Source organism: Pseudomonas sp. P5_B3 (assembly GCF_056400405.1).
In genome coordinates this window covers 1-55,404 of record NZ_JBFULI010000031.1, presented here as the reverse complement: position 1 = coordinate 55,404, position 55,404 = coordinate 1, and the positions used below count along the sequence as shown (strand labels likewise).

Below are 55,404 nucleotides of genomic sequence, written 5' to 3'. Positions count from 1 at the left end.
TTCGCCTTGGCCATTACCGTGGTCATCGCGCCGGGCCTGCCGCCGATGCCGCCGGTGAATGCCCTGGATCTGAGCGGGTTGCTGCTGATTGCCGAGCAGATTCTCATCGGTGCGGTGATGGGCTTCTCCTTGCAGCTGTTCTTCCAGGCCTTTGTGGTGGCCGGGCAAATCGTCGCCATCCAGATGGGTATGGGCTTCGCTTCCATGATCGACCCGGCCAACGGTGTGTCGACGGCGGTGATCGGGCAGTTTTTCACCATGCTGGTGACGCTGCTGTTCCTGTCCATGAACGGTCATCTGGTGGTGTTCGAGATCCTCACCGAGAGTTTCACCACGCTGCCGGTGGGTGGTGGCCTGATGGTCAATCACTACTGGGAACTCGCCGGCAAGCTCGGCTGGGTGCTCGGTTCGGCGTTGTTGCTGGTGCTGCCGGCGATCACCGCGTTGCTGGTGGTCAACATCGCGTTTGGCGTCATGACCCGGGCGGCGCCGCAACTGAATATTTTTTCTGTCGGCTTCCCGCTGATCCTGGTGCTTGGGCTGTTCATCGTCTGGGTCGGGCTGGCGGACATTCTCAACCAGTATCAACCGCTGGCCACCGAAGCCTTGCAGTTGTTACGCGAAATGGCGCGGGCGAGCTGAGTCATGGCCGAGAGCGAAAGCGGTCAGGACAAAACAGAAGACCCCACGGAGAAGCGCAAGCAGGACTCCCGTGAGAAGGGGGAGGTAGCCCGCTCCAAGGAGCTCAACACCCTGGCGATCATGCTGGTCGGTGCCTCGGCGTTGCTGATTTTTGGCGGCGCCATGGCGCAGGACATGATGGAGCTGATGCGCATCAACTTCTCGCTGCCGCGGGAAGTGATTCTGGATCAGCGCTACATGGCCACCTACCTGATGCGTTCGGGGCAAATTGCCCTGTGGTCGATCCAGCCGGTGATGATCACCTTGGTGCTGGCCGCCATCATCGGTCCGATTTCCCTGGGTGGCTGGCTGTTCGCGGCGAGCTCCATGGCGCCCAAATTCAGTCGCTTGAACCCCGGTCCCGGCCTCAAGCGCATGTTCTCGACCAAGTCGCTGATCGAACTGCTCAAGGCCCTGGCCAAGTTCATCATCATCCTGTTCGTGGCGCTGGCGGTGTTGTCATCGGACATCGATGACCTGCTGCGCATCGCCCATGAGCCCTTGGACATGGCGATCATTCACAGTCTGCAAGTGGTGGGCTGGAGCACCTTGTGGATGGCGTGCGGGCTGATCCTGATCGCTGTGGTGGATGTGCCGGTGCAGCTCTGGGAAAGCCACAAGAAACTGCTGATGACCAAGCAGGAGGTGCGCGACGAGCACAAGGACCAGGAGGGGCGGCCGGAGGTCAAGCAGCGGATCAGGCAGCTGCAGCGCGAGATGTCCCAGCGGCGGATGATGGCCGCCATTCCCGAGGCCGACGTGGTCATCACCAACCCGACGCACTACGCCGTGGCCCTCAAGTACGACCCGGAAAAGGGCAATGCGCCGGTATTGCTGGCCAAGGGTAGCGACTTCCTGGCCCTGAAGATCCGTGAGATCGCAGCGGCCAATGAGATTTTGCTGCTGGAGTCCCCGGCGCTGGCGCGGTCGATTTATTACTCCACCGAGCTTGAGCAGGAAATTCCCGGTGGGCTGTATCTCGCGGTTGCGCAGGTGCTGGCTTACGTTTATCAGATCCGACAGTACCGGGCGGGTAAGGGCAAGCGACCGGATCCGCTCAAGGATGATCTGCCGATTCCGCCGGATTTGCGGCGGGATTCCTGATGCGATTAAGCGCTGGAAAGATCGCGGCCTTCGACAGCTTCTACAAGTAATACGTGCATCTGGAGTTGCCGAAGGGGGCGAAATTTTTTCCTGTCATTATGATGGGTCTTGATAGTTTCGAAGTGCGTGATCTCGAATGTATTGTGCTCTTCTGATTAAAGTCTTACCTGCGGCTTCACTCATAATCGTTTTATAAGGTTCTGGTCCGTTACCTTGGGCTTGATGGTGAAAGAAACTGAAACTATCATCGAAGAAATCGGTGCGTAACGTTTCCTGTCCTAGAGCGTTGGTCATCGTTATGGAGGTTTTGGGATTGGGGATACCATTCTTGTCGAATGAGACTCCCTGTTTTTGATGCTGAAAATATTGGGCTGTGGAAAGTTTTGGATCTGTTGTAAATGTTAATGGCTTGATATCGCCAGAGTCTTTTACGGCTTTCTCCAATAGGGCTCCTTCTCTGGTTGATGTCTGTATTTTTTCGGCGACTTGCTTCTTTATGAGCTCGCTTTTATAGCGCATTTTTTTAGGCAGTTTTGATAGTGAAACGCTATTTTGTATTTTATGTAATATTGATTTCTTTAAATAAGTTGGGATGGCAGTCATGAAAGAATACGGGGTGTGCCCATTTCGATCGTGACGGTTGATCGGATCCCCCAGGCAATATGCATACGAATTCAATCCACCTCTCCCAAACGGACTCCAACTATCCGGACTGTTAAACCGCATCAAAACCGGATTAAACGCCCGATACCCATTCCCCAGCAAATAATGCCCGGTCACCGGATCCGGCCGTTCACCGTTGAAACCAAGCAGGCTGAGTAGCCCGTTCTCGTCAGGGCGATGGCCATAGGGTGAATAGGCAATGGGTTGAGTTGGACGATCCGCCTTGAGCGTCTGTAACACCGAGCGCTGCTGATCGGTGACCAGTAGCTTGGTATCGGGTATATCACCCTCACTTCGCTGCTGCGCCAACAACTGATCACCGTGCTGAACGATCGAGTAGCGCATCGCCCCCTGTACCTCGGTAGCCAACCTGCTTTTGCAGTAAAAGCGCTGGCGCTCGGGGGTATCTGGCAGTGCGTGGCTGGTCAGTCGATCAAGAGGGTCGTAGTGGTATTGGCAGAGTACGGTCTCGCGCGGCGATGTCATGGGAGGTTGCTCCGAAGGTCCGAAGTGCGGAAGCTCAGTATTGGCGGTTTGGCATGGGTTGGGTACTAGCAGAACTGCTAGGTTTTCCATGTATTTGTCGTGCCGGAAAGCTCTGGGACAACGATCGATTGTGGCGAGGGCTTGCTCTCGTTCGGCTGCGCAGCAGTCGTAGATCAGCGGGTTGGTTGGCCTGATAGGACGCGGTCGTCGGTTTTGGGGGCGCTGCGCGACCCAGCGGGATGTGTGCATTTCGATGGCTTGGGGTGGGTGCTTGAGATGTGTGCTGACAGTACCGGCCTCATCGCGGGCAAGCCCGGCTCCCACAGGATCGGGGGTGAACGCAAAATCTGCATTCGACGCAAGTTTGAGGGCAGGGCTTGCCTGCCAAGGCATCAGCCCAGGTGACACCATAACTTCTTGAAACCCCCTCTATCCCACCCTCCGCAAAAGTTGGAAGGCTTCTTGCAGTACCCCCTCTACGCCGGCACCCGGCGTCAAAAGTTTGCTTCAAAGGAACGGGGAATACCGGTGGATCGCTCTCAGTTAATCAACAGTGCCCGCAGCAACATTGCCGACCTCAGTCGGGGCAATCTGGGCGTGCCGCTGTTGCTGCTGGTCATGCTGGCGATGATGATGTTGCCGGTGCCGCCGTTCCTGCTGGACGTGTTCTTCACTTTCAACATCGCCCTGTCCATCGTCGTGCTGCTGGTGTGCGTGTACGCCTTGCGTCCGCTGGATTTCGCGGTGTTTCCGACCATTCTGCTGGTGGCGACGCTGTTGCGCCTGGCGTTGAACGTGGCCTCCACGCGGGTGGTGATGCTCCACGGCCAGGACGGTCACGCGGCCGCCGGCAAGGTGATCCAGGCCTTCGGTGAGGTGGTGATCGGCGGTAACTACGTGGTCGGTATCGTGGTCTTCGCGATCTTGATGATCATCAACTTCGTCGTGGTGACCAAGGGTGCCGGGCGGATTTCCGAGGTGAGCGCACGCTTCACCCTCGATGCGATGCCCGGCAAGCAAATGGCGATCGACGCCGACCTCAACGCTGGATTGATCGATCAGAACCAGGCCAAGTTGCGCCGGATGGAAGTGGCCCAGGAAGCCGAGTTCTACGGTTCCATGGACGGTGCCAGCAAATTCGTCCGGGGTGACGCCATCGCCGGCCTGTTGATCCTGTTCATCAACCTGATCGGCGGCATGGCGGTCGGTATCTTCCAGCACAACATGAACTTCGCCGACGCCGGCAAGGTGTATGCGCTGTTGACCATCGGTGACGGTTTGGTGGCGCAATTGCCATCACTGTTGTTATCGACAGCCGCGGCGATCATGGTGACCCGTGCATCCGGTTCGGAAGACATGGGCAAGCAAATCAATCGCCAGATGTTCGCCTCGCCCAAGGCGCTGGCGGTGGCGGCGGGCTTGATGGCGGTCATGGGCCTGGTGCCCGGCATGCCGCACTTCTCGTTCCTGAGCATGGCGGCCCTGGCGGCTGGTGGCGCGTACCTGTTCTGGAAAAAGCAGAACGTCGCCAAGGTGCAGGCCCTGCAAGAGGTCAAGCGCCAGCAGGAGCTGCTGCCGTCGCCGGCACGCGCCCAGGAAACCAAGGAGCTTGGCTGGGATGACGTGACACCGATCGACATGATCGGCCTGGAAGTGGGTTATCGCCTGATTCCGTTGGTGGACCGCAACCAGGGTGGCCAGTTGCTGGCGCGGATCAAGGGGGTGCGCAAGAAATTGTCCCAGGACCTGGGCTTCCTGATGCCCACGGTGCATATCCGCGACAACCTCGACCTGGCGCCCAGTGCCTATCGCCTGACCCTCATGGGGGTGATCCTGGCCGAAGCGGAGATTTACCCGGATCGCGAACTGGCGATCAACCCGGGGCAGGTCTACGGCACGCTCAACGGCATTACCGCCAAAGATCCGGCTTTTGGCCTGGAGGCGGTCTGGATTGAAATCAGCCAGCGCGCCCAGGCGCAATCCCTCGGTTATACGGTGGTCGATGCCAGTACCGTAGTGGCTACCCACTTGAACCAGATTCTCTACAAGCACTCCAGTGAACTGATCGGTCACGAAGAAGTGCAGCAACTCATGCAATTGCTGGCCAAAAGCTCGCCGAAACTGGCCGAGGAGCTGGTGCCGGGCGTGGTTTCGCTGTCGCAGCTGCTCAAGGTGCTGCAAGCGCTGCTGGCCGAACAAGTGCCTGTGCGCGATATCCGCAGTATTGCCGAGGCTATCGCCAACAATGCCGCCAAGAGTCAAGATACCGCCGCGCTAGTGGCTGCCGTGCGGGTTGGCGTATCCCGTGCAATCGTGCAAAGCATTGTAGGCACTGAGTCGCAGCTGCCAGTCATCACGCTGGAGCCAAGGTTGGAACAGATATTGCTCAATAGTCTGCAAAAGGCCGGGCAAGGCTCGGAAGAAGGCGTTCTGCTGGAGCCAAGCATGGCTGAGAAGCTGCAACGTTCGTTGATCGACGCGGCGCAGCGGCAGGAGATGCAAGGTCAGCCGGTGATTCTGCTGGTGGCCGGTCCGGTTCGCGCGATGCTCTCGCGATTCGGTCGGCTCGCAGTCCCGGGTTTGCACGTGTTGGCTTACCAGGAAATCCCTGACAACAAGCAAGTGACCATCGTTGCGACAGTAGGGCCCAACGGCTGAGGTAGTGGTTTATGCAAGTTAAGCGTTTTTTCGCCGCCGATATGCGTCAGGCCATGAAGCTGGTTCGCGATGAGCTGGGCGCTGATGCCGCCATCATTGGCAACCGCCGGATCGCCGGAGGTGTCGAGCTGACGGCTGCGCTGGATTACAAGTTGTCGGCGCTGGCGCCGCGGGTTCCGAACATGGAGCTCGAGGACGAGCTGCGCAAGACTCAGTCGCGGATCGTCACCGCCCAGGCCGAATTGAGCCTGCGTAGCGATGGCGAGAGCGACCAGAGCACCAACCGTCAGTTGTTCGCCGGCTTGCCGTTGACCGCCGCCGAGCCGCTGATCGAGCCGACGTACGCCGAACCCCGTCGCCCCGCACCAGCCGCTGCGCCAGCGTCCGGTGGCGTGGACCCGCGGGCGTTCGACTCGATGCGATTCGAGCTCAACAGCCTGCGCGAACTCATGGAAGTCCAGCTGGGCTCCCTGGCCTGGAATCAGTTGCAAGGCAGCCGTCCGGACCAAGCCAACCTCTGGCGCCGCCTGCAACGCATTGGCCTGTCTGGCCCGCTGTCGCGCGACCTGCTGGCGCTGATCACCGAAATCGAAGAACCCCGTCAGGCCTGGCGCATGTTGCTGGCGCACCTGGCGCGCATGATCGTTACCCCCGAAGTCGAGCCGCTGGAGGAGGGCGGTGTGATCGCCATGGTCGGCCCTGCCGGCATGGGCAAGACCACCACCCTGGCCAAACTGGCGGCCCGTTACGTGCTCAAGTACGGCGCGCAGAACATTGCGCTGGTGAGCATGGACAGCTTCCGCATCGGTGCCCAGGAGCAGCTCAAGACCCTGGGGCGCATTCTCAACGTGTCGGTGACCCACGTCGATCCGGGCCAGTCCCTGGTGCAGGCGCTGGAACCCTTGCTGCGCAAGCGGGTGGTGCTGATCGATACCGCTGGCCTGCAGGCCAGCGATCCGGCCCTGCGTATGCAACTCGAAAGCCTGGCCGGTCGCGGTATCCGCTCAAAAAATTATCTGGTCCTGGCAACCACCAGCCAAAAACAGGTTCTAACCGCCGCTTATCACAGTTACAAGCGTTGTGGGCTCGCTGGCTGCATCCTGACTAAACTGGATGAGACGGCTAGTCTGGGCGAGGTGTTGAGCCTGGCTATCAGTCATGAGTTACCCGTGGCCTACCTGACCGATGGCCCGCGGATTCCGGATGATCTCCATCTGCCGCGCCGTCATCAGTTGGTCAGTCGCGCCGTCAGCGTACAAATGCAGGAAGAACCCAGCGAAGAAGCCATGGCTGACATGTTCGCTGATATTTACCACAGCCAAACCAAGCAGGTTGGCTAAGGTAGTAATGAACAGTTTTTGTACCTACATCGATGGTCTGCCATGCATTGTTCCGATTGCGAACGCGCAGCCAGTAATGTGGCCTCCGTCTATGCAAGACAAGGTAAAGAAATAACATGGGCAGCATGCATCCCGTACAGGTGATTGCGGTGACCGGCGGCAAAGGTGGCGTCGGGAAAACTAATGTGTCAGTGAACTTGTCCCTGGCTCTGGCTGAGCTTGGCCGGCGCGTCATGCTGTTGGACGCCGACCTGGGACTGGCGAACGTCGACGTTCTGCTGGGCCTGACACCCAAACGTACCCTGGCCGACGTGATCGAGGGCCGCTGCGAACTGCGCGATGTACTGCTGCAGGGACCCGGCGGCATCCGAATCGTTCCGGCCGCATCCGGCACTCAGAGCATGGTGCATCTGAGCCCCGCGCAACACGCCGGCCTGATCCAGGCCTTCAGTGATATCGGCGACAACCTCGACGTATTGGTGATCGACACCGCTGCGGGCATTGGTGACTCGGTCGTCAGTTTCGTTCGCGCAGCCCAGGAAGTGCTGCTGGTGGTGTGCGACGAGCCGACTTCGATTACCGATGCCTACGCCTTGATCAAGTTGCTCAATCGCGACTACGGCATGAACCGCTTCCGCGTTCTGGCCAACATGGCCCAGAGCCCGCAGGAAGGACGCAACCTGTTCGCCAAGTTGACCAAGGTCACGGATCGCTTCCTCGACGTCGCCCTGCAATACGTCGGCGCTGTGCCCTACGACGAAAGCGTGCGCAAGGCCGTGCAGAAACAGCGTGCCGTCTACGAAGCCTTCCCGCGCTCCAAGTGCTCGCTGGCGTTCAAGGCCATCGCGCAGAAGGTCGATACCTGGCCACTGCCTGCCAACCCGCGCGGGCACCTGGAATTTTTCGTCGAGCGCCTCGTGCAGCAGACAGCAGGACCGGTTCTATGACAGCAAGCGGTTACAACCTCTACAAAAAATCGGCGCGTGATGCGCAGTACGAGCTGATCGAGCGTTACGCGCCGCTGGTTAAACGCATTGCCTACCACTTGCTGGCGCGCCTGCCGGCCAGTGTCCAGGTCGAAGACCTGATCCAGGCCGGGATGATCGGCCTGCTTGAAGTGTCGACCAAATATGACGCCAGCAAAGGCGCCAGTTTCGAGACGTACGCGGGCATTCGAATCCGCGGCGCCATGCTCGATGAAGTGCGCAAGGGGGACTGGGCGCCACGTTCGGTTCACCGCAATACGCGCATGGTCAGCGACGCCATTCGCTCGATTGAAGCGAAAACCGGCCGTGACGCTAAAGATCACGAAGTTGCGGCCGAACTCCAATTGAGTCTCGACGATTACTACGGGATTTTGAACGACACCCTGGGCAGCCGGTTATTCAGTTTCGACGATCTGTTGCAGGACGGCGAACACGAAGGGCTGCACGAGGATGGCGCGAGTGCTCATATCGAGCCGTCACGCGATCTGGAAGATGAACGCTTCCAGGCTGCGCTGGCGGAGGCGATTGCCAATTTGCCGGAGCGTGAGCGACTGGTGTTGGCGCTGTACTACGACGAAGAGTTGAACCTCAAGGAAATCGGTGAGGTCCTGGGGGTCAGCGAATCTCGGGTCAGCCAGTTACACAGCCAGTGCGCGGCCCGTTTGCGGGGGCGTTTGGGGGAGTGGCGAGCGCGCTGAAGGCAGTGTGGGGGACACTGCGAACGAGGCCGGTGTGGTGTTGAACTGCGCCGGTCGCGATCTGTTGTGCTCCAGACAGTCATTGAGTGCTTTGCCGGATTGATTGAAATGGCGCGTCCAGGTGCTGGGCGCGTTTAAGACTGCTTGGAGGTCGAATTGGACAAGAACATGAAAATCCTCATCGTTGATGACTTCTCAACGATGCGGCGGATCATCAAGAACCTGCTGCGTGACCTTGGGTTCACCAACACCGTCGAGGCCGACGATGGCACTACCGCCATTCCGGTGCTCAACAGCGGAAGCATCGACTTTCTGGTAACGGACTGGAACATGCCTGGCATGACCGGTATCGATCTGCTGCGCCACGTGCGTGCCGATGAAAAGCTCAAGCACCTGCCGGTGTTGATGGTGACCGCTGAAGCCAAGCGTGAGCAGATCATCGAAGCGGCCCAGGCCGGTGTTAACGGCTATGTGGTCAAACCCTTCACGGCCCAGGCGTTGAAAGAAAAAATCGAGAAGATTTTCGAACGCATCGGTTGATGAGTGCGCCACGGGGGAGCTATGGGCAATAACGAAACTTCATTGGGCGACTTTGAGTCGACCCTGAAAAAACACGCCGTCGAATTGGTCGCGAGCCTTGAAAAAGGCAGGTTCGGCGACGCGGTGCAATTGATCCATGAGCTCAACCAGACCCGTGACCGCGGCCTGTATCAGGAAGTGGGCAAGCTCACTCGCGAACTGCATAGCGCGATCGTCAATTTCCAGATTGACCCGCACATGCCGCAAGCCGAAGAAGTGTCCCAGATCACCGACGCCACCGAGCGTCTGGGCTATGTGGTCAAGCTGACCGAGGCCGCGGCCAACCGCACCATGGACCTTGTGGAAAGTGCCACGCCGCTGGTCAATGGCCTGGCCGATGAAGCCAAGGTCTTGAGCGCGGACTGGGGGCGCTTCATGCGTCGCGAAGTCGGCGCCGAAGAGTTTCGTGAACTGGCCCGACGGGTCGAGGGGTTCCTGGCGCGCAGCGGCACGGACAATCGCGCGGTGTCGGGCAACCTCAACGACATCCTGCTCGCCCAGGATTACCAGGACCTCACGGGACAAGTGATCAAGCGAGTGACCCAGTTGGTCACCGAAGTCGAAAGCAACCTGCTCAAGCTCGTGCTGATGGCCAGTCAGGTGGACCGCTTTGCGGGCATCGAACATGACCGTGAAGCGATGCTTGCTGAAAAAGATCCACAAAAACATCTCTCTCAGGGTGAAGGTCCGCAGATTCATGCCGATAAAAGAGAAGACGTTGTGTCCGGTCAGGACGATGTGGACGATTTGTTATCCAGCCTGGGATTTTAGAGTTTTAGAATTTTAGGTTTTTTGGGTTTTTAGACCTGTAGGAGCACCCCCTTAATGAGCTTCGGCGCCGATGAAGAGATCCTTCAGGATTTCCTGGTTGAGGCCGGCGAGATTCTAGAGCAACTGTCCGAGCAACTGGTCGAGCTGGAAAGCCGTCCGGATGATGCGGATCTGCTCAATGCAATTTTTCGCGGTTTTCACACTGTAAAAGGGGGCGCCGGCTTCCTCCAGCTCAACGAGCTGGTGGAGTGCTGCCACATCGCCGAGAACGTGTTCGACATCCTGCGCAAGGGTGAACGTCGCGTCGATTCGGAACTGATGGACGTGGTTCTCGAGGCGCTGGACGCGGTGAACAGCATGTTCAGCGAGGTCCGCGATCGCGGCCCGATCACGGCCGCTACACCGGAGCTGCTCGCGGCGCTGGCACGTCTGGCCGAACCGCAATCGGCTGACGAGACGGCTGCTGCACCTGTCGCCGCCGTGGTCGAAGCGCCTGTGGCTGAAAGCGAATCGGGCGATATCACCGACAATGAATTCGAACAACTGCTGGACTCGCTGAACGCCGTCAAGGCTCAGGCCGAGGCGCCGGCACCTGTTTCTGTGCCGGTCAGCGATGCTGCTGCCAGCGATGAAATCACCGATGCCGAGTTCGAGTCGTTGCTCGATCAACTACATGGCAAGGGCCAGTTCGCCATTGACGCGGTGGTCCCGGCGCCGGCTGCGCCAGAGGCCCCGAAAGCGGCCGGCGACAGCTCCGATATTACTGACGACGAATTCGAAGCACTGCTCGACCAACTGCACGGCAAGGGTAACTTCGCTGTCGATGCGCTCGAATCGGCCATTGCTTCAGTACCGACTCCTGCCGCGCCAGCCGCTGCGGCGGCCGGCAGCGATCTGATCAGCGATCACGAATTCGAATCGCTGCTCGACGAGTTGCACGGCAAGGGCAAGTTCAGCGAAGTCGGCAAGGCGACGGTTTCCAGCGGATCGAACACGTCCGTTGCCGCGCCGGCCGCGAAGGCAGCGGCGCCGAAACCTGTGGCCAAGGCACCCGAGCCCAAAGCCGAAACACCGGCCCCGGTAGCCGCTGCTGCACCGGCTGCTGCCCGTGCTCCGGCCGCGCCACCGGCGGAAAAGCCGGCCAGTGAAGCCGAGACCACCGTGCGCGTCGATACCGCGCGTCTCGACGAGATCATGAACATGGTCGGCGAGTTGGTGCTGGTGCGTAACCGCCTGGTCCGCCTGGGCCTCAACAGCGGCGACGAAGCCATGTCCAAGGCCGTGTCGAACCTCGACGTGGTCACCGCCGACCTGCAAACCGCGGTCATGAAGACCCGGATGCAGCCGATCAAGAAAGTCTTCGGGCGCTTCCCGCGCCTGGTTCGCGACCTGGCTCGCCAGCTCAAGAAAGAGATCAACCTGGAGCTGGTCGGCGAAGAAACCGACCTCGACAAGAACCTCGTCGAAGCCCTGGCCGACCCGCTGGTCCACTTGGTGCGCAACTCGGTCGACCACGGTATCGAAGAGCCGGCTGATCGCGAAGCGATGGGCAAGCCTCGCAGCGGCAAAGTGATTCTGTCCGCTGAACAGGAAGGCGACCACATCCTGCTGTCCATCTCCGATGACGGCAAGGGCATGGATGCCGATGTTCTGCGCGGCATCGCCGTGAAGAAAGGCTTGATGGACAAGGATGCGGCGGACCGTCTCAGCGAGTCCGATTGCTTCAACCTGATCTTCGCGCCGGGCTTCTCGACCAAGACCGAGATCTCCGACGTGTCCGGTCGTGGCGTGGGCATGGATGTGGTGAAAACCAAGATCGCCCAGCTCAACGGCACCATCAATATCTACTCGACCAAGGGCAAAGGCTCGAAGATCGTCATCAAGGTGCCGCTGACCCTGGCGATCATGCCGACGCTGATGGTCATGCTCGGCAACCAGGCGTTTGCGTTCCCGCTGGTGAACGTCAACGAGATCTTCCACCTTGACCTGTCGACTACCAACGTCGTGGACGGCCAGGAAGTGGTGATCGTGCGGGACAAGGCACTGCCATTGTTCTATCTCAAACGCTGGCTGGTCAGCTCCGCCGCTCACGAAGAGCAGCGCGAGGGCCATGTGGTGATCCTTTCGGTGGGCACGCAGCGGATCGGCTTTGTCGTCGATCAACTGGTGGGCCAGGAAGAAGTGGTCATCAAGCCATTGGGCAAAATGCTCCAGGGAACGCCGGGCATGTCCGGCGCCACCATCACCGGTGACGGCCGCATCGCGCTGATTCTCGATGTTCCGAGCATGCTCAAGCGTTACGCCACACGGCGTATTTGATTCTGGTGGAGCGGGGCGCCTGGCCTCGCTCCATCTAATGGAGTGTTTATGGCAGTCAAAGTCCTGGTGGTGGACGATTCGGGGTTTTTCCGCCGCCGCGTCTCGGAAATTCTTTCAGCGGATTCCAATATCCAGGTCGTCGGCACGGCGACCAACGGCAAAGAGGCGATCGATCAGGCGCTGGCCCTCAAGCCCGACGTGATCACCATGGACTACGAGATGCCGATGATGGATGGCATCACCGCCGTGCGGCACATCATGCAGCGCTGCCCGACCCCGGTCCTGATGTTTTCCTCGCTGACCCACGAAGGCGCCCGGGTCACGCTCGATGCGCTGGATGCCGGCGCGGTGGACTTCCTGCCGAAGAATTTCGAAGACATCTCGCGCAACCCCGAGAAGGTCAAGCAACTGCTGTGCGAGAAGATCCTGAGCATTGCGCGCAGCAATCGTCGCGTCAGCACTTACAGCGCTCCGGCCCCTGTGGCCGCGCCCGCTCCAACACCTGCGCCTTCGAGCGTCGGCAGTTTTGGCGGCAGCGCGCCCGTGCGTCCGGCACCGATCCCGGTGCGTACACATGCGGCCACTGCGTCGTCGCCCGCGCCGAAACGCAAAGCCTACAAACTGGTGGCCATCGGTACGTCCACCGGCGGCCCGGTTGCCCTGCAGCGGGTGCTGACCCAATTGCCGGTCAACTTCCCGGCCCCGATCGTGCTGGTTCAACACATGCCGGCCGCCTTCACCAAGGCTTTCGCCGAGCGCCTGGACAAGCTCTGCCGCATCAGCGTCAAGGAAGCCGAGGATGGCGACATCCTGCGACCGGGCCTGGCGCTGCTGGCGCCCGGTGGCAAGCAGATGATGATCGACGGCCGTGGCACGGTGAAAATCCTCCCGGGTGACGAGCGTCTGAATTACAAGCCATGCGTGGACATCACCTTCGGTTCGGCAGCCAAGTCCTACGGCGACAAAGTTCTGGCGGTCGTCCTCACCGGCATGGGCGCCGACGGTCGTGAAGGCGCGCGCCTGCTCAAGCAGGGCGGCAGTTCGATCTGGGCACAGGACGAAGCCAGTTGCGTGATCTACGGCATGCCGATGGCCATCGTCAAAGCCGAGCTCGCCGACGCGGTGTACAGCCTCGACGACATTGGCAAGCACTTGGTCGAGGCCTGTATCTGATGGATGTTCTAAGCCTGATCGGCATCATCATGGCCTTCGTCGCCATCATCGGCGGCAACTACCTCGAAGGTGGTCATCTCGGCGCCCTGGCCAACGGCCCGGCGGCGCTGATCGTGCTCGGCGGCACCATTGGCGCCGCGCTGCTGCAATCGCCGATGAGCGCGTTCAAGCGTGCGATGCAGATCCTCGCCTGGATCCTGTTCCCGCCTCGCGTTGACCTGGCCGGTGGCATCGACCGCGTGGTGAACTGGAGCCTGACCGCCCGCAAGGAAGGCCTGCTGGGCCTTGAAGGTATCGCCGATGCCGAACCCGACAACTACGCGCGCAAAGGCCTGCAACTGTTGGTTGACGGCGCCGAGCCGGAAGCGATCCGCAGCATTCTGGAAGTGGATTTCTACACCCAGGAAAGCCGCGATGTCGAAGCGGCCAAGGTCTTTGAAAGCATGGGCGGTTACGCGCCGACCATCGGCATCATCGGTGCGGTGATGGGCCTGATTCACGTCATGGGCAACCTGGGTGATCCGTCGCAACTGGGTAACGGCATCGCCGTGGCGTTCGTCGCCACCATCTACGGCGTGGCCAGTGCGAACCTGGTGCTGCTGCCGATTGCCGCGAAACTCAAATCCATTGCGTTGCGCCAGTCGCGTTATCGAGAAATGTTGCTGGAAGGGATCCTGTCGATCGCCGAAGGTGAAAACCCTCGCTCCATTGAGTTGAAGCTTCAGGGCTTCATGGATTGATGGGAGACATGGATCATGGCACGTCGTCGCCAGCATGAAGAACACGTCAACCACGAACGCTGGCTGGTGTCCTACGCGGACTTCATCACCCTGCTGTTCGCCTTTTTCGTGGTGATGTACTCGATTTCGTCGATCAACGAAGGCAAGTACAAGGTCATTTCCGAAGCGCTGATTGGTGTCTTCACCGATTCCGATCGTTCGCTCAAGCCGATCCCCATCGGTGACGAGCGGCCGAAGACCGTGACCCCGGCCAAGCCTCTGGTCAAGGACAGTGACCAGGTCGATGCCGGTGTCGCCGGCGCCAGCGATCCACTCAAAAGCATCGCCGACGACATCAGTGCGGCGTTCGGTGACCTGATCAGCTCCAACCAGATGACCGTGCGCGGCAACGAGTTGTGGGTCGAGATCGAGCTCAATTCCAGCCTGTTGTTCGGCAGCGGCGACGCCATGCCCAGCGACATCGCGTTCAACATCATCGACAAGGTCGCGGCGATCCTGAAGCCGTTCGACAACCCGATTCATGTCGAAGGTTTCACCGACGATCAACCGATCCGCACCGCGCAGTACCCGACCAACTGGGAACTGTCCTCGGCCCGCTCGGCCAGCATCGTGCGCATGCTGGCGATGCAGGGGGTGAACCCCGGTCGCCTGGCTTCGGTGGGCTACGGTGAGTTTCAGCCGGTGGCCAACAACGCCACCGCTGAAGGCCGCGCACGCAACCGTCGCGTGGTGCTGGTGGTGTCGCGCAACCTTGATGTGCGCCGCAGCCTGACCGGCACCGGAACCGCCCATGCGCAACCGGATGCCGCATTGAAGCGTGCTGGCACACAAACTGCACCGACCCCGGTCAAGTCGCCGGTACGAGAGAGCGCCGTCAATTCTCCGTCGCCCGCATTAACACGTTGAGCTATTTCTCGGCCGCTGCGTTGGGCCGGGAGGAACAATCCGAATGAGAGTCTGGGCAGTCGCCAATCAAAAGGGTGGTGTCGGTAAAACCACTTCCTCCATCGCTTTAGCCGGTTTACTGGCGGAGGYGGGCAAGCGCGTGGTCGTGGTCGATCTCGACCCCCACGGCTCGATGACCAGCTATTTCGGCTACGATCCCGACAGCCTGGAACACAGCAACTACGACCTGTTCCTGCACAAGGGCAACGTACCTCAAGGCCTGCCGGGTCAACTGCTGTTGTCGACCAGCGACGAACGCATCTCCCTGTTGCCCTCCAGCACCGCGCTGGCCACCCTTGAGCGCCAGTCGCCGGGGCAGAGCGGTTTGGGCCTGGTGATTGCCAAGAGCCTGGCGCAACTGTGGCAGGACTTCGATTACGCCGTGATCGACAGCCCGCCATTGCTCGGCGTGCTGATGGTCAATGCCTTGGCGGCGAGCCAGCAACTGGTGATCCCGGTGCAGACCGAACACCTGGCGGTCAAGGGCCTGGAGCGCATGGTCAACACCCTGGCGATGATCAACCGCTCGCGCAAACAGGCATTGCCCTTCACCATCGTGCCGACCCTGTTTGACCGCCGCACCCAGGCGTCCCTCGGAACCTTGCGCGTGCTGCGCGACAAATTCCCCGACGAAATCTGGCAAGGCTATATCCCGGTGGACACGCGCCTGCGCGATGCCAGTCGAGCAGGGCTGACGCCTTCGCAATTCGACGGCAAGAGCCGTGGCGTTCTCGCTTACCGCGCGTTGCTCAAGCATCTGCTGGCGGCACAACTTGTTCCGCAGGTGGCCTGACATGACCCCGATCCCTGTAGGAGCGAGCTTGCTCGCGATGGTCGTCAACGATGACGCGGGAAACCTGACACCCCGTGGCGCTCTCAGGTTCATCGCGAGCAAGCTCGCTCCTACAGGTGCATGCGCATGAACCGGCCGTTGAAGGTGACGTCGCGTCCACAACTGGCGCTGCAGTCCTACCTGGACAGCCTGCTGCAGGACGTGACTGAAGAATTGACGCTGCCCGTAGAGGCAGTGGCCGAGGAGATCGCCGCCGAAACCGTGCTGGACGAGTTCCAGGCTGCCGTGCTCGAAGAACAGGCCCGGGATGCGCAGAAACCCGCGCCTGTGGTTGCGCCAGTAGCACCGGTAGCCAAGGCGCCGGTTGCTGTGGTCGAAGCGCCGGAGCCCGTTCTGGCACCGGTATCGACCCTTGCGCCGCTGTTGCAAACCCTGGTGGCTCCAGTCATTGAAGAGCCGGTAGCGCTGGAGGCTCCGGTGATCGAGGAACCTCAGGCGCTGGTGTCACCAGTCGTCGAAGTGCACCTGCCGCCGAGCAACACGCCGCCACCGGTACAAACCGACGGTCGTCCATCCTGGGCTGCCGAGCCGTTCGAGTGCCTGTTGTTCGATGTCGCCGGGTTGACCCTGGCGGTGCCGCTGGTGTGCCTGGGTTCGATTTACTCCCTGGCCGGTCATGAGCTGACGCCGTTGTTCGGCCAGCCGGAGTGGTTCCTCGGCATCTTGCCGAGTCAGTCGGGCAACCTGAAAGTGCTGGATACCGCACGTTGGGTCATGCCCGACCGTTATCGCGACGATTTCAAGCAGGGTCTGCAATACGTCATTTCCGTCCAGGGCTACGAGTGGGGGCTGGCGGTGCATCAGGTCAGCCGCTCGTTGCGCCTGGATCCGAACGAAATCAAGTGGCGCAGTCACCGTGGTCAACGGCCATGGCTGGCGGGCACGGTGATTGAACACATGTGTGCGTTGCTCGACGTTTCCGCGCTGGCCGAGTTGATCGCCAGCGGCGGCGCAAAGCACATGGGCGGCCACAAGCCGACCCACAAAACTACATAACAGAACACACACCGCCAGGGCGGTTTCTTGAGGGGTCAGGGTATGAATGACAAGGCAACGGCGGCAAAGGGTTCCGAAGATCCGATCCTGCAATGGGTCACCTTCAAGCTGGACAACGAGACCTACGGCATCAACGTGATGCGCGTCCAGGAAGTCCTGCGCTACACCGAAATCGCCCCGGTCCCGGGTGCCCCGAGCTACGTGCTGGGCATCATCAACCTGCGCGGCAACGTCGTTACCGTGATCGACACCCGCCAGCGCTTCGGCCTGATGAATGCCGAGATCAGCGACAACACCCGTATCGTCATCATCGAAGCCGACAAGCAGGTGGTCGGGATCATGGTCGACAGCGTGGCCGAAGTGGTTTACCTGCGTCAGTCGGAAATCGAAACCGCGCCGAACGTGGGTAACGAAGAGTCCGCCAAGTTCATTCAAGGCGTGTGCAACAAGAACAACGAATTGCTCATCCTGGTCGAGCTCGACAAGATGATGAGCGAAGAAGAATGGTCGGAACTGGAGAGTATCTGATTGATTCTCGAGGTTGCGGTCATTGTCCTGTTCCTGTTTTGGGCAGGCACGCTGGCAATGTTCCTGGCGTACATTCGCGCTCAAAAACAGATCGCCGCACAACAGGCCCAGGGTGATGCGCTGCGTGATCAGCGCATCAAGGACCTGGGCAAACGCGTCGACGACTACCAGAACGGCAATGTGCGCATGGGCGAAGACCTGCATGAGCTTCGCGCGACAGTCGCACCATTGCCGGACAAGCTCGCGCAGCTGGAACAGCGTGATCCTTCAAGCCTTTCGTTTGCCCAGGCAGCGCGGCTGGTCGGAATGGGCGCCAGCGTCGACGAACTGACCCAGTCCTGCGGCCTGACCCAGGCTGAGGCGGAGTTGATGAGTAAGTTGCACAAGAACTGATTCTTGCGATTGGCCTGAAATCCCCTTCGCGGGCAAGCCCGCTCCCACAAGTGTTGATGGTGCTTACAATATCTGTGAACACCCCCAACCCTGTGGGAGCCTGCCCGCGAAGACGTCTTCGAATGCGCAGCAATCTTCCCCGCATCCGACGCATTCTTCTCTATCCTCAGACCGGGATTACGCTTTCGTAGTCTCCTGCCTATAGCACTCTCAGATTCCACCGTCTTGTGATTGCAACCAGCGATCAGTAGTTTGATCTGCTCAAACATACACAGTGCCAGGAAGGCTTATGATCGACATTCTGCGTGGTACACCGCTGTGGGTTTATGCGGTGTTTTTTATTCTGAGTTACTACGGTGTCATCGCCTGTTTCAGGAGCCATGTATCGAAGAGGTCATTGCAGATATCCCCCGTGATATTCGTGGCTTTGTCCCTCGCATCGCTCAATCCCTCCCAGGAAATTGCAATCCAGCTTTCAGCCTATGCGCTGGGATTACTGGCGGGGTGGTTGCTGGCACAGCGTTTTTTCTCGTACAGCAATGTGCAGTGCGAGGGGCAACATCTGGTTCTACCCGGCACGATCAAGGTACTGATTGTGTATTGGGGCTTTTTTGCCTGGCGTTATTACGAGGGTTTCCAGGCGGCCATGTACCCTGAGCTGGCCAATGAAATGTCGGCGGTTGCAGGGGCGGCGCTGGGGGCAGGGCTCATCAACGGCCTGATTGTCGGTCGCAGTTTCAAGCTATTGCGTTTTTTCAAGTTTGAACACGTGACGCCCCGGAGTTGATGAGCAAGTTGCGCAAGAACTGAGTTTTACAGTTCCTTGAGATTGCTATCGCGAGCAAGCTCGCTCCCACAGTAGTTGTATCTCGTACACAAAATACGTGTTCGCTGAAGATCAAATGTGGGAGCGAGCTTGCTCGCGATGGCGGCCTTAAAAACTCAGTAGTCTTCCCCGCGCTCGGTGACATCCTTCTCCACCATCAACGCATCCGGCCCCATCCCCGCCGGAAACTTGCCCTTCAAACTCCACGCAAACGCAATGATCTCGGCAATCGTCAGATACAGCTCCTGCGGAATGCTGTCCCCCAGCTCCATCCTCGCCAGCAGCCTCACCAGTTCGGCGTTCTCGTAGATCGGCACTTCGCAGTCCCGGGCGATCCGCAGGATTTCTTCCGCCAGTTCTTCGTCGCCCTTGGCGGTGAGGGTGGGAGCATGGCTGCCGTCGTATTTGAGGGCGATGGCCTGGCGTGGGGCGTTGGGGTTTTTCATGCGGTTTCGTCGACCCAGCGTTGTTCGAGGCGGGTTTGCGGGCCTTGCGGTGGTGTTCCGAGGTGGAAATCCAGGTCACCGACGTTCAGTCCGGCGGACAGCAGACGCTCACGTAGCCCGCTCAGGTTGCTTTCGATCAGGCTGGCGGTGTACGGCCGTTCTGCCCAGAGCTGGCTGGAAAGGCTGCCCTTGATCAGTTGTGCCTGAATTTGCAGCGGTCCCAAAGGCTCCATGGCGAAGGCCAGTTCCACACGCCACAGCTGTTGTTTGGGCTCGCGTTCTTCGCGGCGCTCCTTTGGCTGTTCTTTTTCGGGTGCGTCTTCACGCTGGAACTTGACCTGCAAGGGCACGATGTCTTGCATGTTGCGCATCGGGATTTCCAGCTGCCAGGTGCTCATCAGCCGTCCGTCGGCGGTTACGCCGGTTTGTTCCAGGCTCGACAGTTGATGGCTTTGCAGGCGTGAAACCGCGGCGGCGGCCAGACGAAGCAGGTGTTCGAGGTCGTTTTCAGCGTCGGCGCTTTGCAACAGGCGTTCGGGCAGCGGGAAACCGCTCGGCGACGGTTTGGCGCTGACCTGACCGAGCATGCCCAGGGCATTGCGGACAAAATTCGGCATGGCCTGGGCCAGGGTGTTGGCGGCGATGATCGCGCCGAGGCTGGTGTTGGCCGGCAAGCCCTGACTCAATTGCGCGACCAGTTTGAGCAGGTCGCCTTTCATGTCCGGCGCAAGCGTCGGATTTTGCCCGCTCAGCAGTTTGCTTTCGAGGAACGCACCGCTGCTGGCCAAGGCCTGGGCCAGGCCCTTGGGGGTGCTCAACTGTTGAATATCCGGCAAGCCAGCGAGCAGTCTGCTTGCGGCGCTACGCAATTCAACGGATGTCTGGTCCGAGGGCGGCAGGTTCTGCAGGAGCTTGAGCAAGCCATCCAGCGAGCCCTGGCGGCTTTGCTGGTCGACCAGTTGCCGGGTCACCGCCAGTTGCTCCTGACGGTTGCTCAGTGGCACGAACTTCAAGGTCTGGGTGTCCTGCACCTGCGCGCTGAGCAAGGTGCCGATGCGCAACGGTTGCGGGCTGTCGATGCTCAGGGTGCTGCCGCTCAGTGCGGTATTGAGCAGGCTGACCATCGAGCGAAACACCATGGGCTGGCCGGGCACCTGCGGCAGCACTTGCGAGGTCAGCACTTTGCCCTGCAGCAGGGTGCCAACGGGCAATTGCGCGGTGTCGAGGCGGGTGAGGGTGGCGACGCTGGAGGCGATGGCCTGTTGCACCGTCACGGCCAGACTGCCGGCCGAGGGCTGGCTGACGACCAGCGTGGTGCCCTGGGCCAGCGGTTGATTACTGGTGGTCTGGACCGTGGTCTGGCGGCCGCTGTCGAGGGTGACCTTGAGCAGCATCTGGAAAGTCTGGTCCGCCTGCTTGAGCGACAGGACTTCGGCCTGGGCGGTTTGACCGACGCTGATCAGCCCCTCCACCGGCGTCAGCAATTTGAGCAGCTCGCCGCTGACCGCCTGCGGGCGCGAAGCCGCCGGGAGGGTTTGCGCTAGCGGGAGGATGTTCATTTCGCCTGTCATACGTGGTCACAACCTGAGGAAAATGCACTCTTTAGAGTAAGGCCTGGCATGTATAATGCCGCGCCGTTGTATCCAAAAATGGCAAAACTTTGCAATTGTTTGACGCAGCTCTCTAGAACAAGACGTCATTGCATCTATGCTGCATCTCTTTAACGGCCGCGCCAGAGCCGACTTGAACCGTATAAGGCCCGTGAACCCTTGACCAGTCCTGTCCTGCAAACCGTTGCCCTTGCCTGTGAGCGAGACCTTCGGCTGCTCTTCGAAAATCTCGATTTGCGACTGGCCAGTGGCGAAATGGTACAAATCAGCGGCCCCAACGGCAGCGGCAAGACCAGCCTGTTGCGCCTGCTCTCGGGGCTGATGCAGCCGACCGCCGGTCAGGTGCTGCTCAACGGCCAGCCACTGAACGAGCAACGCGGTGAGCTGGCGCGCAACCTGCTGTGGATCGGCCACGCGGCCGGGATCAAGGATTTGCTGACACCGGAAGAGAACCTGAGCTGGCTGTGCGCCTTGCACCATCCTGCGACCCACGAGGCGATCTGGCAGGCGCTGGCCGCGGTCGGGCTGCGCGGATTCGAGGATGTTCCCTGTCATACGTTGTCCGCTGGTCAGCAGCGTCGCGTCGCCTTGGCGCGCCTGTATCTGGACAGTCCGCCGCTGTGGATCCTCGATGAACCCTTTACCGCCCTCGACAAGCAGGGCGTGGCACAGCTTGAATCTCATCTGGCCGGCCACTGCGAACGCGGCGGCATGGTGGTGTTGACCACCCACCACACGCTGAGCCGGATGCCGGCCGGTTATCGCGACATCGATCTGGGGAGCTGGGCCGTATGAGTGTTTTCGGCCTGCTGGTCGCCCGCGAGGCTCGTCTGCTGTTCCGCCGTCCGGCGGAACTGGCCAATCCGCTGGTGTTCTTCGCTATCGTCGTTTCCCTGTTCCCGCTGGCGGTCGGCCCCGAGTCTCAATTGTTGCAAACCTTGTCTCCGGGGCTGGTCTGGGTCGCAGCGCTTTTATCGGTCTTGCTCTCGCTGGACGGGCTTTTCCGCAGTGATTTCGAAGATGGATCGCTCGAGCAGTGGGTCCTTTCGCCGCACCCCCTGGCTCTTCTGGTTTTGGCCAAAGTGCTGGCACACTGGACTTTTTCAGGACTGGCACTGGTTTTGCTCGCACCCTTGCTGGCATTGATGCTCGGTTTGCCTGCCGCCTGTCTGCCGGTGTTGCTGCTTTCGTTGTTGCTCGGTACACCGGTACTGAGCCTGCTCGGTGCGGTGGGCGCAGCGCTAACGGTTGGTTTGAAGCGCGGTGGTCTGTTGCTGGCGTTGCTGATACTGCCGTTGTACATCCCGGTGTTGATCCTTGGCAGTGGCGCCTTGCAGGCTGCCTTGCAGGGCATGCCGGCGACCGGTTATCTGTTGTGGCTTGGCAGCCTGACCGCCTTGGCGATAACCCTTACACCCTTTGCAATAGCCGCTGGCCTGAAGATCAGCGTCGGCGAATAATGAGGTCTGGTTAAAAAACAACCAGCAAAGACCCTGGCTCTTCACAGTAAAGAGCAACCGTGATGGAAACAGTATGAACTGGACGTGGTTTCACAAACTCGGCTCGCCCAAATGGTTTTACGGCATCAGCGGCAAACTGTTGCCCTGGCTGAGCGTCGCGGCGTTGCTGCTGATCAGCGTTGGCGTGGTCTGGGGCCTGGCCTTCGCGCCGCCGGACTACCAGCAGGGCAACAGCTTTCGCATCATCTATATCCACGTCCCGGCCGCCATGCTGGCGCAGTCGATCTACGTGATGCTGGCGGTGTGCGGTATCGTCGGCCTGGTGTGGAAAATGAAACTGGCCGACGTCGCCTTGCAATGCGCGGCGCCCATCGGCGCCTGGATGACTGCGGTGGCGCTGGTCACCGGGGCAATCTGGGGCAAGCCAACCTGGGGCTCGTGGTGGGTCTGGGATGCACGCCTTACGTCCATGCTTATCCTGCTTTTCCTGTACTTCGGTCTCATTGCGCTGGGCAACGCGATCAGCAATCGTGACAGCGCGGCCAAGGCCTGCGCGGTGCTGGCGATCGTCGGCGTGATCAACATCCCGATCATCAAGTACTCGGTGGAGTGGTGGAACACCCTGCACCAGGGCGCGACCTTCACCCTGACCGAAAAACCGGCAATGCCCGCCGAGATGTGGCTGCCATTGCTGCTGACGGCGCTGGGTTTCTACTGTTTCTTCGGCGCGGTCCTGCTGCTGCGCATGCGTCTTGAAGTGCTCAAGCGCGAGGCCCGGGCCAGCTGGGTCAAAGTCGAAGTGGAAAATAGCCTGGAGGTCGCTCGATGAGTTTTGCTTCATTCGGCGACTTCATCGCCATGGGTCATCATGGCCTGTATGTCTGGTCAGCCTATGGCATCTGCCTGGCGGTATTGGCCCTCAACGTGGCGGCGCCGATCCTGGCTCGCAAGCGGTATCTGCAACAAGAGGCGCGTCGTCTGCGCCGGGAGAACGGCAAGTGAATCCGCTGCGCAAAAAGCGTCTTATCATCATTCTCGCGATCCTGGTCGGGGTCGGCGCTGCCGTCGGCCTGGCCCTGAGCGCCCTGCAGCAGAACATCAATCTGTTCTACACACCGACCCAGATCGCCAACGGCGAAGCCCCGCAAGGCACGCGCATTCGTGCTGGCGGCATGGTCGAGAAGGGCTCGCTGGAGCGTTCCGGTGATTCCCTGGACGTGAAGTTTGTCGTCACCGACTTCAACAAGTCCGTGACCATCACTTATCGCGGCATCCTGCCGGACCTGTTCCGTGAAGGGCAGGGCATCGTCGCCCTGGGCAAGCTCAATGCCGATGGTGTGGTGGTGGCCGATGAAGTGCTGGCCAAACACGATGAGAAGTACATGCCGCCGGAAGTGACCAAGGCGTTGAAAGACAGCGGTCAATCGGCTCCAACGCCCGCGAAGGAGGGTTGATCCATGACATCCGGCATCTTTATTCCCGAGCTGGGTCATCTGGCGATGATCCTGGCCTTGTGCTTCGCTCTGGCCCAGGCCGTGGTGCCATTGCTCGGCGCCTGGCGCGGTGACCGCCTCTGGATGAGCCTGGCCCAGCCGGCGGCGTGGGGGCAATTCACCTTTCTGCTGTTTGCCTTCGGTTGCCTGACCTACGCCTTCATGGCCGATGACTTCTCCGTGGCCTATGTGGCCAACAACTCCAACAGCGCCTTGCCGTGGTACTACAAGTTCAGCGCGGTGTGGGGTGCCCACGAAGGTTCGTTGCTGTTGTGGGCCTTGATTCTCGGCGGCTGGACCTTCGCGGTGTCGGTGTTTTCCCGGCAGTTGCCGCAGGTCATGCTGGCCCGCGTGCTGGCGGTGATGGGCATGATCAGCACCGGTTTCCTGCTGTTCCTGATCATGACCTCCAACCCGTTCAAGCGCATCCTGCCGCAAATGCCCACCGACGGCGCCGACCTCAACCCGTTGCTGCAAGACATCGGCCTGATCGTGCACCCGCCGATGCTGTACATGGGCTACGTCGGTTTCTCTGTGGCCTTCGCCTTCGCCATCGCCGCGCTGATGGGCGGTCGCCTGGATGCCGCATGGGCACGCTGGTCGCGTCCGTGGACCATTGTTGCCTGGGCGTTCCTCGGCATCGGCATCACCCTGGGTTCGTGGTGGGCGTACTACGAGCTCGGCTGGGGTGGCTGGTGGTTCTGGGACCCGGTGGAAAACGCCTCGTTCATGCCATGGCTGGTGGGCACCGCACTGATTCACTCGCTGGCGGTCACGGAAAAACGTGGCGTGTTCAAGAGCTGGACCGTGTTGCTGGCCATCGCCGCATTCTCCTTGAGTCTGCTCGGTACCTTCCTCGTGCGTTCCGGCGTGCTGACTTCGGTTCACGCCTTTGCCTCCGATCCGGAGCGCGGCGTGTTCATCCTGATTTTCCTGCTGTTCGTGGTCGGTGGTTCGCTGACCCTGTTCGCCCTGCGCGCGCCGGTGGTCAAGAGTCAGGTCGGCTTCAACCTCTGGTCGCGGGAAACCCTGCTACTGGGCAACAACCTGGTGCTGGTGGTGGCGGCGTCGATGATCCTGCTCGGCACCTTGTACCCGCTGATTCTGGACGCCATGACCGGCGCCAAACTGTCCGTCGGCCCGCCATACTTCAACGCGCTGTTCATTCCGTTGATGGCGTTGCTGATGATGGTGATGGCGGTCGGCGTGATCGTGCGCTGGAAAGACACCCCGGTGAAATGGCTGGTGAGCATGCTGACGCCGATCTTGCTGGGCAGTGCCGCCATGGCCGTGGTGGCCGGCGTCGCGTACGGCGATTTCAACTGGGCGGTACTCGCGACCTTCATGCTCGCCGCCTGGGTGTTGCTGGCCGGTGTGCGTGACATCTTCGACAAGACTCGCCACAAAGGGCTGATCAAAGGCCTGCCGACCCTGACCCGCAGCTACTGGGGCATGCAGGTCGCGCACCTGGGCATCGCCGTGTGTGCGCTGGGTGTCGTGCTGTCGAGCCAGAACAGTGCCGAGCGCGACCTGCGCCTGGCGCCGGGCGAGTCCATGGACCTGGCCGGTTACCACTTCATCTTCGAAGGCGCCAAACACTTTGAAGGCCCGAACTTCACCTCCGACAAGGGCACCGTCCGGGTGATCCGCAACGGTAAGGAAGTCAGCGTGCTGCACCCGGAAAAACGCCTGTACACCGTGCAGAACTCGGTGATGACTGAAGCGGGCATCGACGCCGGATTCACCCGCGACCTTTACGTCGCCCTCGGTGAACCCTTGGGTAACGGCGCCTGGGCTGTGCGCGTGCACGTCAAACCGTTCGTGCGCTGGATCTGGTTCGGCGGTTTGCTGACAGGCGCAGGCGGGTTGCTGGCGGCGTTGGATCGGCGATATCGGGTCAAGGTCAAAAGCCGCGTGCGTGAAGCACTGGGCATGTCGGGAGCCACTGCATGAAGCGTTGGTTGATGTTGTTGCCACTGGCGATTTTTCTGGTGGTTGCTGTGTTTCTTTACCGCGGGTTGTACCTGGATCCGGCCGAGCTGCCTTCGGCCATGATCAACAAGCCGTTCCCGGAGTTTTCCCTGCCGACAGTGCAGGCCGACAAGTCCCTGACCCGCGCTGACATTCTCGGCAAGCCAGCGCTGGTCAACGTCTGGGGCACCTGGTGCATTTCCTGCCGGGTCGAGCACCCGGTGCTGAACAAGCTGGCCCAGCAAGGCGTGGTGATCTACGGCATCAACTACAAGGACACCAACGCCGATGCCTTGAAGTGGCTGACGGACTTCCACAACCCGTATGTGCTGGACATTCGTGACGACCAAGGTTCGCTGGGCCTGAATCTCGGTGTATATGGCGCGCCGGAAACCTTCTTTATCGACGCCAAGGGCATCATCCGCGACAAATTCGTCGGTGTGATCGACGAGCAGGTCTGGCGCGAAAAACTGGCGGTCAAATACCAGGCGCTGGTCGACGAGGCCAAGCCATGAAGCGCTGGATCGCTGCCGCTGTTCTCGGTTTGAGCCTGGCGGGTGTGGCCCACGCGGCCATCGACACCTACGAGTTCGCCAAGGAAGGTGATCGCGAGCGTTTTCGTGAGTTGACCAAGGAGCTGCGTTGCCCCAAGTGCCAGAACCAGGACATCGCCGATTCCAACGCACCGATCGCCGCCGACCTGCGCAAAGAGATTTTCCGCATGCTTGGCGAGGGCAAGGACAACCAGCAGATCATCGACTTCATGGTCGATCGCTACGGTGATTTCGTCCGCTACAAGCCTGCACTGAACGCCAAGACCGCCTTGCTCTGGTTCGGCCCCGCCGGTCTGCTGCTGGGCGGTGTCGTGATCATCGCGGTGATCGTCCGCCGTCGTCGCGTGCAACGCGCCGGCACCCCGGGCTCGCTGTCTGCCGAGGAGCGCTCGCGCCTCGACCACCTGTTGGATAAAACCAAGAATGATTGATTTCTGGCTCGCTGCAGGTCTGCTGCTTCTGGTGGCCCTGAGTTTTCTGTTGATCCCGGTGCTGCGCAGCCGTCGCGCCCAGCGTGAAGAGGATCGTACCGCCCTGAACGTCGCGCTTTATCAGGAACGCGTGGCTGAGTTGCAGACTCAGCATGAAGAGGGCGTGCTCGATGCGGCGCAAATGGACGCGGGTCGCGCCGAAGCGGCCCGTGAGTTGCTGGCGGACACCGAAGGCGTCGAAGCGCCGCGGGTGTCGCGCCTGGGCAAACCCTTGCCATTGCTGGCGGCCGTTCTGGTGCCGGTGCTGGGCCTGGGGCTGTACCTGCATTACGGCGCCAGCGACAAGGTTGAGCTGACTCGCGAGTTCGCGCAGGCACCGCAATCGATGGAAGAGATGACCAAACGCCTGGAGCGTGCGGTTGCCGCTCAACCGGATTCCGCCGAGGGCCTGTACTTCCTCGGTCGTACCTACATGGCTCAGGATCGCCCGGCGGACGCGGCGAAGATGTTCGAGCGCACGGTGAACCTGGCCGGTCGTCAGCCGGAGCTGCTTGGCCAATGGGCCCAGGCCCAGTACTTCGCTGATGGCAAGAAGTGGTCGGACAAGGTCCAGGCCCTGACCGACGAAGCGCTCAAGGCTGATCCGAAGGAAGTCACCAGCCTCGGTCTGCTCGGCATCGCCGCGTTTGAAGGCGAGCGTTATCAGGAGGCTATCGACTATTGGAATCGTCTGCTGGCGCAACTGCCGCCGGAAGACAGATCTCGCGAAGCGTTGCAGGGCGGGATCACCCGGGCCACGGAGAAACTGGTGGCCAGTGGCGGCAAGGTTGCGCAAGCACCGGCAGCCAAGACTGCGGCGTTGCTCAAGGTCAGCGTCGATCTGGCAGCGGACCTCAAAGCCAGGGTCCAGCCTGGCGACAGCGTGTTCATCTTCGCCCGTGCGATCTCCGGTCCACCGGCCCCGCTGGCGGTCAAGCGCATGACCGTGGCCGACCTGCCGGTGACCGTCGAACTGGGCGATGCCGACGCAATGATGCCGCAATTGAAACTGTCGAACTTCCCTGAAGTCCAACTGGTTGCGCGCATTTCCCGTGCCGGCAAACCCACTGCCGGCGAATGGATCGGTCGCAGCCAGCCCCTGGCCAGCAGCACCACCGCGCCGCAAACACTGACCATCGACAGCCCGGACAAATAACAGGAAAACGCAATCATGACCGCATTCGCTCGTATCACCCTGCTCAGCGTCGTTATGGGGTTAAGCGCTTGTGCGGTCCAGCAGCCAACGGAACAACAGGCACCACCACCGTTCCCGCCGACGCAGCCCAGCCCTACGCCATCGACTTCGCCTGTACCGAGTAAGCCGAGCATCCCCGCCAAACCCTCCAAGCCGTTGCCACGCACTTCTGCGAGCTTCGCGCCGCCACCGGGGGGCAACAGCCATTGGGATCCGAAGCTTGGGGTGTATGTACTCGATGACCAGCCCAATACTTTTTATCGCCAGCGTACCTATTACCGTTGGGATAACGGCTGGAGCCGGTCGATCAGTCCGAAGGGGCCGTGGGAGGAGACGGATATCCACGGTGTACCGGGTGGCCTGGGGCGGCAATTCGGGCAGTAGCGCATAAGGCGACCTTCGGGTCGCCTTTTTCTTGGCTGGAAAATGTGATTGCCGGGCCACTGCTGGACCCTGTGGGAGCGAGCCTGCTCGCGAAGGCGGCCTGCCAGTCGACCAGGTACCTCACAGACGAACGAACCCAACAACCAGGCCGGCCGGTAGGCCGCCTCGGACGCTGTTGCGGTACACGCCCCCTCATGCCCTGAGCCTCTCCGTCAACCCGAAGCTACCTACGCCGAACTGACCCAAGCCGAACACCGTCTGCACCTGCGCCGCGAGCTGTGCCACCCGGACATTTTCAGCGTGTTCCGCGATCTGGTGGAGAACCCGCTGGTGCAGTTGGTGTCGGTGATGGACCACTCGCCGGGTCAGCGCCAGTTGGTACTGGAATCCAAGTACCGTGAGTACTACATGAGCAAGTACCACCCGACCACGACTCAGATGGACGAACTCATCACGCTGCGGCATGACCATCGCCGAGTTCCCGACCACCGTCGAGGCGTGGTTACCGGGAGCACGGCATGAATGTGTTGATGGGAGCACCGAACATCGTGCGCGGCGAGTCGCACTCGGGTAACGTGGCCGTCGCAGATCTGACCGCAGAGGATCTGCCGAAGGTCCAGCAAGTATGGCGACAAGCAACGAGGGTGTTTTGATGTCAGGCAGGTTGATCTATCTCATCGGGCCTTCAGGTTCGGGCAAGGACAGCCTGCTGGATGCTGCGCGAACGCGGTTGGCCGAACGCGGCTGCCGTATCGTGCGCCGGGTTATCACCCGCTCGGCTGAAGCCGTGGGCGAGGCGGCGCTGGGTGTCAGTGCGCAGCAATTCGCGGATATGGAAGCTCAGGGCGCGTTTGCCCTGAGCTGGCACGCCAATGGGTTGTCCTATGGTATCCCGCGGGAAATCGACGATTGGCTGGCCGCCGGGCAGGACGTACTGGTCAATGGCTCTCGGGAGCATTTGCAGAACACGCGCTCGCGTTATCCGAACGTGTTAGTGCTGTTGTTGACTGTGGATCAAGCAGTACTGCGTCATCGCTTGCTGGAGCGTGGGCGAGAATCGCTGATCGAGATCAATCAGCGGTTGGCACGCAATGCCCGGTTCAGCGAGCAACTGCTGGCGCAAGACCCGACCCTGCACCTGCTCGACAACTCCGGACAACTTGAGCAAACGGTCGAACGTTTGCTGGCCTGCTTTGACGAGCAACCCCCATGTGTCTGACATTACCGGGAACGCACGACGAGGAATTACCTTCATAGGCGGTCAGTGCAGGAGTTGGCACAGCCTGCGATCCTTGATCTTGATTGAGCTGCCTGTCAGGCCAACAACCCCTGCACATACTCCACGAACGCCCGAGCCTTGGCGCTGGCCATTCTCCCCGTGGGGAACACCGCCCACAGATCCAGGTTCGGCAATGTCCAGTCCTTCATCACTTCCCGGACCGAGCCGCTGGCCAGTTCCGGCGCGAACATCCATTGCGAGGCCATGGTCAGCCCTTGATGGGCCAGCACGGCTTCACGCAGGCCTTCGGCGGCGTTGACGCGGATCCGGCCGCTGATGATCACCGATTGCTCTTCGCCGGCCTTGTTGAATTGCCAATTGGCGCCGCCACCAAGGCTGTAGACGATTGCCTGATGCTTGCACAGGTCGGCGGGGCAGGTGGGTTCGCCGTGTTTTTCCAAGTAGGCCTGCGTGCCCACTACCATGCGCCGGCATTCGGCGATCTTGCGGGCGGTCAGGCCAGAGTCGCTCAAGGCGCCCATGCGCAGGGCGATATCGACGCCTTCTTCCACCAGGTTGACGTTGCGATCGTCGAGCATCAGGTCGATGTTCAGCTCCGGGTTTTGCTCCAGGAAGGGGCTCAGGTGCGGAACGATGTGCAGCCGGCCGAAGGTGACCGCCGCGCAGATGCGCAGGTTGCCGGTCAACCCGCTGGCCGCACCGCGCGCGGCGTTATCGGCCTCGTCGGCTTCTTCGATGGCGCGCTTGGCCCGTTCGAAAAAGGCCAGCCCGGCCTCGGTGGGCGTCAGGCCCCGGGTCGAACGCAACAATAGTCGCACCGCCAGCCGCGATTCGAGTTGCGCGATGCTTTTCGACACGGCCGGCTGGCCGATGTTCAGGCGCCGGGCGGCAGCGGAAAACGAGCCGGTTTCCACCACGTAGACGAAGGTTTCCATTGCGGCGAGGCGGTCCATCGGAAGTCCTTGTAGAGATCAAATAATGAAATGGCTACCCCCGCCCCCACAATTGATGAATGGTGTCAGTGCGAACCGCGAATTGTATCCAGCATCGCCTCAGGCTCGGGACGCTGAGTGTAATCCGGGTTGACCTCGGCGTAACGGATCACACCCTCTCGGCCGATCACATAACGCCCCGGCATGGGCAGCATCACACTCTGTAAAACAACCGAGCGTCGCACTGCGAGATTTTGTGCTTGAGTAAAGATAACTCTAGGGTTACTTTTAATTGGGCCGGAGCAAGGAGGCTGGTGGTGCAGAGCAGGCTATTGATCAAGGAATTGATGGAGGCAGGTTGGACTTTGGACAGGGTCACTGGCAGTCATCACATCTTCACTCACCGATACAACCCATACACGATCCCCGTCCCCCATCCGAAAAAGGATTTGCCGATCGGGACGGTCAAGAGCATCAGGAGGCGCGCCGGGCTGTACTGCCCGCCAGCCCGTTACGCAGGAGATCCATAATGCAATATCCAATCTGTATCGAATGGGGCGATGAGAACACCGCCATCGGTATCCAGATCCCCGACATCCCAGGTGCGGTGACCGCCGGGGATACCTTTGAAGAGGCTTACAACGCCGCCGTCGAAATTGCCCACATCATGCTGCAAGAAATGGCGGCAGACGGCGATACGATTCCGATGCCGACTTCGGCGGCATTGCACCGCGGCAATCCGGAGTTCGCCGACATGGGCTGGGGCATGCTGGAACTGGACATCTCGCCGTACATGGGCAAGACCGAGAAGGTCAATGTCACGCTGCCCGGCTATGTGATCCAGCGCATTGACCGCTATGTGCGTGAGCACAACGTCAAAAGCCGCTCCTCCTTTTTGGCGGATGCGGCGATGGAGAAGCTGGTCCGGCAATAAATCGGGGGCGCCGCTGGCATTCGCGAGCAGGCTCGCTCCCACAGGGATTGCAAAATACCTGTGGGAGCGGGCTTGCCCGCGATGCTTTTGAGACCTTACGCCGTCGCCAGCGCGGCCTTCGGCGAAACACTCAAGAACCGCAACAACGCCAGCAACGGAAACGCACTGCCGACGATCACGATCCACAACCAGCCGCCCTGTTCGTACACCGCGCTGGCCACTGAAGAGCCGAAGGCGCCGCCGATGAAGATGCTGGTCATGTACAGCGCATTCAGGCGGCTGCGGCTTTTGCCGTCGAGGGCGTACACCGCACGCTGGCCGAGGACCATGTTCATCTGCACGCAGAAGTCGAGCACCACGCCGGTCACGGCCAGGCCGATGACGCTGTAGGCCGGATGGATAAACGCCGGCAGAAAGCTCAGGCTGGCGAATAGCAGGGCCAGCAGTGACGCGATACGGGTGTGACCGGCATCGGCCAGGCGTCCGGCGATCGGGGCGGCAATGGCGCCGATGGCGCCCACCAGCGCGAAAATCGCGATCTCGCTTTGCGACAAACCATGGTTGCGCGCCAGTTCCAGCGGTACGGCGGTCCAGAACAGGCTGAAGGTGGCAAACATGCACCCCTGGTAAAACGCGCGCTGGCGCAGCACCGGTTGTTTGCGCAACAGCGTCCACAGCGAGCCCAGCAGCTGGCCGTAGGAAGCACTGTGATCAGGTTCACGCTTGGGAATGGTCACTGCCAGCACGATGCTGATGGCCGCCATCAACACCGCGGCAATCATAAACATCGCCCGCCAGCCGAAGTGGTCGGCCACCACACTGGACACCGGCCGGGCCAGCAGAATGCCGAGCAACAAACCGCCCATGATCCCGCCCACCACACGGCCACGGGTTTCTTCCGGCGCCAGGTGCGCGGCCAGCGGAATCAGGATCTGCACCGAAACCGAACTGAACCCCACCAACAGCGAAATCAGCAAAAACACATTCGGCTGGTCGGTGAACGCCGCCCCCAGCAAGCTGCCGATCGCCACCAGCGTGGTGATGATCATCAACCGGCGGTTCTCCAGCAAATCCCCCAGCGGTACCAGGAAGAACAACCCCAGCGCATAGCCGATCTGAGTCAGGGAAACGATCAGGCTGGCCATGGTGTTGGTCAGGCCGATGTCCGGCGCGATCAGGCCGATGATCGGCTGCGCGTAGTAAATGTTGGCGACAATAGCGCCGCAGCAGAAGGCGAACAGCAGCACCATCCCTGGGGTCATTGTCGCAGTGCCGTGGGGCACCTGGGTCGCTGGGTTCATAACGGTTCTCGCTGTACGAAAAGGAATGCGCGCAGGCTAATGGGCTGACTGAAACGGCGGAAGTGGGATTGGAGTGATAGCAATCATTCCATTGCGGAATGACTGACGGACGCGTGTGTCGTCCGTCGTAGAGCCTTGCGTCAGAACTATGCAGGTGAATGATACATTCACTTACACCTTGTTCGATAGCGTGCTTATGTTCTCTCTTCCTGTCACACCACCGGAGGGTCGTCCCATGAAGATGAAGTTTCGTCAGCTGATTCGCTGCGTTTGTGTCGCTACCGTGATCAACGTATTGAGCGTTGGCCTGGTCCAGGCCGAGGATGCGCCGGGTATGCGAATCGGGGTGCGCGGAGAGATCACCGGCGTCAGCCCGGACATTCTGAAAGTCCACGCCAACAGCGGCGACAACGTGGTGATCAATTTGACCAGGGACACCAAGGTCCGCGCCGTGACCCTGGCCAACATCGAAGACATCAAGCCCGGCAGCTACATCGGCTCTGCGGCCATTCCTCAGGAGGATGGCACCCTCAAGGCCCTTGAAGTTCATGTTTTCCCGCCGGAGCTGGCCGGCAGTGGCGACGGTCATCGGCCCTTCGATCTGGTCAAGGGCAGCAGCATGACCAACGGCAGCGTCGGCGACCTGGTGGTGAGCAGCGGTAGGGTGCTGACCGTCAATTACAAGGGTGGCCAACAGAAGATTCTGGTGCCGGAGGACGTACCCATCGTCAACCTGGTGCCGGCCGATCGCAGCCTGTTGAAGGTGGGCGTGAAGATCGTGACCTTTGTCACGCAGGGCGCTGACGGCACGCTCACCGCTCAATCCATCTCGGCGGGCAAGGATGGCGTGACGCCGCCGATGTAGCAGACCACTGCAGATCCTCTGTGGGAGCGAGCTCGCTCCCACAGGAGTTGCAGTGTTCAGGCCATCACTGACCGTTGTAGATCTGGTCGAAAACCCCGCCATCATTGAAGTGGGTCTTCTGCACGGTGCGCCAGTCACCGAAGGTCTTCTCGACCGACAGGAAGTCCACTTTCGGGAAGCGGTCGGTGTACTTGGCCAGCACGGCCGGGTCACGCGGGCGCAGGTAGTTCGCCGCCGCAATCTCTTGCCCTTGCGGTGACCACAGATATTTCAGGTATTCCTCGGCGGCGGCGCGGGTGCCTTTCTTGTCGACGGTCTTGTCGACCACCGACACCGGTGGCTCGGCTTCGGCGGAGACGCTTGGGTAGATGACTTCGAACTGATCACGGCCGAACTCGCGGGCGATCATTTCCGCTTCGTTCTCGAAGGTCACCAGCACGTCGCCGATCTGGTTGGTCATGAAGGTGGTGGTAGCGGCACGGCCACCGGTGTCGAGTACCGGCGCTTGCTTGAACAGCTTGCCGACGAAGTCTTTGGCCTTGTTCTCGTCGCCGCCGTTTTTCAGCACGTAGCCCCAGGCCGAAAGGTAGGTGTAGCGACCGTTACCGGAGGTTTTCGGGTTCGGGACAATGACCTGTACGCCGTCCTTGAGCAGGTCCGGCCAGTCTTTCAGGGCTTTCGGGTTGCCCTTGCGCACGATGAACACGGTGGCGGAGGTGAACGGCGCGCTGTTGTTCGGCAGGCGCGTGACCCAGTTGTCCGGCACCAGTTTGCCGTTGTCCGCCAGGGCGTTGATGTCGGTGGCCATGTTCATGGTGATCACGTCAGCCGGCAGGCCGTCGATGACGGAGCGCGCCTGTTTGCTGGAGCCGCCGAAGGACATCTGCAGGGTAATGTTCTCGTTGTGCTCGGCTTGCCAGTGTTTCTGGAACGCAGTGTTGTAGTCCTTGTAGAAATCGCGCATCACGTCGTAGGAAACGTTGAGCAGGGTCGGTGCAGCCTGGGCGATGTTGCCCAGGGCCAGGCCTGCGGCGAGAAGCGAGGCGCCAAAGAGTTTTTTCACTGCGAATTCCTTGTTCTATTAAAAGTGGGGCAATTTGCCAGCGACTATAGCCGGGCTCGTTTAGTCCCTTAAAGATTAAAAAGCACTTTGCTTATTCCTGTTTCTTAAACAGTGCGTTGCCGCAACGCGAGCAGAACGACGCCTCGGGTTCGTGGCTGTTTTTCGCACACACCGGGCAGTCGTGCTGCAGTTGGCCGCCACGCATGGCCGTGGCCAGTTCGGCGGTGAAGATCCCGGTGGGCACGGCGATGATCGAGTAACCGGTGATCATCACCATCGACGAGATGACCTGGCCCAGTGCGGTCTTGGGCACAATGTCGCCGTAACCGACGGTGGTCAACGTCACGATAGCCCAGTAAATGCCCTTGGGAATGCTGGTGAAGCCATGTTGCGGGCCTTCGACCACATACATCAGGGTGCCGAACACGATGACCAGCGTGCAGACGCTGAGCAGGAACACGAGGATTTTCTGTTTGCTGCCGCGCAGGGCATCGAGCAGGTAATGGGCTTGCTTGAGATACGGACCGAGCTTGAGCACGCGGAAGATCCGCAGCATCCGGATGACCCGGATGATCAGCAGGTACTGGGCATCGCTGTAATACAGCGCGAGGATGCCGGGCACGATGGCCAGTAGATCCACCAGACCATAGAAGCTGAACGCGTAGTGCAGCGGTTTGGGCGAGCAGTACAGGCGCAGGATGTACTCGCCCAGGAAAATTATCGTGAAGCCCCACTCGATGTACGCAAGCAGGTTGGCGTAGTTCTGGTGGACGTCATCGATGCTGTCCAGAATCACCACCACCAGGCTGGCGAGGATGATCAGCAACAGGCTGGTGTCGAAGCGTCGCCCGGCGACGGTGTCGGTCTGGAAAATAATCACGTACAGGCGATTACGCCACGTGTCGTTGCTGTTCATGCACATCGCCTTGGCCGCAAATCAGCGCAGCCTAGGTTGATTCTCCCCGGGAGCGCAAGGCGCGCTTTCGACCGTGGCTTTGCCGAGCATTTGCACGACGCTGCGGATCAGCCAGCAGGCAAGAATGAACGGAGCGGTCAGCGTTGGCAGACCGATGGCGGCAAACACCGGCGTCAGCAACAGCGCCAGGCCAATGCCAACCAGCGGCAGCCACGGTTGGCGACGCTGCGAGCTGAAGGCGAGGGCGGCGAGTACGGCGTTATAGCCACCGAGGCCGAGCAGTGCGGTGTAGAAGTCGTGGTGCAGCAGGCTCCAGCCCATGCCCGCGACAGACGCCAGCACTGCCCAACAGAATGCGCGGCGATCAGCGATCAGCAAACCGGCGGCAATCATCGCACCGGCCAGCGGATGACCGAGGAACATCACCTGGCCAATGCCTTTGAGGGGGGCGGCGAGCATGTTCAGGGTGCTGACTTCGATCAAGTGCGCCTCTGTCGAGGGCGTGGCGAAACACAGCAGCAACCAGCCCAGCCCGACGAAGGGCGCGGTGTAGGCGGGCAGGCATTGGCTGAACCGGACGCGCTTGAGCCACTGCTGGGTGACCATCGCGCTCAGGCCTCCGGCGGCCAGAATCAGTGGCGGCATCATCGCCGACCAGGGGAAATACAGGCTCAGTAACAGTCCGAGCAGGACGCCGTTGTAGCTGAACAACCCGGCCTGACGATCAGCCTTGGCATAGTTGCGGCGTTGCGCGGTGAACAGCCCGGCGACACCTCCGAGCAAGGCGCCGCCGAGCAAGGCGGGCGCAGTGAACAAAATGGCCAGGACGCACAGCAGACCGCACAGCGGATTGCGCTGGAGAAAGATCTGGCTGAAGCCGTTGAGCAATGCTTCGGCCCAGTCGGGGCAGTGGGTGTTGAAATGGTTGGCAGGCATGGCAGTTCTGAAAGTCAGTGGGACCGAGTTGGTCGAGCGCGACCCCGGCTGATCGCGAGCAAGCTCRCTCCCACATTGAGTCTTTGCTCAGTTATTGTATTTGTGTCGTACACAAATCAACTGTGGGAGCGAGCTTGCTCGCGATGAGGCCGGTACAGGCGCTAGATCAATGTCTCGATACGCAAAGAGTTAGTCGACCCCGGTTGCCCAAACGGCACACCTGCTGTGATCAACAGTGTGTCGCCACGCTGCGCCATGCCCTGGGCCTGGGCGATCTCCAGTGCCGTGGAGCAGACTTCATCGACCTGCCGCAGGCGATCGTTGACTACCGAGTGCACGCCCCACGCCACGCTCAGGCGACGGGCGGTCTGCAGGTTCGGTGTCAGGTTGAGGATCGGCACCGTCGGCCGCTCCCGCGCCGCGCGCAGGCTCGACGCGCCGGACTCGCTGTAGTTGACCAGCACCGCCACCGGCAAAACGTTACTGATGCGGCGAATGGCGCAGCTGATCGCGTCGGAAACGGTCGCCTCGGCTTTCGGTCGGCTGACGTCGAGTTGAGTCTGATAGTCCGGACCGTTTTCCACCTGGCGGATGATCTTGCTCATCATCTGTACGGCTTCGAGCGGGTATTCGCCGGACGCGGTTTCCGCCGACAGCATCACCGCATCCGCACCTTCGGCCACCGCGTTAGCGACATCGGTGACTTCCGCGCGGGTTGGCGCCGGTGAGAAGCGCATCGACTCCAGCATCTGCGTCGCCACCACCACCGGCTTGCCGAGCTGGCGGCAGGTGCTGATGATGTTCTTCTGGATCTGCGGCACGCTTTCGGCCGGCACTTCCACACCCAAGTCACCACGGGCGACCATGATCGCGTCGCTCAATTCGGCGATCTCGCGCAGTTGTTCGACGGCCGAGGGCTTCTCGATCTTGGCCATCAGGAACGCCTTGTCGCCGATCAGGGAGCGGGCTTCGCGGATGTCATCGGGACGTTGCACGAACGACAGCGCCACCCAGTCCACACCCAGCTGCAGACCGAAGGTCAAGTCGCGGCGATCCTTGGCGGTCAGCGGGCTCAGGTCGAGCACCGCTTGCGGTACGTTCACGCCTTTGCGGTCCGACAGCTCGCCGCCATTGAGCACGGTGGTGTCGATGGCGTCGGCGTACTTGGTCACTACCCGCAGGCGCAATTTTCCGTCGTCCAGCAGCAGGTCCATGCCCGGCTCCAGTGCGGCGATGATTTCCGGGTGCGGCAGGTTGACCCGGCGCTCATCGCCCGGCGTGGCATCCAGGTCCAGGCGCAAGGCCTGGCCGCGCACCAGTTGCACCTTGCCTTCGGCAAACTTGCCGACCCGCAGTTTCGGGCCTTGCAGGTCCATCAGAATGCCCAATGGATAATTCAGCTGGCGCTCGACTTCACGGATCCACTGAAAACGCTGGGCGTGGTCGGCGTGATCGCCGTGGCTGAAGTTCAGGCGGAAGATGTTGACCCCGGCCAGCACCAGCTCACGGATGGCGTCGATGCCGTCGGTAGCCGGGCCGAGGGTGGCGAGGATTTTGACCTTTTTATCAGGCGTCATGTTTGGTGCTCTCAAGGATCAGAATGGCGCGGAAGTCGTTGACGTTGGTGCGGGTCGGCTCGGTGACGATCAGGGCGTCCAGCGCCTCGAAGTAGCCGTAACCGTTGTTGTTGTCCAACTCGTCGCTGGCGCTCAGACCCTTTGCTGCAGCGCGGGCGTAGCTGTCCGGGGTCATGATCGCACCGGCGTTGTCTTCGGAGCCGTCGATGCCGTCGGTGTCGCCGGCCAGCGCGTAGACGCCGGACAGCCCTTTGAGGCTGTCGGTCAGACTCAGCAGGAACTCGGCGTTGCGCCCGCCACGGCCATTGCCGCGCACGGTGACGGTAGTTTCACCGCCCGAGAGAATCACGCAGGGCGCCGCCAGCGGTTGGCCGTGCAGTACGATTTGTCGTGCGATGCCGGCGTGGACTTTCGCCACCTCGCGTGATTCGCCTTCAAGGTCACCGAGGATCAGCGGACTGAACCCGGCCTGACGGCATTTCACTGCCGCCGCTTCAAGGGATTGCTGCGGGCGGGCGATCAACTGGAAATGACTGCGGGCCAGGCTCGGGTCGCCGGGTTTGACCGTCTCCGACTCGGGGCTTTGCAGCCAGGCGCGCACCGAGGCCGGAACCTCGATGGCGTAGCGTTTGAGGATCGCCAGAGCTTCCGCCGACGTGCTCGGGTCGGCCACGGTAGGGCCGGAGGCGATGACCGTGGCGAGGTCGCCCGGCACATCGGAAATCGCGTAGGTGTAGACAGTGGCCGGCCAGCAGGCCTTGCCCAGGCGGCCGCCCTTGATCGCCGAGAGGTGCTTGCGCACGCAGTTCATCTCGCCGATGGTCGCGCCCGACTTGAGCAGGGCTTTGTTGATCGACTGCTTGTCGGCCAGGGTGATGCCGACCGCCGGCAGGGCCAGCAGGGCAGAGCCACCGCCGGAGAGCAGGAAGATCACGCGGTCGTTTTCGCTGAGGTCGCTGACCAGTTCCAGCACGCGCTTGGCCACGGCCAGGCCAGCAGCGTCCGGCACCGGATGCGCGGCTTCGACCACTTCGATTTTTTCGCAAGGGGCGCCGTGACCGTAGCGGGTCACCACCAGGCCAGAGACTTCACCCTGCCAGCAGCGCTCGACCACTTGGGCCATGGCGGCGGCGGCTTTGCCGGCGCCAATGACGATCACGCGACCGCTGCGGTCGGCAGGCAAATGGGCTTCGAGGACTTGTTGCGGATGCGCCGCGTCGATGGCTGTGGCAAACAGCTCGCGCAGCAATTGTTGCGGATCGACCGACATGGCGGGCTCCCGGAATTCTTGTTATTCGAAAGGGCAACTCTGATCTCTGTAGGAGTGAGCCTGCTCGCGATCCAGGCACCGCGGTGCATCAGGTACACCGCGGTGATTTCATCGCGAGCRGGCTCACTCCTACAGGTTTGAAGCGGTGTGGGGCAGGGCTTACTTCTTATCGCGAATCGAGAAGTTCGCCATGTGTTCCAGACCCTTGATCAGCGCCGAGTGGTCCCAGTTGCTGCCACCGATGGCCGCGCAGGTGCTGAACACTTGCTGGGTGTTGGCGGTGTTCGGCAGGTTGATGTTCAGCTCCTTGGCGCCTTGCAGGGCCAGGTTCAGGTCCTTCTGGTGCAGGCTGATGCGGAAGCCTGGATCGAAGGTGCCCTTGATCATGCGCTCGCCGTGTACTTCGAGGATCTTCGAGGACGCGAAACCGCCCATCAGTGCTTCACGTACCTTGGCTGGATCGGCACCGTTTTTCGAAGCGAACAGCAGGGCTTCTGCCACCGCCTGGATGTTCAGGGCCACGATGATCTGGTTGGCCACCTTGGCGGTCTGACCGTCGCCGTTGCCACCGACCAGGGTGATGTTCTTGCCCATAGCCTGGAACAGCGGCAGTGCGCGTTCGAAGGCGTCGGCATCGCCGCCGACCATGATGCTCAGGGTCGCAGCCTTGGCGCCGACTTCACCGCCGGATACCGGGGCGTCGAGGTATTGCGCGCCTGTTTCGTTGATTTTGGCCGCGAAAGCCTTGGTGGCGGTCGGCGAGATCGAACTCATGTCGATGACGACTTTGCCTTTGCCAACACCGGCGGCAACGCCATCGGCGCGGAACAGCACGTCATCGACCTGCGGGGTATCCGGCACCATGACGATGATGAATTCAGCTTCCTGGGCGACTTCTTTCGGGTTCGCCAGGGCAACGGCGCCAGCGGCGATCAGGTCGGCAGGCGCAGGGTCGTGGTGGGCCGACAGGAACAGGCTGTGACCGGCTTTCTGCAGGTTCGCTGCCATTGGGTGGCCCATGATGCCGGTGCCGATAAATCCGATTTTAGCCATGAGAAAATCCTCTTGTTTTTATTGCTGCTTCAAGCAAATAGGGGAGTACTGCTTTTGTGGGAGCGAGCTTGCTCGCGATTGCGGAGTGCCAGTCAACATWGATGTTGGATGTGCCGGCCTCATCGCGAGCAAGCTCGCTCCCACAGGGATTTGTGTCAGATCGCGTTATGGGTTTTCAACCAGCCCAGGCCCGCTTCAGTGGTGGTCAGCGGCTTGTATTCGCAACCGACCCAGCCCTGATAACCGATGCGGTCCAGGTGTTCGAACAGGAAGCGGTAGTTGATTTCACCGGTGCCTGGTTCATTGCGCCCCGGGTTGTCCGCGAGCTGCACATGGTTGATCTCGCCCAGGTGCGATTGCAGGGTGCGGGCCAGATCGCCTTCCATGATTTGCATGTGATAGATGTCGTATTGCAGGAACAGGTTGGCGCTGCCGACCTGCTCGCGAATCGACAGGGCTTGCGCCGTGTTATTCAGGTAGAAGCCTGGAATGTCACGGGTGTTGATCGCTTCCATCACCAGCTTGATACCCGCCGCGTGCAGCTTGTCGGCCGCGTACTTGAGGTTGGCGACGAAGGTCTTCTGCGCGGTGGCATCGTCAAGGCCCTGCGGACGAATACCGGCCAGGCAGTTGACCTGGGTGTTGCCCAGCACTTGTGCGTAAGCGATGGCCAGGTCGACACCGGCACGGAACTCTTCAACCCGGTCCGGCAGGCACGCTATACCGCGCTCACCCTTGGCCCAGTCACCGGCCGGCAGATTGAACAGCACTTGGGTCAGGCCGTGTGCGTCGAGCTGGGCCTTGATTTCGGCGGAGCTGAAGTCGTACGGGAACAGGTATTCGACACCACTGAAGCCGGCCTTGGCGGCCGCTTCGAAACGGGCGAGAAAGTCCTGTTCGGTGAACAGCATGGACAGGTTGGCTGCGAAACGCGGCATGGTGGTCTCCTGAGTATGTATGGTGAGCGGCCCCGGATCCCTGTGGGAGCGAGCTTGCTCGCGATAGCGGTGTGTCAGTCGACATGAATGCTGAATGGCACTACGCAATCGCGAGCAAGCTCGCTCCCACAAGATGCGGGAACGATCCTACAAGTTAATCAAGCAACGAAATCGCAGTCGGTGCGTCGTCGCCGACCAGCGCCAGGTCTTCGAACTCGTTGACGGCGTTGATCTCGGTACCCATGGAAATGTTGGTCACACGCTCCAGAATAATCTCGACGATCACCGGCACCTTGAACTCTTCGATCAGCTCCTGGGCCTTGCGCAAGGCGGGCTGGATCTGAGCCGGTTCGAACACACGCAGCGCCTTGCAACCGAGGCCTTCGGCCACCGCGACGTGGTCGACACCGTAACCGTTGAGTTCCGGGGCATTCAGGTTGTCGAAGGACAGCTGCACGCAGTAGTCCATGTCGAAACCGCGCTGTGCCTGACGGATCAGACCCAGGTACGAGTTGTTCACCACAACATGAATGTACGGCAGCTTGAACTGCGCACCCACGGCCAATTCCTCGATCATGAACTGGAAGTCATAGTCCCCCGACAGGGCCACGACTTTACGGTTCGGATCAGCCTTGACCACGCCGAGCGCTGCCGGAATGGTCCAGCCCAACGGGCCTGCCTGACCGCAGTTGATCCAGTGACGCGGCTTGTAGACGTGCAGGAACTGCGCGCCGGCAATCTGCGACAGACCGATGGTGCTGACGTAGCAGGTGTCTTTACCGAACACCTGGTTCATTTCTTCATAAACCCGTTGCGGCTTGACCGGCACATTGTCGAAGTGAGTCTTGCGTTGCAGGCTGGCTTTACGCTGCTGGCAGTCTTGCAGCCAGGCACTGCGGTTCTTCAGCTTGCCGGCGGCTTGCCATTCGCGAGCGACTTCGATGAACACGGTCAGCGCGGCAGCGGCGTCGGAAACGATGCCCAGGTCCGGAGTGAACACGCGGCCGATCTGGGTCGGTTCGATATCAACGTGAATGAACTTGCGGCCTTCGGTGTACACGTCAACCGAACCGGTGTGGCGGTTGGCCCAACGGTTGCCCACGCCGAGCACAACGTCGGATTTGAGCATGGTTGCGTTGCCGTAGCGGTGCGAAGTCTGCAGACCAACCATGCCCACCATCAGTGGATGATCGTCCGGGATGGTGCCCCAGCCCATCAGGGTCGGGATAACCGGAATGCCGGTCAGCTCGGCGAACTCTACCAGCAGATCGCTGGCATCGGCGTTGATGATGCCGCCACCGGCCACCAGCAATGGACGCTCGGCCTGATCCAGCATGGCCAAGGCTTTTTCCACTTGAACGCGGGTAGCGCTCGGCTTGGCCAGCGGCAGTGGCTGATAGGCGTCGATGTCGAACTCGATTTCGGCCATCTGCACGTCGAACGGCAAGTCGATCAGCACCGGGCCTGGACGGCCGGAGCGCATTTCGTAGAAGGCTTTCTGGAACGCGTAAGGCACCTGGCCCGGTTCCATGACGGTGGTCGACCACTTGGTGACTGGCTTGACGATGGTGGTGATATCGACAGCCTGGAAGTCTTCCTTGTGCATACGGGCGCGGGGTGCTTGCCCGGTGATGCAGAGGATTGGAATCGAGTCGGCCGAGGCGCTGTAGAGCCCGGTGACCATGTCGGTGCCGGCAGGGCCGGAAGTACCGATGCACACGCCGATGTTGCCGGCCTTGGTGCGGGTGTAGCCCTCGGCCATGTGCGAGGCGCCTTCAACGTGGCGAGCGAGTACGTGATCGATGCCGCCGACCTTTTGCAGGGCGGAGTACAGCGGGTTGATGGCGGCACCCGGGATGCCAAAAGCGGTATCGACCCCTTCACGGCGCATCACCAGAACGGCGGCTTCGATTGCTCTCATTTTGCTCATGGTTTTGTGCCTCTTTACGTTTTGTAATTGTATACAAGTGGCTTTGCGCAGAGTGTATTCACGGCGGACGGCGCAGGTCAATCCATTTTCTCAAGCGCTTGTTTCATTCGTCGGAAGCCCGTTCTACTGTGGCTTTTCGTCGCATGTGGCGCCTTTCGATAATTATTGTATACAAAAAAATAATTCATTGTGTTCTATTTGTTGCATCGGGCTGCGGCACAACGGCGCAGCCCACCGGCTTTCCGAAAAACAAAATGAGGACGGCACCATGAGCGCTTTAACCTTGAAAGTCGCAGTCAACCTGGTCAACGAGGCCATCACCGCAGGGCGTGCAATCTCTGCGGCACCCTTGACCATTGCGGTACTGGACGCCGGCGGGCATCTGATCGCCTTGCAACGCGAAGACGGCGCCAGCCTGCTGCGCCCGCACGTCGCCATCGGCAAAGCCTGGGGCGCCATCGCGCTGGGCAAGGGTTCACGCCTGCTGGCGCTGGACGCCCAGCAACGCCCGGCGTTTATCGCCGCGTTGAACAGCCTGGGGCAGGGCAGCGTGGTGCCGGCACCGGGTGGTGTGCTGGTTCGCGATCAGGAAGGAAATGTGCTGGGGGCGGTGGGGATCAGCGGCGATCTGTCGGATGTTGATGAGCAGTGCGCGATCAATGCCATCGAGGCGTTGGGGTTGGTGGCGGATGCGGGGGTTGTGGCTTGATCGGCAGCGTCTGACCTAATGCCATCGCGAGCAGGCTCGCTCCTACAGGGTTTGTGGTTGGACACAAAATTGTCTGAATGCCAGAACCCCTGTAGGAGTGAGCCTGCTCGCGATAGCTATCTATCAGACACATCCAGTCAATAGTGTGCCCCACCCACTTGAATCCACAGAGCTAGCCTTCTCATGACCTGATCATGGGAGGCAAAGGAATGCCGGATTTACCTGCCGCAAATCGATTGCGAATCGGCCGCTATGCCGAAACCAGTCGAATTTATCTGTTAACCACCAACACGCTTCACAGGGCCCCGGTTTTCAAGGATTTCACCTTGGGCAGGCTGGTGGTCGATCAATTTCGAAACGCACAGAATCTAGGCTTTGCAAGCTCGTTGGCCTGGGTGGTCATGCCAGATCATTTTCATTGGTTAATTGAGTTGCAGAAGGGGTCATTGAGTGAGCTGATGCAGAAAACCAAGTCGATGAGTACCAAAGCCGTGAAGCAGTCTACCGGTCGAACCACCAGTCTCTGGCAGAGAGGATTTCATGATCGGGCACTGCGACGGGAAGAGGATTTGGTGAAGATGGCTCGATATGTAGTAGCCAACCCGTTGCGGGCTGGGCTGGTGGAGAAGCTTGGTGACTATCCGTTGTGGGATGCGATCTGGGTTTGAGCTGAGACCGTGTCGCCTCGATCGCGAGCAGGCTCACTCCTACAGGGGAGTGCGTTCCAAATGTAGGAGTGAGCCTGCTCGCGATGCAGACGACTCAATCCCTCAGTCCAGCTCACACCCCTTGAGCACCAACCGGATAATCGTCTGCGCTGCCGCTTCGTAATCTTCTTCATCCAGCTTGGCCTTGCCGGTGATGGCGGTGATTTGCCAGTCGAAGTCGGCGTAGGTCTGGGTCGCGGCCCAGATGCTGAACATCAGGTGGTTGGGGTCGATGGGGGCGATTTGCCCGCGGTCGATCCAGGTCTGGATGCACTCGATGTTGTGTTTGGCCTGGCCATTGAGCTGTTCGACCAGATCGCTGCTCAGGTGGGGCGCGCCGTGCATGATTTCGCTGGCGAACACCTTGGACGCGAAAGGCAGGTCGCGGGAGATGCGGATTTTTGAGCGAATGTAGCCGCTGAGCACTTCACCGGGCTCGCCGTCCGGATTGAACGGTGTCGAAGCCTGCAGGATGGGCTCGATGATGCTTTCCAGGACCTCGCGGTAGAGGTTTTCCTTGGATTTGAAGTAGTAGTAGACGTTGGGCTTGGGCAATCCCGCCTTGGCTGCGATGTCGCTGGTTTTGGTCGCAGCGAAGCCTTTGTCGGCGAATTCCTCACTGGCGGCACGCAGGATCAGTTGTTTGTTGCGCTCGCGGATAGTGCTCATAAACCGGGTGATTCCTTGCCTGTTCTGGCGGTTGCGCATGGTATCACCGGCCTCGCGCGGCGCTCAAGAATGCACCGCGACCCGTGACGCCGCGCTATGCTGCTGCGCATTCATTGCAGAAGGAAACCCGATTCATGGCAGGAAGCAGTTTGCTGGTGCTGATTGACGACATCGCCGCCGTACTGGACGACGTGTCATTGATGACCCAAATGGCCGCCAAGAAAACGGCCGGCGTACTCGGTGACGACCTGGCACTCAACGCCCAGCAAGTCAGCGGCGTGCGTGCCGAGCGGGAAATCCCGGTGGTCTGGGCGGTCGCCAAGGGTTCGTTCATCAATAAACTGATCCTGGTGCCGTCGGCGCTGGCCATCAGTGCGTTCATTGCGTGGCTGGTCACCCCGTTGTTGATGGTCGGCGGTGCCTATCTGTGCTTCGAAGGCTTTGAAAAACTCGCCCACAAGTTTCTGCACAGCAAGGCCGAAGATCAGGTCGAACATGCTGAACTGGTCGAGGCGGTGGCAGACCCGGCGGTGGATCTGGTGGCGTTCGAAAAGGACAAGATCAAGGGTGCGATCCGCACCGACTTCATTCTCTCGGCGGAAATCATTGCCATCACCCTTGGCACCGTGGCCGGTGCGCCGTTGAGCCAGCAAGTCATCGTGCTGTCTGGGATCGCAATCGTCATGACCATCGGCGTCTATGGCCTGGTGGCGGGTATCGTCAAGCTGGATGACCTTGGACTCTGGTTGACTCAAAAGCCCGGGCAGATGGCGAAAAGCATCGGTGGCGCCATTCTGCGTGCTGCGCCGTACATGATGAAGAGCCTGTCGGTGATCGGCACGGCGGCGATGTTTCTGGTCGGTGGCGGCATCCTGACCCACGGTGTGCCGGTGGTGCATCACTGGGTCGAAAGTGTCGGTGCTGCGGCGGGTGGCGGCGGATTTATCGTGCCGGTGTTGCTTAATGGTGTGGCGGGGATTGTCGCAGGGGCGGTGGTGTTGGTTGGCGTCATGGCTGTCAGCAAAATCTGGAAGGCCCTGAAGGGTTGAATTCAGAACTCTTCCTACAAGCATACATAACAAATGTGGGAGCGAGCTTGCTCGCGATGAGGCCATATCATTCAACATCTAAGTTGACTGAAACACCGCCATCGCGAGCAAGCTCGCTCCCACAGGTTTTTGTGTGGCCGAATTACTCGGCGATCTGCAACTTGCGCGCTTCGGTATACACGTAACGCACTTTGTCGTACTCGAACGGCGAGTTCGTCTGGCCATAGCGGAAGGTGGTCTGGTAGCGCTTGTCGATGCCGCGCAGGATCAACACTTCCGGATGGTTGGAGCTGACTTCGGCCACGTTGAGGAAGTTGATCGCACTCTCGGCCGAGTAATCCACCACCAGGCCGCCGGTATCACGCAGGTTCGACGGACCGAGGATCGGCAGGACTAAATAAGCGCCACCCGGCACGCCGTAGAAGCCCAGGGTCTGGCCGAAGTCTTCGCTTTGGCGCGGCAGGCCCATGGCGGTGGCCGGGTCCCACAGGCCGGCGATGCCGATGGTGGTGTTGAGCAGCAGGCGCCCGGTGGTTTCCAGCGAGCGCTGGCCCTTGAGTTGCAGCAGGCTGTTCATCAGATTCGGCACGTCGCCGAGGTTGTTGAAGAAGTTGCTGACGCCGGTGCGCAGGAAGTTCGGGGTGACGTAGCGGTAACCATTGACCACCGGCAGGAACACCCATTGATCGAAGCGGTAGTTGAAGTGATAGACGCGCCGGTTCCACTCTTCCAGCGGATCGTAGACGGTCAGCGCGCTGAGGGTTGAACGCTCGAACTCACGCTGGTCCAGACCCGGGTTGAATTTGAGTTTGCTCAGCGGTTCCTTGAAACCATCACTGTCGACGACCACGGGGGCGTTGGCTTTGCTGTTGTCGGCATTGGCGACGCCTGCACAGAGTAACGCTGCGAAAAGCAGGAGGTATTTAGCCACGGAAGAACTCCAGCATGGCGTCGCTGTTGACGCGGTAGTTAATGTTTCCGCAATGGCCGCCCAGCGGGTAAACGGTCAGGCGATCGCCAAAGGTCCGGCGCAGGAAACCGAGGTCGCCAGGGCCGAGGATCACGTCATCGGCGTTGTGCATGACGGCGATTTTCGGGCTGTCGTGCAGATAATCCTTCAGCGCATACAGGCTCACTTGGTCAATCAGTTGCAGCAGGCTGCCGCCGTCGGTACGGGCGCGCCACATCGGGATCACTTGTTCGGTGATGTAGCAGTCGAAGTCGCATTGCAGCGCACGCTTGAGGAATGGCGTGAGGCTGGTGCCCTCGGTGATCGGGAACTTGGGTGGAGTGATCAGGCCGCGACGGTTGACCAGGTCCGAAGTGAAGGCAATGTCGGCCGCCGAAAAGCGGAACGAGGTGCCGATCAACATGGCCATCTGCTCGTTGGACAGTTGCTGCTTGGACTGCTGGAAGTCGTAGAGCAGGGCGTCGTTGAGGTCGATGTAGCCCTTCTGCTGGAAGTAGCGGGTCAGTTTGTTCAGTACCAGCTCATAGAACGTGGTGCTGTTGTTGATGCCCTTGACCTCGGTCTGGACCAGCTTGTCGAGGTTGGTGATCGAGGTGTAGAGGTTGACCGGCGGGTTGAGCAGCAGGACTTTCTTGAAGTTGAAGCTGCGGCGGGTTTCGTCCAGGTGCGCGACGAAAGCGGCATCCAGTCCGCCCAGGCTGTAGCCAGTCAGGTAGTAATCGGTGACTGGCAGTTTCGGGTTTTGTGCCCGCACGGCCTGCATCACCCGGTACAGGTCTTCGGCGTCCTCCTTGGAAACACCCGGTGTGGCGAAGCGTGATGCAGCGCTCATGAAGTCATAGCTGGTGGGCGATGACAACTGCACCACGTGGTAGCCGGCTTTGTAGTAAAGCTTCTTCAGGTATTCGTTCAGGGTGCTGTCATAGCGTGCGCCGGTGCCGGCGATCAGGAAAATCAGTGGTGCGGCGTGATCCTGCGTGGCAATGCGGTAGTCGAGTTTCTTGACCGCCCAGAAATTATCCGGCAATTCGAACGCCCGTTCCGGACGCAAGGTGACGCTGCGCACTGTCTGATCGATGTCATCGTCCAGGGGCAACTCCGGACGCAAGTCCGGCGGCGTGGTCGCGATGGTCGCCTCGAACGGGTTGGTCAGGGGGTAGCCATAACTGGCGGCATCTATATCGACCGCCAGTGCGGACGCACTCAAAATAAGGCCGCCAAACAGGGCGGCGAAGCGCAAGGAACGGAGCATGACTAAATCCCTTAGAGGAAGGTGCCGAATGAATTTCGCAGGCTATGACCATCGGATCTGCGTCAAAGTGCCAACCATCGGCACCAAACAGGCCCGATTGCCCAATAGTAGTAGCTGGACGATACACTTTGCCGCGATTGAAAGACCAGTTAACAGTTGTTATCGCTTGCGTAACGCTTTCGGGCGATTAAGCTGGCCGCCGTTTTTCGCCAATTGGAGTGTTTCATGTCTCGCCGTCTGCCCGTGTTTCTGCTGCTTGTATTGCTGCCTGTATGGCTGGCCGCCAGTTATGGCGCGCGTTATGGCTTCATGGAGGATGCGCAGTGGGTCGGCATTTGCGTGGATGAGGCAAGTCGCTGGGAATGCCAGGTGCGATCGAACCTGGGGCTGATGATCCACTTCGGGGTGCTGGGCTGGGCAGCGCTGGGTGCGGCGATCATCGGCTTTGTCGTGCCGGGGCGGGCGGGCTGGTGGCTGGCGGTGCTGGCGCTGGCGTTCGGGTTTCCGGCGCTGGCGTTGTACAACACGACGCTGGCGGTGTTTGCGGTGGTGATTGCGGGGCTGCGGTTGGTCAGGGCGCCTCGTAGCGCCTGATAGTCCGTCATCGCGAGCAGGTCACTCCCACAAGGATCATTGTCGTACACAAACTCTGCGTTCACTGAGTAACCCTGTGGGAGCGAGCTTGCTCGCGATGAGGCCAGTCAGGTCGCTAAAGTGTTAAACCTTGCGAACCCGCAGGCAACGCCACAACGCAGCCACCATCAACACACTCACCAGCCCCCAGCCCCAGGCCTGCTGGTTCTGCAAACCTTCACGAAACAGCTGCGGCGCAATACCGACACCGATGATGAAGGTCAGCAACGCAACCTCGCGGCGCGGCACATTCACCGGGCGGCACAGATAAACCAGCGCAGGCACGATGAACGCGACACTCGGGAAGCTGCGATAACGCGGGTCGAATACCAGTTCCAGCATCATCACGGCTGCAGCGAAACCTGTCGTTGCAACCAGCCAGCCAGCACGGCGCTCCAGCCAGTTGAAAGCCTGGCCGCGCCAACCGCTGCGAGGACTCAATGTCAGCGTGGCATGGGCCAGCACCAACAGATTCAGCGCGGTCAGCAATCCGACCCACAACCATTCACTGGTAAAGCGCGTGGTCACCCGTGCCAGGTCACCCCAGGCGCCAATCGAGCAGGCCGCCAATGCGCTGAGCAGGGGCAGCAACAGTGCCGAACGCGTCGTGCGAACCCGGCCGCCGAGCAGCAACGTGCCGATGAAGATCAAGCCACCCACCGCCAGCCATTGCGACCAGTAGGGTACGTTTGTCACTGGCCCGGCCAGCACGCCCTTGTCCTGGCGATCGGCATCGAACAGCCCCCAGTAACCACCCACTGCACCTTCACTGGCGCGTTTCCATGGCTGGTCGAAGGCTTCGATCAGGTTGTAGTGCCAGCCCCGTTGCTCGGCCATGGCGACAAAGCCGCGAATGAACCTGGCTTCGTTGACCCGGCTAGGTACAGCGATTCTTCGTTGACGGCCTTCACTGGGCCAGCCGGTTTCCCCGATAAACACTTCCTTGGGCGCGAACATACCGCTGAACGACTCGCGCACAGCAGCAAGTTGCGACAGGGAGACCTCGACGTCCCAAGGGTAATCGCCCCAGTAAGGCAACAGATGGATAGTCACGAAGTCCACCGATGGAGCGATTTCGGGATGCTTTTGCCAAAACTCCCAAACGTCAGCGTAGGTGACGGGTTGTTTGACTTGGCTTTTGACTCGCTCAATCAGTTTCACCAACTGCTTGCTGGTGACTTCCTTGCGCAAAAGGGCCTCGTTGCCGACGATTACCGCAGTAACCACGTCCGGGTTGGCGTTGGCTTCGGCGATCAGTAGCTCCACTTCCTTGGCTGTGTCCACCGGGTTGCTGTTCACCCATGCGCCAATCATCATTTTCAAGCCATGCTTGCGCGCCAGTTCCGGCAGGGCTTCGAGGCCGGTCATGGAATAGGTGCGGATGCATTCGAAGCTTTTGGACAGTAGCGCGAGGTCGGCATCCATGCGTTCGGGGCGCAGCTTGAAGGGCTGGTCGAACGGCGATTGATCCTTGTCGAACGGTGTGTAGGACGCGCATTGCAGCTTGTGCGTTGCGCTGGCCACGTCCGGCAATATCACCGGTTTACCGAGGTCGTACCAGAAGCCGCCCAGGGCAAACAGCCCGAGCAGGCAAGCGAATAGATAAGCAGCAAAAGGGAAGCGGGATGTCGCGGACATGGAAAGGCCGTGTGGGAGCAAAGCGGCGCATGTTACCTGCATTTACCGTGTGCTTGGTGGCCCGCATGATTTTGACATGCAATGTTCGGGCGGAGTCTGCGGTGCGTTGGTCGCGCTCAAGATTAATGGCGTTCTGATGTCGTTTCTCGTTGCCTCGAGGTCGCTGGCAGAGCAGGTCGCCAAGAGCGTCAGGTTGATCATCGAAGGCGTCAGTACTCCGCTGATGTTCGAACGAGTTTGCGGTTAGGCGTGATGGGGGCGCTGTGCACCATAACAATACGTTTAAGCGACTCGGCATCCGTCGAGTGCAGCACTTTCGGGGAAGTAACGATGAAGATGCGACGACTCTTGGGCGCAGGTGCCGCTTTGGTGCTGGCGATCAGCTCTACCGTGGCCAGTGCCGCCGGCAAGGAAGTGACGATCGGTTATGTCGACGGCTGGTCTGACAGTGTCGCCACGACCAACGTGGCCGCAGAAGTGATCAGGCAGAAACTCGGATATGACGTGAAGCTGCAAGCCGTCGCCACCGGGATCATGTGGCAAGGCGTGGCCACCGGCAAACTCGACGCCATGCTGTCGGCCTGGCTGCCAGTGACCCACGGCGATTACTGGACGAAGAACAAGGATCAGGTCGTCGATTACGGCCCGAACTTCAAGGACGCGAAAATCGGCCTGATCGTGCCGGAATACGTCAAGGCCAAGACCATTGACGACCTCAAGACCGACGACACCTTCAAGAACCGCATTGTCGGCATCGACGCCGGTTCAGGCGTGATGCTCAAGACCGATCAGGCGATCAAGGACTACGACCTGACCGGCTATCAACTCAAGGCCAGTTCTGGCGCCGGCATGATCGCCGAGCTGACCCGTGCCGAGAAGAAAAACGAATCCATCGCAGTGACCGGCTGGGTGCCGCACTGGATGTTCGCCAAGTGGAAACTGCGCTTCCTTGAAGATCCGAAGGGCGTGTACGGCGCGGCTGAAACCGTGAACAGCATCGGCAGCAAGGGCCTGGAGGCCAAGGCGCCGGAAGTGGCCAAGTTCCTGAAGAACTTCCAGTGGGAATCCAAGGATGAAATCGGCCAGGTGATGCTGGCGATCCAGGATGGTGCCAAGCCTGAAGCGGCGGCGAAGGATTGGGTCGCCAAACACCCTGATCGTGTGGCTGCCTGGACTAAATAACAGGCACCTCGCTTTACCCTGTGGGAGCGAGCTTGCTCGCGATTGCGGTGTAACAGACAACAACGATGTTGGATGTTATGGCCCTTTCGCGAGCAAGCTCGCTCCCACAGTTGTTTTGTACATGCTGGAAATTGGCGAATCCGTCATGTGGTTCTAAGACTAAGGTCGTCTGGAACCTGCCCCGCAGCCGCATAGAGTGGATACCGTTCCAACTAAATCTGTGCTGCGAGGATAAAAACAATGAACGACAGCATTTACCTCTCGATTCAAAACAGCCCGCGCTTCAAGGAGCTGGTTAGCAAGAGGGAACGATTCGCCTGGATTCTTTCGGCGATCATGCTAGGGCTTTACTCCGCCTTCATCCTTTTAATTGCTTACGGGCCGCAAGTGTTGGGGACGAAAATCAGTCCCGAGTCTTCGATTACCTGGGGCATACCGATCGGCGTCGGGCTGATTGTTTCGGCCTTCGTCCTGACCGGTATCTACGTACGACGTGCCAATGGCGAGTTTGACGACCTGAACAATGCGATTCTCAAGGAGGCTCAGCAATGATCCGGCGTCTACTGGCTCTATTGAGCATCGCGGCTTTAGCACCGGGCGCCTGGGCGGCAGAAGCCCTGACCGGTGAAGTGCATAAACAACCTCTCAACGTCGCCGCGATCCTGATGTTCGTGGTGTTCGTCGGTGCAACCCTGTGCATTACTTACTGGGCCTCCAAGCGCAACAAGTCGGCGGCCGACTACTACGCGGCGGGCGGCAAGATCACCGGGTTCCAGAACGGTCTGGCGATTGCCGGCGACTATATGTCGGCCGCCTCGTTCCTGGGGATTTCCGCGCTGGTGTTCGCTTCCGGCTATGACGGACTGATCTATTCGATCGGCTTCCTGGTGGGTTGGCCGATCATTCTATTCTTGATCGCCGAGCGTCTGCGTAATCTGGGCAAGTACACCTTTGCCGACGTGGCGTCCTACCGCCTGGGGCAAACCCAGATCCGCACACTGTCGGCCTGCGGTTCGCTGGTGGTGGTGGCGTTCTACCTGATCGCCCAGATGGTCGGTGCCGGTAAGCTGATCCAGCTGCTGTTCGGTCTCGACTATCACGTCGCGGTGATCCTGGTGGGCGTGTTGATGTGCCTTTACGTGTTGTTCGGCGGCATGCTGGCGACCACCTGGGTGCAAATCATCAAGGCGGTCCTGTTGCTGTCCGGCGCTTCCTTCATGGCGCTGATGGTGATGAAACACGTCAACTTCGACTTCAACCTGCTGTTTTCCGAAGCGATCAAGGTTCACCCTAAAGGTGAAGCGATCATGAGCCCTGGTGGCCTGGTGAAAGATCCGGTCTCGGCGTTCTCCCTCGGCCTGGCATTGATGTTCGGTACCGCTGGCCTGCCGCACATCCTGATGCGCTTCTTCACCGTGAGTGACGCAAAGGAAGCCCGCAAGAGCGTGCTGTACGCAACCGGCTTCATTGGTTACTTCTACATCCTGACCTTCATCATCGGCTTCGGCGCGATCCTGCTGGTCAGCACCAATCCGGCCTTCAAAGACGCGGCCGGCGCGTTGCTCGGTGGCAACAACATGGCGGCGGTGCACCTGGCCAACGCGGTCGGTGGCAGCATTTTCCTGGGCTTCATCTCGGCCGTGGCGTTCGCGACTATTCTGGCAGTAGTGGCCGGTCTGACCCTGGCCGGTGCGTCGGCGGTGTCCCACGACCTGTATGCCAGCGTTATCAAGAAGGGCAAGGCCAACGAGAAGGATGAGATTCGTATTTCGAAGATCACCACCGTTGCTTTGGGTGTGTTGGCCATCATTCTGGGCATTCTGTTCGAAAGCCAGAACATCGCGTTCATGGTCGGCCTGGCGTTCTCCATCGCGGCGAGCTGCAACTTCCCGGTGCTGCTGCTTTCCATGTACTGGAAAAAACTGACCACTCGCGGTGCGATGATCGGCGGCTGGATGGGCCTGATCAGTGCTGTAGGCCTGATGATCCTTGGCCCGACCATCTGGGTGCAGATCATGCATCACGAGAAAGCCATCTTCCCGTATGAGTATCCGGCGTTGTTCTCGATGATGATTGCCTTTGTCGGGATCTGGTTCTTCTCGGTTACCGACAAGTCGACTGCGGCTGACAATGAGCGGGCGCTGTTCTTCCCGCAGTTTGTTCGTTCGCAGACCGGGTTGGGGGCGAGTGGGGCGGTTTCGCACTAAGCGTTCGGTTTGACTGTTTAAGTTGTGTTGAATGGAAATGCCCTGGTCGAGAGATCGGGGCATTTTTTATTGGGCGGTAATCGACCCGAATTTCGTGGATGTACCGATTTACTGTAGGAGCGAGCCTGCTCGCGAAGGCGGCCTGGCAGCCGACCTGTCTTTTGTTTATCGCGTACATATCCATTCCTGCGGTAACGGCGGCTTATGGTTCCGCTCTTACAGCGGGTCACTTTGGCAAACGCCCCAAAGTAACCAAAGGTCTCGCCCCTTACGTACGGCCCCTCGCTTAGGCTCGGCGTTCCTTCGCTGCGGTATTCATCCGGGGGCATTGCCCTCCGGTCGGCTTCGCTTCGACCTACATGCAATGAGTTCGACTGCGTCGAACGGCGCTGCGCGCCAAACCCCGGATAAACACCTCCGCTCAGCCTGCCGAGGGGGCGGGTGGATCAAGATCAAAAGCTGCAGGCGAGCTAACGCTCGACCTGATGAGTGGTGAGAAGCGACGCGGTGGTGTGGGCTGCTCTGCTTTTGCTTTTCTGTGGGAGCGAGCCTGCTCGCGATGGCGGTCTGCCGGCCGATCGAAATTCTGCAGCGAACTCAACCAACAACCAGGCCGGCCGGTAGGCCGCCTCGGGCGCTTTTGCGGTGTACGCCCCCTCGTGAGGCCGAGTGGAGGTTCTGCGCAGTGGGCAACCCGGCATGGATGCCGGGTTAGCCGCCGCCGGCCATGGATGGCCGATGGCGGCGGGCCCACGGAGCAGGACCGGAGCGAGGGCATGCCGAGCCACAGCGAGGCACCGAACGTCAGGGGCAAGAGCCCTTTGGTTACTTTGGGGCTTTTCCAAAGTGACCCGCTGTAAGAGCCAGCCCTTTCAAGGTCTTCGTTTAGAATCCCCTAAAAACCAGTCAGGGTGACGAAAACGATGTGGGCAGAAGTTCTAGCGCGGTTTGAAAAAAAGACACCGGCCAGTGTCATGACGAAATTGATACTGGAGCAGGCTGTTCCTGCCGAATGGGTTGATCAGGTGTTTGAAGAACACCGTCAACGCCAGTACCCGCGTGAGCTGTTGTTTTCGACCATCGTTGAGCTGATGTCCCTTGTTTCATTGGG

General features: G+C 60.3%; 56 protein-coding genes and 3 pseudogenes (1 of these 59 only partly in view). 41 read left to right on the top strand and 18 right to left on the bottom strand.

The genetic code is table 11. The annotated features are described in order from the left end of the window. Both fliR and flhB read left to right on the top strand, forming a co-directional pair. Nucleotides 1-642, top strand: the 3' portion of a protein-coding gene (gene fliR / locus AC1DRN_RS18700; protein WP_223461383.1) for a flagellar biosynthetic protein FliR. The gene continues 141 nt to the left of window position 1, outside the view; 642 of the gene's 783 nt are visible here — the last part of the coding sequence; its start codon lies beyond the left edge, outside the window; it ends in the stop codon at nucleotides 640-642. Nucleotides 643-645: 3 nt separating this feature from the next. Next, nucleotides 646-1,785 carry a flagellar biosynthesis protein FlhB gene (gene flhB, locus AC1DRN_RS18695; protein ID WP_223461385.1) on the top strand — a complete coding sequence of 380 codons (1,140 nt, stop codon included), beginning with the start codon at nucleotides 646-648 and terminating at the stop codon, nucleotides 1,783-1,785. A 96-nt stretch (nucleotides 1,786-1,881) separates the two neighbouring features. Here flhB and AC1DRN_RS18690 read toward each other — a convergent pair whose 3' ends face one another. Beyond that, nucleotides 1,882-3,327, bottom strand: a complete 1,446-nt coding sequence (locus tag AC1DRN_RS18690) for an RHS repeat-associated core domain-containing protein (RefSeq protein WP_411740707.1) — start codon at nucleotides 3,325-3,327, stop codon at nucleotides 1,882-1,884. A 135-nt stretch (nucleotides 3,328-3,462) separates the two neighbouring features. Between AC1DRN_RS18690 and flhA the strand changes: the two genes are divergently transcribed. From flhA to AC1DRN_RS18610, 16 genes and pseudogenes are all read left to right on the top strand, one after another. Then, on the top strand, nucleotides 3,463-5,592 hold the full coding sequence (gene flhA / locus AC1DRN_RS18685) for a flagellar biosynthesis protein FlhA (RefSeq protein WP_223461387.1): 2,130 nt from the start codon (nucleotides 3,463-3,465) through the stop codon (nucleotides 5,590-5,592). A gap of 11 nt (nucleotides 5,593-5,603) precedes the next feature. Next, nucleotides 5,604-6,932: a flagellar biosynthesis GTPase FlhF gene (gene flhF, locus AC1DRN_RS18680; RefSeq protein WP_223461389.1), complete on the top strand. Its 1,329-nt coding sequence runs from the start codon at nucleotides 5,604-5,606 to the stop codon at nucleotides 6,930-6,932. Between the two features lie 116 nt (nucleotides 6,933-7,048). Further along, complete coding sequence (fleN, locus tag AC1DRN_RS18675) at nucleotides 7,049-7,879, top strand: flagellar synthesis regulator FleN (RefSeq protein ID WP_008001746.1); 831 nt, start codon at nucleotides 7,049-7,051, stop codon at nucleotides 7,877-7,879. Next, entirely contained in the window at nucleotides 7,876-8,616 is a 741-nt protein-coding gene (gene fliA / locus AC1DRN_RS18670; RefSeq protein ID WP_223461391.1) for an RNA polymerase sigma factor FliA, read from the top strand. Before fleN ends, fliA begins: the two co-directional genes overlap by 4 nt. A 168-nt stretch (nucleotides 8,617-8,784) precedes the next feature. After that, complete coding sequence (locus AC1DRN_RS18665) at nucleotides 8,785-9,156, top strand: chemotaxis response regulator CheY (RefSeq protein ID WP_003183998.1); 372 nt, start codon at nucleotides 8,785-8,787, stop codon at nucleotides 9,154-9,156. Nucleotides 9,157-9,177: 21 nt separating this feature from the next. Then, the gene (locus tag AC1DRN_RS18660) at nucleotides 9,178-9,966 is read left to right on the top strand and encodes a protein phosphatase CheZ (RefSeq protein WP_223461393.1); all 789 of its coding nucleotides are present in this window, start codon (nucleotides 9,178-9,180) and stop codon (nucleotides 9,964-9,966) included. 54 nt (nucleotides 9,967-10,020) lie between these two features. Then, nucleotides 10,021-12,285 carry a chemotaxis protein CheA gene (locus AC1DRN_RS18655; protein ID WP_223461396.1) on the top strand — a complete coding sequence of 755 codons (2,265 nt, stop codon included), beginning with the start codon at nucleotides 10,021-10,023 and terminating at the stop codon, nucleotides 12,283-12,285. 48 nt (nucleotides 12,286-12,333) lie between these two features. Beyond that, complete coding sequence (locus tag AC1DRN_RS18650) at nucleotides 12,334-13,458, top strand: protein-glutamate methylesterase/protein-glutamine glutaminase (protein ID WP_223461399.1); 1,125 nt, start codon at nucleotides 12,334-12,336, stop codon at nucleotides 13,456-13,458. Beyond that, nucleotides 13,458-14,198 carry a flagellar motor protein gene (locus tag AC1DRN_RS18645; protein WP_223461401.1) on the top strand — a complete coding sequence of 247 codons (741 nt, stop codon included), beginning with the start codon at nucleotides 13,458-13,460 and terminating at the stop codon, nucleotides 14,196-14,198. The genes AC1DRN_RS18650 and AC1DRN_RS18645 overlap by 1 nt, the downstream gene beginning before the upstream one ends. Before the next feature lie 15 nt (nucleotides 14,199-14,213). Further along, nucleotides 14,214-15,104 (top strand): flagellar motor protein MotD, encoded by an 891-nt coding sequence (gene motD, locus AC1DRN_RS18640; protein WP_085716991.1) that lies wholly within the window; start codon nucleotides 14,214-14,216, stop codon nucleotides 15,102-15,104. A gap of 43 nt (nucleotides 15,105-15,147) precedes the next feature. Next, nucleotides 15,148-15,936 (top strand): ParA family protein, encoded by a 789-nt coding sequence (locus tag AC1DRN_RS18635; protein WP_477786769.1) that lies wholly within the window; start codon nucleotides 15,148-15,150, stop codon nucleotides 15,934-15,936. 1 nt (nucleotide 15,937) lies between these two features. Further along, nucleotides 15,938-16,060, top strand: a pseudogene (locus AC1DRN_RS18630) (outer membrane lipoprotein carrier protein LolA); the annotation flags it as partial. Nucleotides 16,061-16,062: 2 nt separating this feature from the next. Further along, nucleotides 16,063-16,992 carry a CheW domain-containing protein gene (locus tag AC1DRN_RS18625; protein WP_223461404.1) on the top strand — a complete coding sequence of 310 codons (930 nt, stop codon included), beginning with the start codon at nucleotides 16,063-16,065 and terminating at the stop codon, nucleotides 16,990-16,992. Between the two features lie 42 nt (nucleotides 16,993-17,034). After that, entirely contained in the window at nucleotides 17,035-17,520 is a 486-nt protein-coding gene (locus tag AC1DRN_RS18620; RefSeq protein ID WP_007980742.1) for a chemotaxis protein CheW, read from the top strand. Further along, on the top strand, nucleotides 17,521-17,913 hold the full coding sequence (locus tag AC1DRN_RS18615) for a DUF2802 domain-containing protein (RefSeq protein WP_223461406.1): 393 nt from the start codon (nucleotides 17,521-17,523) through the stop codon (nucleotides 17,911-17,913). It abuts the gene before it with no gap. A gap of 289 nt (nucleotides 17,914-18,202) precedes the next feature. After that, nucleotides 18,203-18,700 carry a hypothetical protein gene (locus tag AC1DRN_RS18610; protein ID WP_223461409.1) on the top strand — a complete coding sequence of 166 codons (498 nt, stop codon included), beginning with the start codon at nucleotides 18,203-18,205 and terminating at the stop codon, nucleotides 18,698-18,700. Between the two features lie 155 nt (nucleotides 18,701-18,855). On the opposite strand, the gene AC1DRN_RS18605 is transcribed toward AC1DRN_RS18610, so the two are convergent. Continuing rightward, nucleotides 18,856-19,185 (bottom strand): EscU/YscU/HrcU family type III secretion system export apparatus switch protein, encoded by a 330-nt coding sequence (locus AC1DRN_RS18605; RefSeq protein WP_223461411.1) that lies wholly within the window; start codon nucleotides 19,183-19,185, stop codon nucleotides 18,856-18,858. Further along, the gene (gene fliK / locus AC1DRN_RS18600) at nucleotides 19,182-20,756 is read right to left on the bottom strand and encodes a flagellar hook-length control protein FliK (RefSeq protein WP_223461413.1); all 1,575 of its coding nucleotides are present in this window, start codon (nucleotides 20,754-20,756) and stop codon (nucleotides 19,182-19,184) included. Before fliK ends, AC1DRN_RS18605 begins: the two co-directional genes overlap by 4 nt. A gap of 198 nt (nucleotides 20,757-20,954) precedes the next feature. Between fliK and ccmA the strand changes: the two genes are divergently transcribed. The 12 genes and pseudogenes from ccmA to phnN all read left to right on the top strand — a co-directional run bounded on the left by ccmA (nucleotide 20,955) and on the right by phnN (nucleotide 29,541). After that, nucleotides 20,955-21,590, top strand: coding sequence for a cytochrome c biogenesis heme-transporting ATPase CcmA (ccmA, locus tag AC1DRN_RS18595; RefSeq protein WP_150724488.1), 636 nt, complete (start codon nucleotides 20,955-20,957; stop codon nucleotides 21,588-21,590). After that, a complete protein-coding gene (gene ccmB / locus AC1DRN_RS18590) occupies nucleotides 21,587-22,255 on the top strand; it encodes a heme exporter protein CcmB (RefSeq protein WP_223461415.1) in 669 nt (222 codons plus the stop codon). Before ccmA ends, ccmB begins: the two co-directional genes overlap by 4 nt. Nucleotides 22,256-22,328: 73 nt before the next feature. Then, nucleotides 22,329-23,084 (top strand): heme ABC transporter permease, encoded by a 756-nt coding sequence (locus AC1DRN_RS18585; RefSeq protein ID WP_223461417.1) that lies wholly within the window; start codon nucleotides 22,329-22,331, stop codon nucleotides 23,082-23,084. Next, the gene (gene ccmD / locus AC1DRN_RS18580; RefSeq protein WP_007980758.1) at nucleotides 23,081-23,257 is read left to right on the top strand and encodes a heme exporter protein CcmD; all 177 of its coding nucleotides are present in this window, start codon (nucleotides 23,081-23,083) and stop codon (nucleotides 23,255-23,257) included. Before AC1DRN_RS18585 ends, ccmD begins: the two co-directional genes overlap by 4 nt. Then, a complete protein-coding gene (gene ccmE / locus AC1DRN_RS18575; protein WP_223461418.1) occupies nucleotides 23,254-23,709 on the top strand; it encodes a cytochrome c maturation protein CcmE in 456 nt (151 codons plus the stop codon). The genes ccmD and ccmE overlap by 4 nt, the downstream gene beginning before the upstream one ends. A gap of 3 nt (nucleotides 23,710-23,712) precedes the next feature. After that, nucleotides 23,713-25,701, top strand: a complete 1,989-nt coding sequence (locus AC1DRN_RS18570; RefSeq protein WP_223461421.1) for a heme lyase CcmF/NrfE family subunit — start codon at nucleotides 23,713-23,715, stop codon at nucleotides 25,699-25,701. Next, nucleotides 25,698-26,234 (top strand): DsbE family thiol:disulfide interchange protein, encoded by a 537-nt coding sequence (locus AC1DRN_RS18565; RefSeq protein ID WP_223461423.1) that lies wholly within the window; start codon nucleotides 25,698-25,700, stop codon nucleotides 26,232-26,234. Before AC1DRN_RS18570 ends, AC1DRN_RS18565 begins: the two co-directional genes overlap by 4 nt. Further along, on the top strand, nucleotides 26,231-26,704 hold the full coding sequence (locus AC1DRN_RS18560; protein WP_223461425.1) for a cytochrome c-type biogenesis protein: 474 nt from the start codon (nucleotides 26,231-26,233) through the stop codon (nucleotides 26,702-26,704). The genes AC1DRN_RS18565 and AC1DRN_RS18560 overlap by 4 nt, the downstream gene beginning before the upstream one ends. Continuing rightward, nucleotides 26,697-27,899, top strand: a complete 1,203-nt coding sequence (gene ccmI, locus AC1DRN_RS18555) for a c-type cytochrome biogenesis protein CcmI (RefSeq protein ID WP_223461427.1) — start codon at nucleotides 26,697-26,699, stop codon at nucleotides 27,897-27,899. The genes AC1DRN_RS18560 and ccmI overlap by 8 nt, the downstream gene beginning before the upstream one ends. A 15-nt stretch (nucleotides 27,900-27,914) precedes the next feature. Continuing rightward, nucleotides 27,915-28,322, top strand: a complete 408-nt coding sequence (locus tag AC1DRN_RS18550; protein ID WP_223461429.1) for a hypothetical protein — start codon at nucleotides 27,915-27,917, stop codon at nucleotides 28,320-28,322. Between the two features lie 219 nt (nucleotides 28,323-28,541). Beyond that, nucleotides 28,542-28,930: pseudogene (locus tag AC1DRN_RS18545) on the top strand (alpha-D-ribose 1-methylphosphonate 5-triphosphate diphosphatase); the annotation flags it as partial. Between the two features lie 44 nt (nucleotides 28,931-28,974). Further along, complete coding sequence (gene phnN / locus AC1DRN_RS18540) at nucleotides 28,975-29,541, top strand: phosphonate metabolism protein/1,5-bisphosphokinase (PRPP-forming) PhnN (protein WP_223461431.1); 567 nt, start codon at nucleotides 28,975-28,977, stop codon at nucleotides 29,539-29,541. Between the two features lie 95 nt (nucleotides 29,542-29,636). On the opposite strand, the gene AC1DRN_RS18535 is transcribed toward phnN, so the two are convergent. Both AC1DRN_RS18535 and AC1DRN_RS18530 read right to left on the bottom strand, forming a co-directional pair. Then, entirely contained in the window at nucleotides 29,637-30,515 is an 879-nt protein-coding gene (locus AC1DRN_RS18535) for a LysR family transcriptional regulator (protein WP_223461433.1), read from the bottom strand. A gap of 65 nt (nucleotides 30,516-30,580) precedes the next feature. Continuing rightward, nucleotides 30,581-30,709, bottom strand: a complete 129-nt coding sequence (locus AC1DRN_RS18530) for a hypothetical protein (RefSeq protein ID WP_256357406.1) — start codon at nucleotides 30,707-30,709, stop codon at nucleotides 30,581-30,583. A gap of 102 nt (nucleotides 30,710-30,811) precedes the next feature. Between AC1DRN_RS18530 and AC1DRN_RS18525 the strand changes: the two genes are divergently transcribed. Together AC1DRN_RS18525 and AC1DRN_RS18520 are read left to right on the top strand one after the other, a co-directional pair. Beyond that, nucleotides 30,812-31,024, top strand: coding sequence for a type II toxin-antitoxin system HicA family toxin (locus tag AC1DRN_RS18525; RefSeq protein WP_223461464.1), 213 nt, complete (start codon nucleotides 30,812-30,814; stop codon nucleotides 31,022-31,024). After that, complete coding sequence (locus tag AC1DRN_RS18520; protein WP_007983297.1) at nucleotides 31,024-31,428, top strand: type II toxin-antitoxin system HicB family antitoxin; 405 nt, start codon at nucleotides 31,024-31,026, stop codon at nucleotides 31,426-31,428. The genes AC1DRN_RS18525 and AC1DRN_RS18520 overlap by 1 nt, the downstream gene beginning before the upstream one ends. 95 nt (nucleotides 31,429-31,523) lie before the next feature. Here the strand turns inward: AC1DRN_RS18520 and AC1DRN_RS18515 are convergent, their stop codons facing one another. Continuing rightward, the gene (locus AC1DRN_RS18515; RefSeq protein WP_223461435.1) at nucleotides 31,524-32,729 is read right to left on the bottom strand and encodes an MFS transporter; all 1,206 of its coding nucleotides are present in this window, start codon (nucleotides 32,727-32,729) and stop codon (nucleotides 31,524-31,526) included. Nucleotides 32,730-32,964: 235 nt separating this feature from the next. Between AC1DRN_RS18515 and AC1DRN_RS18510 the strand changes: the two genes are divergently transcribed. Then, nucleotides 32,965-33,594, top strand: coding sequence for a hypothetical protein (locus AC1DRN_RS18510; RefSeq protein WP_223461438.1), 630 nt, complete (start codon nucleotides 32,965-32,967; stop codon nucleotides 33,592-33,594). A gap of 64 nt (nucleotides 33,595-33,658) precedes the next feature. On the opposite strand, the gene AC1DRN_RS18505 is transcribed toward AC1DRN_RS18510, so the two are convergent. The 8 genes from AC1DRN_RS18505 to gcl form a co-directional block, all read right to left on the bottom strand. Beyond that, nucleotides 33,659-34,657 carry a sulfate ABC transporter substrate-binding protein gene (locus AC1DRN_RS18505; protein ID WP_223461440.1) on the bottom strand — a complete coding sequence of 333 codons (999 nt, stop codon included), beginning with the start codon at nucleotides 34,655-34,657 and terminating at the stop codon, nucleotides 33,659-33,661. Between the two features lie 91 nt (nucleotides 34,658-34,748). Then, nucleotides 34,749-35,573 (bottom strand): ion transporter, encoded by an 825-nt coding sequence (locus AC1DRN_RS18500; RefSeq protein WP_223461442.1) that lies wholly within the window; start codon nucleotides 35,571-35,573, stop codon nucleotides 34,749-34,751. A 21-nt stretch (nucleotides 35,574-35,594) separates the two neighbouring features. Further along, the gene (locus tag AC1DRN_RS18495) at nucleotides 35,595-36,509 is read right to left on the bottom strand and encodes an urea transporter (RefSeq protein ID WP_223461444.1); all 915 of its coding nucleotides are present in this window, start codon (nucleotides 36,507-36,509) and stop codon (nucleotides 35,595-35,597) included. Nucleotides 36,510-36,670: 161 nt separating this feature from the next. Then, a complete protein-coding gene (gene pyk / locus AC1DRN_RS18490) occupies nucleotides 36,671-38,086 on the bottom strand; it encodes a pyruvate kinase (RefSeq protein WP_223461446.1) in 1,416 nt (471 codons plus the stop codon). After that, complete coding sequence (locus AC1DRN_RS18485; protein ID WP_223461448.1) at nucleotides 38,076-39,356, bottom strand: glycerate kinase type-2 family protein; 1,281 nt, start codon at nucleotides 39,354-39,356, stop codon at nucleotides 38,076-38,078. The genes pyk and AC1DRN_RS18485 overlap by 11 nt, the downstream gene beginning before the upstream one ends. A gap of 159 nt (nucleotides 39,357-39,515) precedes the next feature. Beyond that, nucleotides 39,516-40,409: a 2-hydroxy-3-oxopropionate reductase gene (locus AC1DRN_RS18480; protein ID WP_223461450.1), complete on the bottom strand. Its 894-nt coding sequence runs from the start codon at nucleotides 40,407-40,409 to the stop codon at nucleotides 39,516-39,518. Between the two features lie 155 nt (nucleotides 40,410-40,564). Further along, nucleotides 40,565-41,347, bottom strand: a complete 783-nt coding sequence (gene hyi, locus AC1DRN_RS18475; protein ID WP_223461452.1) for a hydroxypyruvate isomerase — start codon at nucleotides 41,345-41,347, stop codon at nucleotides 40,565-40,567. 154 nt (nucleotides 41,348-41,501) lie between these two features. After that, nucleotides 41,502-43,277 carry a glyoxylate carboligase gene (gene gcl, locus AC1DRN_RS18470; RefSeq protein WP_108218690.1) on the bottom strand — a complete coding sequence of 592 codons (1,776 nt, stop codon included), beginning with the start codon at nucleotides 43,275-43,277 and terminating at the stop codon, nucleotides 41,502-41,504. 268 nt (nucleotides 43,278-43,545) lie between these two features. Between gcl and AC1DRN_RS18465 the strand changes: the two genes are divergently transcribed. Together AC1DRN_RS18465 and AC1DRN_RS18460 are read left to right on the top strand one after the other, a co-directional pair. Further along, nucleotides 43,546-43,986 carry a GlcG/HbpS family heme-binding protein gene (locus AC1DRN_RS18465; RefSeq protein WP_223463906.1) on the top strand — a complete coding sequence of 147 codons (441 nt, stop codon included), beginning with the start codon at nucleotides 43,546-43,548 and terminating at the stop codon, nucleotides 43,984-43,986. 209 nt (nucleotides 43,987-44,195) lie between these two features. Beyond that, nucleotides 44,196-44,654: an REP-associated tyrosine transposase gene (locus tag AC1DRN_RS18460; protein ID WP_223463907.1), complete on the top strand. Its 459-nt coding sequence runs from the start codon at nucleotides 44,196-44,198 to the stop codon at nucleotides 44,652-44,654. Between the two features lie 102 nt (nucleotides 44,655-44,756). Here AC1DRN_RS18460 and AC1DRN_RS18455 read toward each other — a convergent pair whose 3' ends face one another. After that, nucleotides 44,757-45,362, bottom strand: a complete 606-nt coding sequence (locus AC1DRN_RS18455; RefSeq protein WP_223463908.1) for a TetR/AcrR family transcriptional regulator — start codon at nucleotides 45,360-45,362, stop codon at nucleotides 44,757-44,759. A gap of 134 nt (nucleotides 45,363-45,496) precedes the next feature. On the opposite strand from AC1DRN_RS18455, the gene AC1DRN_RS18450 reads away from it, so the two are divergent. Further along, entirely contained in the window at nucleotides 45,497-46,411 is a 915-nt protein-coding gene (locus tag AC1DRN_RS18450; RefSeq protein ID WP_223463909.1) for a DUF808 domain-containing protein, read from the top strand. Between the two features lie 142 nt (nucleotides 46,412-46,553). Here AC1DRN_RS18450 and AC1DRN_RS18445 read toward each other — a convergent pair whose 3' ends face one another. Continuing rightward, a complete protein-coding gene (locus tag AC1DRN_RS18445; protein ID WP_108218693.1) occupies nucleotides 46,554-47,342 on the bottom strand; it encodes an MlaA family lipoprotein in 789 nt (262 codons plus the stop codon). Further along, nucleotides 47,335-48,633 carry a serine/threonine protein kinase gene (locus AC1DRN_RS18440; RefSeq protein ID WP_223463910.1) on the bottom strand — a complete coding sequence of 433 codons (1,299 nt, stop codon included), beginning with the start codon at nucleotides 48,631-48,633 and terminating at the stop codon, nucleotides 47,335-47,337. Before AC1DRN_RS18440 ends, AC1DRN_RS18445 begins: the two co-directional genes overlap by 8 nt. Nucleotides 48,634-48,858: 225 nt before the next feature. On the opposite strand from AC1DRN_RS18440, the gene AC1DRN_RS18435 reads away from it, so the two are divergent. Next, nucleotides 48,859-49,227, top strand: coding sequence for a hypothetical protein (locus AC1DRN_RS18435; RefSeq protein WP_223463911.1), 369 nt, complete (start codon nucleotides 48,859-48,861; stop codon nucleotides 49,225-49,227). Nucleotides 49,228-49,350: 123 nt separating this feature from the next. Here AC1DRN_RS18435 and AC1DRN_RS18430 read toward each other — a convergent pair whose 3' ends face one another. Then, nucleotides 49,351-50,946, bottom strand: coding sequence for a glycoside hydrolase family 17 protein (locus tag AC1DRN_RS18430; RefSeq protein WP_223463912.1), 1,596 nt, complete (start codon nucleotides 50,944-50,946; stop codon nucleotides 49,351-49,353). Nucleotides 50,947-51,234: 288 nt separating this feature from the next. Between AC1DRN_RS18430 and AC1DRN_RS18425 the strand changes: the two genes are divergently transcribed. From AC1DRN_RS18425 to AC1DRN_RS18410, 4 genes and pseudogenes are all read left to right on the top strand, one after another. Beyond that, nucleotides 51,235-52,086, top strand: coding sequence for a glycine betaine ABC transporter substrate-binding protein (locus AC1DRN_RS18425; protein WP_223463913.1), 852 nt, complete (start codon nucleotides 51,235-51,237; stop codon nucleotides 52,084-52,086). A 240-nt stretch (nucleotides 52,087-52,326) separates the two neighbouring features. Beyond that, nucleotides 52,327-52,638: a DUF485 domain-containing protein gene (locus tag AC1DRN_RS18420; RefSeq protein ID WP_008020577.1), complete on the top strand. Its 312-nt coding sequence runs from the start codon at nucleotides 52,327-52,329 to the stop codon at nucleotides 52,636-52,638. Further along, entirely contained in the window at nucleotides 52,635-54,293 is a 1,659-nt protein-coding gene (locus AC1DRN_RS18415) for a cation acetate symporter (protein WP_223463914.1), read from the top strand. The genes AC1DRN_RS18420 and AC1DRN_RS18415 overlap by 4 nt, the downstream gene beginning before the upstream one ends. Before the next feature lie 974 nt (nucleotides 54,294-55,267). After that, nucleotides 55,268-55,404, top strand: a pseudogene (locus tag AC1DRN_RS18410) (IS4 family transposase); the annotation flags it as partial.

Coding starts and splice junctions, on each gene's coding strand:
- flhB (WP_223461385.1), top strand. CDS start 646: ATGGCCGAGAGCGAAAGCGGTCAGGACAAAACAGAAGACCCCACGGAG.
- AC1DRN_RS18690 (WP_411740707.1), bottom strand. CDS start 3,327: ATGCCTTGGCAGGCAAGCCCTGCCCTCAAACTTGCGTCGAATGCAGAT.
- flhF (WP_223461389.1), top strand. CDS start 5,604: ATGCAAGTTAAGCGTTTTTTCGCCGCCGATATGCGTCAGGCCATGAAG.
- fleN (WP_008001746.1), top strand. CDS start 7,049: ATGGGCAGCATGCATCCCGTACAGGTGATTGCGGTGACCGGCGGCAAA.
- fliA (WP_223461391.1), top strand. CDS start 7,876: ATGACAGCAAGCGGTTACAACCTCTACAAAAAATCGGCGCGTGATGCG.
- AC1DRN_RS18665 (WP_003183998.1), top strand. CDS start 8,785: ATGAAAATCCTCATCGTTGATGACTTCTCAACGATGCGGCGGATCATC.
- AC1DRN_RS18660 (WP_223461393.1), top strand. CDS start 9,178: ATGGGCAATAACGAAACTTCATTGGGCGACTTTGAGTCGACCCTGAAA.
- AC1DRN_RS18655 (WP_223461396.1), top strand. CDS start 10,021: ATGAGCTTCGGCGCCGATGAAGAGATCCTTCAGGATTTCCTGGTTGAG.
- AC1DRN_RS18650 (WP_223461399.1), top strand. CDS start 12,334: ATGGCAGTCAAAGTCCTGGTGGTGGACGATTCGGGGTTTTTCCGCCGC.
- AC1DRN_RS18645 (WP_223461401.1), top strand. CDS start 13,458: ATGGATGTTCTAAGCCTGATCGGCATCATCATGGCCTTCGTCGCCATC.
- motD (WP_085716991.1), top strand. CDS start 14,214: ATGGCACGTCGTCGCCAGCATGAAGAACACGTCAACCACGAACGCTGG.
- AC1DRN_RS18625 (WP_223461404.1), top strand. CDS start 16,063: ATGAACCGGCCGTTGAAGGTGACGTCGCGTCCACAACTGGCGCTGCAG.
- AC1DRN_RS18620 (WP_007980742.1), top strand. CDS start 17,035: ATGAATGACAAGGCAACGGCGGCAAAGGGTTCCGAAGATCCGATCCTG.
- AC1DRN_RS18610 (WP_223461409.1), top strand. CDS start 18,203: ATGATCGACATTCTGCGTGGTACACCGCTGTGGGTTTATGCGGTGTTT.
- AC1DRN_RS18605 (WP_223461411.1), bottom strand. CDS start 19,185: ATGAAAAACCCCAACGCCCCACGCCAGGCCATCGCCCTCAAATACGAC.
- fliK (WP_223461413.1), bottom strand. CDS start 20,756: ATGACAGGCGAAATGAACATCCTCCCGCTAGCGCAAACCCTCCCGGCG.
- ccmB (WP_223461415.1), top strand. CDS start 21,587: ATGAGTGTTTTCGGCCTGCTGGTCGCCCGCGAGGCTCGTCTGCTGTTC.
- AC1DRN_RS18585 (WP_223461417.1), top strand. CDS start 22,329: ATGAACTGGACGTGGTTTCACAAACTCGGCTCGCCCAAATGGTTTTAC.
- ccmD (WP_007980758.1), top strand. CDS start 23,081: ATGAGTTTTGCTTCATTCGGCGACTTCATCGCCATGGGTCATCATGGC.
- AC1DRN_RS18570 (WP_223461421.1), top strand. CDS start 23,713: ATGACATCCGGCATCTTTATTCCCGAGCTGGGTCATCTGGCGATGATC.
- AC1DRN_RS18565 (WP_223461423.1), top strand. CDS start 25,698: ATGAAGCGTTGGTTGATGTTGTTGCCACTGGCGATTTTTCTGGTGGTT.
- AC1DRN_RS18560 (WP_223461425.1), top strand. CDS start 26,231: ATGAAGCGCTGGATCGCTGCCGCTGTTCTCGGTTTGAGCCTGGCGGGT.
- ccmI (WP_223461427.1), top strand. CDS start 26,697: ATGATTGATTTCTGGCTCGCTGCAGGTCTGCTGCTTCTGGTGGCCCTG.
- AC1DRN_RS18550 (WP_223461429.1), top strand. CDS start 27,915: ATGACCGCATTCGCTCGTATCACCCTGCTCAGCGTCGTTATGGGGTTA.
- phnN (WP_223461431.1), top strand. CDS start 28,975: ATGTCAGGCAGGTTGATCTATCTCATCGGGCCTTCAGGTTCGGGCAAG.
- AC1DRN_RS18535 (WP_223461433.1), bottom strand. CDS start 30,515: ATGGACCGCCTCGCCGCAATGGAAACCTTCGTCTACGTGGTGGAAACC.
- AC1DRN_RS18530 (WP_256357406.1), bottom strand. CDS start 30,709: ATGCTGCCCATGCCGGGGCGTTATGTGATCGGCCGAGAGGGTGTGATC.
- AC1DRN_RS18520 (WP_007983297.1), top strand. CDS start 31,024: ATGCAATATCCAATCTGTATCGAATGGGGCGATGAGAACACCGCCATC.
- AC1DRN_RS18515 (WP_223461435.1), bottom strand. CDS start 32,729: ATGAACCCAGCGACCCAGGTGCCCCACGGCACTGCGACAATGACCCCA.
- AC1DRN_RS18510 (WP_223461438.1), top strand. CDS start 32,965: ATGAAGATGAAGTTTCGTCAGCTGATTCGCTGCGTTTGTGTCGCTACC.
- AC1DRN_RS18500 (WP_223461442.1), bottom strand. CDS start 35,573: ATGAACAGCAACGACACGTGGCGTAATCGCCTGTACGTGATTATTTTC.
- AC1DRN_RS18495 (WP_223461444.1), bottom strand. CDS start 36,509: ATGCCTGCCAACCATTTCAACACCCACTGCCCCGACTGGGCCGAAGCA.
- pyk (WP_223461446.1), bottom strand. CDS start 38,086: ATGACGCCTGATAAAAAGGTCAAAATCCTCGCCACCCTCGGCCCGGCT.
- AC1DRN_RS18485 (WP_223461448.1), bottom strand. CDS start 39,356: ATGTCGGTCGATCCGCAACAATTGCTGCGCGAGCTGTTTGCCACAGCC.
- AC1DRN_RS18480 (WP_223461450.1), bottom strand. CDS start 40,409: ATGGCTAAAATCGGATTTATCGGCACCGGCATCATGGGCCACCCAATG.
- hyi (WP_223461452.1), bottom strand. CDS start 41,347: ATGCCGCGTTTCGCAGCCAACCTGTCCATGCTGTTCACCGAACAGGAC.
- gcl (WP_108218690.1), bottom strand. CDS start 43,277: ATGAGCAAAATGAGAGCAATCGAAGCCGCCGTTCTGGTGATGCGCCGT.
- AC1DRN_RS18465 (WP_223463906.1), top strand. CDS start 43,546: ATGAGCGCTTTAACCTTGAAAGTCGCAGTCAACCTGGTCAACGAGGCC.
- AC1DRN_RS18460 (WP_223463907.1), top strand. CDS start 44,196: ATGCCGGATTTACCTGCCGCAAATCGATTGCGAATCGGCCGCTATGCC.
- AC1DRN_RS18455 (WP_223463908.1), bottom strand. CDS start 45,362: ATGAGCACTATCCGCGAGCGCAACAAACAACTGATCCTGCGTGCCGCC.
- AC1DRN_RS18450 (WP_223463909.1), top strand. CDS start 45,497: ATGGCAGGAAGCAGTTTGCTGGTGCTGATTGACGACATCGCCGCCGTA.
- AC1DRN_RS18440 (WP_223463910.1), bottom strand. CDS start 48,633: ATGCTCCGTTCCTTGCGCTTCGCCGCCCTGTTTGGCGGCCTTATTTTG.
- AC1DRN_RS18435 (WP_223463911.1), top strand. CDS start 48,859: ATGTCTCGCCGTCTGCCCGTGTTTCTGCTGCTTGTATTGCTGCCTGTA.
- AC1DRN_RS18430 (WP_223463912.1), bottom strand. CDS start 50,946: ATGCAGGTAACATGCGCCGCTTTGCTCCCACACGGCCTTTCCATGTCC.
- AC1DRN_RS18425 (WP_223463913.1), top strand. CDS start 51,235: ATGAAGATGCGACGACTCTTGGGCGCAGGTGCCGCTTTGGTGCTGGCG.
- AC1DRN_RS18420 (WP_008020577.1), top strand. CDS start 52,327: ATGAACGACAGCATTTACCTCTCGATTCAAAACAGCCCGCGCTTCAAG.
- AC1DRN_RS18415 (WP_223463914.1), top strand. CDS start 52,635: ATGATCCGGCGTCTACTGGCTCTATTGAGCATCGCGGCTTTAGCACCG.